At 66.5% G+C, this 56,091-nt stretch carries 57 protein-coding genes, 1 tRNA gene and 1 pseudogene (2 of these 59 running past the window's edge); 32 read left to right on the forward strand and 27 right to left on the reverse strand.

All coding sequences use genetic code 11. The features are described from left to right. A protein-coding gene (locus SM754_RS14215; RefSeq protein WP_323676905.1) for an Aq_aa27 family P-loop NTPase crosses the window boundary here: on the forward strand, positions 1–872 show its 3' portion. The gene continues 1,264 nt to the left of window position 1, outside the view; the window shows 872 of its 2,136 coding nt (coding positions 1,265–2,136); the start codon falls outside the window, past its left edge; its stop codon occupies positions 870–872. 36 nt (positions 873–908) lie between these two features. On the opposite strand, the gene SM754_RS14220 is transcribed toward SM754_RS14215, so the two are convergent. The 3 genes from SM754_RS14220 to SM754_RS14230 form a co-directional block, all read right to left on the reverse strand. Further along, positions 909–1,739 (reverse strand): HNH endonuclease, encoded by an 831-nt coding sequence (locus SM754_RS14220; protein ID WP_323676906.1) that lies wholly within the window; start codon positions 1,737–1,739, stop codon positions 909–911. Positions 1,740–1,936: 197 nt separating this feature from the next. Further along, positions 1,937–3,175, reverse strand: a complete 1,239-nt coding sequence (locus SM754_RS14225; protein WP_323676907.1) for a tyrosine-type recombinase/integrase — start codon at positions 3,173–3,175, stop codon at positions 1,937–1,939. 411 nt (positions 3,176–3,586) lie between these two features. Beyond that, positions 3,587–4,375 (reverse strand): TrmB family transcriptional regulator, encoded by a 789-nt coding sequence (locus tag SM754_RS14230; RefSeq protein ID WP_323676908.1) that lies wholly within the window; start codon positions 4,373–4,375, stop codon positions 3,587–3,589. 159 nt (positions 4,376–4,534) lie between these two features. Between SM754_RS14230 and SM754_RS14235 the strand changes: the two genes are divergently transcribed. Beyond that, entirely contained in the window at positions 4,535–4,867 is a 333-nt protein-coding gene (locus tag SM754_RS14235; RefSeq protein ID WP_323676909.1) for a DMT family transporter, read from the forward strand. A gap of 72 nt (positions 4,868–4,939) precedes the next feature. On the opposite strand, the gene SM754_RS14240 is transcribed toward SM754_RS14235, so the two are convergent. After that, the gene (locus SM754_RS14240; protein ID WP_323676910.1) at positions 4,940–5,098 is read right to left on the reverse strand and encodes a hypothetical protein; all 159 of its coding nucleotides are present in this window, start codon (positions 5,096–5,098) and stop codon (positions 4,940–4,942) included. A gap of 155 nt (positions 5,099–5,253) precedes the next feature. Next, positions 5,254–6,753, reverse strand: coding sequence for an IMP dehydrogenase (gene guaB, locus SM754_RS14245; protein ID WP_323676911.1), 1,500 nt, complete (start codon positions 6,751–6,753; stop codon positions 5,254–5,256). 301 nt (positions 6,754–7,054) lie between these two features. On the opposite strand from guaB, the gene SM754_RS20535 reads away from it, so the two are divergent. The 4 genes from SM754_RS20535 to SM754_RS14260 all read left to right on the forward strand — a co-directional run bounded on the left by SM754_RS20535 (position 7,055) and on the right by SM754_RS14260 (position 8,826). Next, a complete protein-coding gene (locus SM754_RS20535; protein ID WP_501993793.1) occupies positions 7,055–7,255 on the forward strand; it encodes a DUF8099 family protein in 201 nt (66 codons plus the stop codon). Continuing rightward, on the forward strand, positions 7,252–8,286 hold the full coding sequence (locus SM754_RS14250; RefSeq protein ID WP_323676912.1) for a DUF5794 domain-containing protein: 1,035 nt from the start codon (positions 7,252–7,254) through the stop codon (positions 8,284–8,286). The genes SM754_RS20535 and SM754_RS14250 overlap by 4 nt, the downstream gene beginning before the upstream one ends. 83 nt (positions 8,287–8,369) lie before the next feature. Further along, entirely contained in the window at positions 8,370–8,597 is a 228-nt protein-coding gene (locus SM754_RS14255; RefSeq protein ID WP_323676913.1) for a DUF5795 family protein, read from the forward strand. A gap of 49 nt (positions 8,598–8,646) precedes the next feature. Next, positions 8,647–8,826 (forward strand) — tRNA-Trp (locus tag SM754_RS14260). Between the two features lie 352 nt (positions 8,827–9,178). Here SM754_RS14260 and SM754_RS14265 read toward each other — a convergent pair. From SM754_RS14265 to SM754_RS14275, 3 genes are read right to left on the reverse strand one after another with little or no spacing between them, the layout of a single operon-like run. Continuing rightward, positions 9,179–9,649: a type IV pilin domain-containing protein gene (locus tag SM754_RS14265; RefSeq protein ID WP_323676914.1), complete on the reverse strand. Its 471-nt coding sequence runs from the start codon at positions 9,647–9,649 to the stop codon at positions 9,179–9,181. 19 nt (positions 9,650–9,668) lie between these two features. Next, positions 9,669–10,184: a type IV pilin domain-containing protein gene (locus SM754_RS14270; RefSeq protein WP_323676915.1), complete on the reverse strand. Its 516-nt coding sequence runs from the start codon at positions 10,182–10,184 to the stop codon at positions 9,669–9,671. A 2-nt stretch (positions 10,185–10,186) separates the two neighbouring features. Further along, on the reverse strand, positions 10,187–10,612 hold the full coding sequence (locus SM754_RS14275) for a type IV pilin domain-containing protein (protein WP_323676916.1): 426 nt from the start codon (positions 10,610–10,612) through the stop codon (positions 10,187–10,189). Between the two features lie 421 nt (positions 10,613–11,033). Here SM754_RS14275 and SM754_RS14280 point away from each other — a divergent pair, with 421 nt between their 5' ends. Together SM754_RS14280 and SM754_RS14285 are read left to right on the forward strand one after the other, a co-directional pair. Next, a complete protein-coding gene (locus SM754_RS14280; RefSeq protein ID WP_323676917.1) occupies positions 11,034–11,816 on the forward strand; it encodes a hypothetical protein in 783 nt (260 codons plus the stop codon). A 1,201-nt stretch (positions 11,817–13,017) separates the two neighbouring features. After that, positions 13,018–14,601, forward strand: a complete 1,584-nt coding sequence (locus SM754_RS14285; protein ID WP_323676918.1) for a hypothetical protein — start codon at positions 13,018–13,020, stop codon at positions 14,599–14,601. A 616-nt stretch (positions 14,602–15,217) separates the two neighbouring features. Here the strand turns inward: SM754_RS14285 and SM754_RS14290 are convergent. Further along, positions 15,218–16,249, reverse strand: coding sequence for a tyrosine-type recombinase/integrase (locus tag SM754_RS14290; protein WP_323676919.1), 1,032 nt, complete (start codon positions 16,247–16,249; stop codon positions 15,218–15,220). 616 nt (positions 16,250–16,865) lie between these two features. On the opposite strand from SM754_RS14290, the gene SM754_RS14295 reads away from it, so the two are divergent. Next, positions 16,866–18,428, forward strand: a complete 1,563-nt coding sequence (locus SM754_RS14295) for a Na+/H+ antiporter NhaC family protein (RefSeq protein WP_323676920.1) — start codon at positions 16,866–16,868, stop codon at positions 18,426–18,428. Positions 18,429–18,742: 314 nt separating this feature from the next. Here SM754_RS14295 and SM754_RS14300 read toward each other — a convergent pair whose 3' ends face one another. Both SM754_RS14300 and SM754_RS14305 read right to left on the reverse strand, forming a co-directional pair. Next, the gene (locus tag SM754_RS14300) at positions 18,743–19,960 is read right to left on the reverse strand and encodes an iron-containing alcohol dehydrogenase family protein (protein ID WP_323676921.1); all 1,218 of its coding nucleotides are present in this window, start codon (positions 19,958–19,960) and stop codon (positions 18,743–18,745) included. A gap of 390 nt (positions 19,961–20,350) precedes the next feature. After that, positions 20,351–21,013 (reverse strand): HAD family hydrolase, encoded by a 663-nt coding sequence (locus SM754_RS14305; RefSeq protein WP_323676922.1) that lies wholly within the window; start codon positions 21,011–21,013, stop codon positions 20,351–20,353. Between the two features lie 234 nt (positions 21,014–21,247). On the opposite strand from SM754_RS14305, the gene SM754_RS14310 reads away from it, so the two are divergent. After that, positions 21,248–22,444, forward strand: coding sequence for a GAF domain-containing sensor histidine kinase (locus tag SM754_RS14310; protein WP_323676923.1), 1,197 nt, complete (start codon positions 21,248–21,250; stop codon positions 22,442–22,444). Positions 22,445–22,501: 57 nt separating this feature from the next. Here SM754_RS14310 and SM754_RS14315 read toward each other — a convergent pair whose 3' ends face one another. Together SM754_RS14315 and SM754_RS14325 are read right to left on the reverse strand one after the other, a co-directional pair. Further along, positions 22,502–23,569 carry a hypothetical protein gene (locus SM754_RS14315; protein WP_323676924.1) on the reverse strand — a complete coding sequence of 356 codons (1,068 nt, stop codon included), beginning with the start codon at positions 23,567–23,569 and terminating at the stop codon, positions 22,502–22,504. Positions 23,570–23,712: 143 nt separating this feature from the next. After that, on the reverse strand, positions 23,713–24,912 hold the full coding sequence (locus SM754_RS14325) for a lycopene cyclase domain-containing protein (RefSeq protein ID WP_501993794.1): 1,200 nt from the start codon (positions 24,910–24,912) through the stop codon (positions 23,713–23,715). 153 nt (positions 24,913–25,065) lie between these two features. Between SM754_RS14325 and SM754_RS14330 the strand changes: the two genes are divergently transcribed. Together SM754_RS14330 and SM754_RS14335 are read left to right on the forward strand one after the other, a co-directional pair. Further along, complete coding sequence (locus SM754_RS14330) at positions 25,066–26,151, forward strand: hypothetical protein (RefSeq protein ID WP_323676925.1); 1,086 nt, start codon at positions 25,066–25,068, stop codon at positions 26,149–26,151. Between the two features lie 27 nt (positions 26,152–26,178). Further along, positions 26,179–26,589 (forward strand): VanZ family protein, encoded by a 411-nt coding sequence (locus SM754_RS14335; RefSeq protein WP_323676926.1) that lies wholly within the window; start codon positions 26,179–26,181, stop codon positions 26,587–26,589. A 104-nt stretch (positions 26,590–26,693) separates the two neighbouring features. Here SM754_RS14335 and SM754_RS14340 read toward each other — a convergent pair whose 3' ends face one another. Next, positions 26,694–27,668 carry an ornithine cyclodeaminase family protein gene (locus tag SM754_RS14340; protein WP_323676927.1) on the reverse strand — a complete coding sequence of 325 codons (975 nt, stop codon included), beginning with the start codon at positions 27,666–27,668 and terminating at the stop codon, positions 26,694–26,696. Positions 27,669–27,849: 181 nt separating this feature from the next. Here SM754_RS14340 and SM754_RS14345 point away from each other — a divergent pair, with 181 nt between their 5' ends. Continuing rightward, positions 27,850–29,016: an NAD(P)/FAD-dependent oxidoreductase gene (locus SM754_RS14345; RefSeq protein ID WP_323676928.1), complete on the forward strand. Its 1,167-nt coding sequence runs from the start codon at positions 27,850–27,852 to the stop codon at positions 29,014–29,016. 42 nt (positions 29,017–29,058) lie between these two features. Here the strand turns inward: SM754_RS14345 and SM754_RS14350 are convergent, their stop codons facing one another. The 4 genes from SM754_RS14350 to SM754_RS14365 form a co-directional block, all read right to left on the reverse strand. Then, on the reverse strand, positions 29,059–29,268 hold the full coding sequence (locus tag SM754_RS14350) for a hypothetical protein (RefSeq protein WP_323676929.1): 210 nt from the start codon (positions 29,266–29,268) through the stop codon (positions 29,059–29,061). After that, positions 29,265–29,759, reverse strand: a complete 495-nt coding sequence (locus tag SM754_RS14355) for an HTH domain-containing protein (RefSeq protein ID WP_323676930.1) — start codon at positions 29,757–29,759, stop codon at positions 29,265–29,267. Before SM754_RS14355 ends, SM754_RS14350 begins: the two co-directional genes overlap by 4 nt. Positions 29,760–30,118: 359 nt before the next feature. After that, the gene (locus tag SM754_RS14360) at positions 30,119–30,247 is read right to left on the reverse strand and encodes a DUF7989 family protein (protein ID WP_323676931.1); all 129 of its coding nucleotides are present in this window, start codon (positions 30,245–30,247) and stop codon (positions 30,119–30,121) included. A gap of 87 nt (positions 30,248–30,334) precedes the next feature. Beyond that, on the reverse strand, positions 30,335–30,991 hold the full coding sequence (locus tag SM754_RS14365; protein ID WP_323676932.1) for an HAD family hydrolase: 657 nt from the start codon (positions 30,989–30,991) through the stop codon (positions 30,335–30,337). Between the two features lie 181 nt (positions 30,992–31,172). Here SM754_RS14365 and SM754_RS14370 point away from each other — a divergent pair, with 181 nt between their 5' ends. The 3 genes and pseudogenes from SM754_RS14370 to SM754_RS20540 form a co-directional block, all read left to right on the forward strand. Continuing rightward, the gene (locus SM754_RS14370) at positions 31,173–31,988 is read left to right on the forward strand and encodes an aldo/keto reductase (protein WP_323676933.1); all 816 of its coding nucleotides are present in this window, start codon (positions 31,173–31,175) and stop codon (positions 31,986–31,988) included. A gap of 79 nt (positions 31,989–32,067) precedes the next feature. Beyond that, positions 32,068–33,393 carry a DNA polymerase IV gene (gene dinB / locus SM754_RS14375; RefSeq protein WP_323676934.1) on the forward strand — a complete coding sequence of 442 codons (1,326 nt, stop codon included), beginning with the start codon at positions 32,068–32,070 and terminating at the stop codon, positions 33,391–33,393. Between the two features lie 66 nt (positions 33,394–33,459). After that, positions 33,460–33,600, forward strand: a pseudogene (locus SM754_RS20540) (DnaJ domain-containing protein); the annotation flags it as partial. Positions 33,601–33,677: 77 nt separating this feature from the next. Here SM754_RS20540 and SM754_RS14385 read toward each other — a convergent pair. Next, positions 33,678–34,259: a hypothetical protein gene (locus tag SM754_RS14385; protein WP_323676936.1), complete on the reverse strand. Its 582-nt coding sequence runs from the start codon at positions 34,257–34,259 to the stop codon at positions 33,678–33,680. Between SM754_RS14385 and SM754_RS14390 the strand changes: the two genes are divergently transcribed. Beyond that, complete coding sequence (locus SM754_RS14390) at positions 34,237–34,929, forward strand: hypothetical protein (protein ID WP_323676937.1); 693 nt, start codon at positions 34,237–34,239, stop codon at positions 34,927–34,929. The genes SM754_RS14385 and SM754_RS14390 overlap by 23 nt on opposite strands. Positions 34,930–34,966: 37 nt before the next feature. Here SM754_RS14390 and SM754_RS14395 read toward each other — a convergent pair whose 3' ends face one another. Beyond that, a complete protein-coding gene (locus SM754_RS14395; protein WP_501993795.1) occupies positions 34,967–35,602 on the reverse strand; it encodes a uracil-DNA glycosylase family protein in 636 nt (211 codons plus the stop codon). 152 nt (positions 35,603–35,754) lie between these two features. On the opposite strand from SM754_RS14395, the gene SM754_RS14400 reads away from it, so the two are divergent. From SM754_RS14400 to SM754_RS14420, 5 genes are all read left to right on the forward strand, one after another. Then, positions 35,755–36,327: a peroxidase-related enzyme gene (locus tag SM754_RS14400; protein WP_323676938.1), complete on the forward strand. Its 573-nt coding sequence runs from the start codon at positions 35,755–35,757 to the stop codon at positions 36,325–36,327. A gap of 192 nt (positions 36,328–36,519) precedes the next feature. Then, positions 36,520–37,110: an AsnC family transcriptional regulator gene (locus tag SM754_RS14405; RefSeq protein WP_323676939.1), complete on the forward strand. Its 591-nt coding sequence runs from the start codon at positions 36,520–36,522 to the stop codon at positions 37,108–37,110. A gap of 94 nt (positions 37,111–37,204) precedes the next feature. Further along, on the forward strand, positions 37,205–37,405 hold the full coding sequence (locus tag SM754_RS14410; RefSeq protein ID WP_323676940.1) for a heavy-metal-associated domain-containing protein: 201 nt from the start codon (positions 37,205–37,207) through the stop codon (positions 37,403–37,405). Positions 37,406–37,475: 70 nt separating this feature from the next. Continuing rightward, a complete protein-coding gene (locus tag SM754_RS14415; RefSeq protein WP_323676941.1) occupies positions 37,476–37,895 on the forward strand; it encodes a plastocyanin/azurin family copper-binding protein in 420 nt (139 codons plus the stop codon). A gap of 210 nt (positions 37,896–38,105) precedes the next feature. After that, complete coding sequence (locus SM754_RS14420) at positions 38,106–38,660, forward strand: plastocyanin/azurin family copper-binding protein (RefSeq protein WP_323676942.1); 555 nt, start codon at positions 38,106–38,108, stop codon at positions 38,658–38,660. A 189-nt stretch (positions 38,661–38,849) separates the two neighbouring features. Here SM754_RS14420 and SM754_RS14425 read toward each other — a convergent pair whose 3' ends face one another. Then, a complete protein-coding gene (locus SM754_RS14425; RefSeq protein WP_323676943.1) occupies positions 38,850–40,133 on the reverse strand; it encodes a mechanosensitive ion channel family protein in 1,284 nt (427 codons plus the stop codon). A gap of 143 nt (positions 40,134–40,276) precedes the next feature. Between SM754_RS14425 and SM754_RS14430 the strand changes: the two genes are divergently transcribed. The 3 genes from SM754_RS14430 to SM754_RS14440 all read left to right on the forward strand — a co-directional run bounded on the left by SM754_RS14430 (position 40,277) and on the right by SM754_RS14440 (position 43,502). Continuing rightward, positions 40,277–40,780: a metal-dependent hydrolase gene (locus SM754_RS14430; protein WP_323676944.1), complete on the forward strand. Its 504-nt coding sequence runs from the start codon at positions 40,277–40,279 to the stop codon at positions 40,778–40,780. A 105-nt stretch (positions 40,781–40,885) separates the two neighbouring features. After that, a complete protein-coding gene (locus SM754_RS14435; RefSeq protein WP_323676945.1) occupies positions 40,886–42,676 on the forward strand; it encodes an acyl-CoA dehydrogenase family protein in 1,791 nt (596 codons plus the stop codon). An 82-nt stretch (positions 42,677–42,758) separates the two neighbouring features. Continuing rightward, on the forward strand, positions 42,759–43,502 hold the full coding sequence (locus tag SM754_RS14440) for a preprotein translocase subunit SecD family protein (RefSeq protein ID WP_323676946.1): 744 nt from the start codon (positions 42,759–42,761) through the stop codon (positions 43,500–43,502). 27 nt (positions 43,503–43,529) lie between these two features. Here SM754_RS14440 and SM754_RS14445 read toward each other — a convergent pair whose 3' ends face one another. After that, complete coding sequence (locus SM754_RS14445; RefSeq protein ID WP_323676947.1) at positions 43,530–43,703, reverse strand: hypothetical protein; 174 nt, start codon at positions 43,701–43,703, stop codon at positions 43,530–43,532. A 118-nt stretch (positions 43,704–43,821) separates the two neighbouring features. Here SM754_RS14445 and SM754_RS14450 point away from each other — a divergent pair, with 118 nt between their 5' ends. Then, a complete protein-coding gene (locus tag SM754_RS14450) occupies positions 43,822–44,529 on the forward strand; it encodes a class I SAM-dependent methyltransferase (RefSeq protein ID WP_323676948.1) in 708 nt (235 codons plus the stop codon). A 15-nt stretch (positions 44,530–44,544) separates the two neighbouring features. Here SM754_RS14450 and rbcL read toward each other — a convergent pair whose 3' ends face one another. Next, positions 44,545–45,801: a type III ribulose-bisphosphate carboxylase gene (gene rbcL, locus SM754_RS14455; RefSeq protein ID WP_323676949.1), complete on the reverse strand. Its 1,257-nt coding sequence runs from the start codon at positions 45,799–45,801 to the stop codon at positions 44,545–44,547. A gap of 96 nt (positions 45,802–45,897) precedes the next feature. After that, the gene (locus tag SM754_RS14460; protein WP_323676950.1) at positions 45,898–46,680 is read right to left on the reverse strand and encodes an HAD-IIA family hydrolase; all 783 of its coding nucleotides are present in this window, start codon (positions 46,678–46,680) and stop codon (positions 45,898–45,900) included. Positions 46,681–46,791: 111 nt separating this feature from the next. Here SM754_RS14460 and SM754_RS14465 point away from each other — a divergent pair, with 111 nt between their 5' ends. Continuing rightward, on the forward strand, positions 46,792–47,376 hold the full coding sequence (locus tag SM754_RS14465) for an NUDIX domain-containing protein (RefSeq protein WP_323676951.1): 585 nt from the start codon (positions 46,792–46,794) through the stop codon (positions 47,374–47,376). Positions 47,377–47,431: 55 nt separating this feature from the next. Continuing rightward, a complete protein-coding gene (locus tag SM754_RS14470; protein WP_323676952.1) occupies positions 47,432–48,451 on the forward strand; it encodes a phosphotransferase family protein in 1,020 nt (339 codons plus the stop codon). A gap of 72 nt (positions 48,452–48,523) precedes the next feature. On the opposite strand, the gene SM754_RS14475 is transcribed toward SM754_RS14470, so the two are convergent. Continuing rightward, complete coding sequence (locus SM754_RS14475) at positions 48,524–49,498, reverse strand: Gfo/Idh/MocA family protein (RefSeq protein ID WP_323676953.1); 975 nt, start codon at positions 49,496–49,498, stop codon at positions 48,524–48,526. Between the two features lie 123 nt (positions 49,499–49,621). On the opposite strand from SM754_RS14475, the gene SM754_RS14480 reads away from it, so the two are divergent. From SM754_RS14480 to SM754_RS14490, 3 genes are all read left to right on the forward strand, one after another. Then, on the forward strand, positions 49,622–50,575 hold the full coding sequence (locus SM754_RS14480) for a hypothetical protein (protein WP_323676954.1): 954 nt from the start codon (positions 49,622–49,624) through the stop codon (positions 50,573–50,575). A 60-nt stretch (positions 50,576–50,635) separates the two neighbouring features. After that, complete coding sequence (locus SM754_RS14485) at positions 50,636–52,435, forward strand: prolipoprotein diacylglyceryl transferase (RefSeq protein ID WP_323676955.1); 1,800 nt, start codon at positions 50,636–50,638, stop codon at positions 52,433–52,435. A gap of 74 nt (positions 52,436–52,509) precedes the next feature. Next, on the forward strand, positions 52,510–53,754 hold the full coding sequence (locus SM754_RS14490; RefSeq protein ID WP_323676956.1) for a midas domain-containing protein: 1,245 nt from the start codon (positions 52,510–52,512) through the stop codon (positions 53,752–53,754). 153 nt (positions 53,755–53,907) lie between these two features. Here the strand turns inward: SM754_RS14490 and sucD are convergent, their stop codons facing one another. Next, entirely contained in the window at positions 53,908–54,777 is an 870-nt protein-coding gene (gene sucD / locus SM754_RS14495) for a succinate--CoA ligase subunit alpha (protein ID WP_323676957.1), read from the reverse strand. Further along, positions 54,774–55,928: an ADP-forming succinate--CoA ligase subunit beta gene (sucC, locus tag SM754_RS14500; protein ID WP_323676958.1), complete on the reverse strand. Its 1,155-nt coding sequence runs from the start codon at positions 55,926–55,928 to the stop codon at positions 54,774–54,776. Before sucC ends, sucD begins: the two co-directional genes overlap by 4 nt. 149 nt (positions 55,929–56,077) lie before the next feature. On the opposite strand from sucC, the gene SM754_RS14505 reads away from it, so the two are divergent. Next, positions 56,078–56,091 carry the 5' end (the start) of a histidine kinase N-terminal 7TM domain-containing protein gene (locus tag SM754_RS14505; protein ID WP_323676959.1) on the forward strand. 2,089 nt of this gene lie beyond the right edge of the window, so 14 of the gene's 2,103 nt are visible here — the first part of the coding sequence; its start codon is at positions 56,078–56,080; its stop codon lies off the right edge, out of view.

Consider the following 56,091-nt stretch of genomic DNA (forward strand, 5'->3'; position numbering starts at 1 on the left):
TGGACAACGCGTTGCAGTATCTCTACGTCTTCGGGGAGTCCGACGCGGGGAAGGACAAGTTCACAGAGTTCCTGCTTCGGCTCATCTCCGACGACTTCGTCCGCGGGGGCGCTGACGCCGACAACGTAGGGAAGAACCAGATTCGCTCGCTACGCAATATCGATACCGTGTTCCCCTACGTCGTCTCAGACATCTCGAAGCAGAAGATCGAACGCGTGGACACGCTTCGGAACTTCTGGCAGGACTCGTGGAACCCGGCCGACGAGGTATCCTACCCCTCGATAATCTTCACCAGCAACGACTCCCGTCCGAATGATTGGTTCCGTAACCGGTCGAAGATGCTCCACTTCGACGTCGCCTTCCCATCGAACCCCGAGGATGAGGGCTTCTACAAGGCACAGGAAGACCTCAACGAGATTCTCGACGAACCGAACCCGATCTTCTCCTACGTCTCTCGTCGCATTCTCCAGGAAGAGATGTACATGGATGCTGGTGGGACGGTCGAAGACGTTAGACGCGTCTTCCGAGACTTCTACGACCGGGCCGGGCGGAAGGAACCAGACTACTTCCCCGTGGAACCAGCGAACCGCAAGTACAACATCGGGAAGCGAAAGTGGCGGCAGGCCTCCAAGCGGGGAGATGTCTCGTTCGAACGCCGGGAAGACCACCTCATCGCAGAGTTCGACCTCGAACCACACGAACTCTACAGCTATCGGAAGACGCTACCGACGAAGATGCGTCCCGAGAAGAGCGGTCGCAACATCATCGTAAAGAACCCCGATGATTTCGCGGAGTGGCTGGATATCGACGAGCTGACCGACGGGGAGAGTTCCGATTCGGAGACCGGGTTCTTGAGCCGACTCTTCGGCTGAGGATCACAGCCGATCTATACCGCACCAAGCAATGGCTTATTCAATCTCTCGTAACTTCTCTATCAGTTCTTGATTGTATGCGTCTCCATCTACTCCATGGTGAACCCGATAATGGCAGTTGGGGCAGAGAGCGATTACACTATCTATGGTATCTTTCCCACCCTTACTTAGCTCAAAAACGTGATGTGCGTGTAGATATGGTTCTCCAGTCTTGCTAATAAATGGCGCTTGTTCTCTACATCCTTCACACTCGCCCTCAGCGCGCTCTTTTACGTATCTCTTGATGGCTACAGACCGGGAATATTCTTGGGAAGCCCTTTGGCTCGTTTTATTCTCAGTTGACACCTCCAAGGTTTCATCTTTCTTGGCAATTTTTCGTAGCTCAGAAAGGTCACGATTGGGACTCCCCTTCCCTTGGCCCGAACCTACCTCTTCTGATTTTTGTTCGCCAACATCACCTTGTTCAGAATATGGGTTTGTGGATGTTGAATCGGGGTTTGTCTTGGTAGTCGGAATATCAGCTTCCGCCTTCTCTAGCTGACCCGGGAGATTGCCATCAGATTGTATATCCTCGCCACTTTTAATAGTATTCTTATATCTTGAAACAAAAGAATGCTTAACATCCGAATCCGACACGGGTATCGCTCTTGTCGAATGAGTCCCGATCTTCACAATCTTAGCAGTTACTGCTGTATTAATTATGCTTTGTGGATCTTCGAACTCGTCCGTATCAATCCGAATGGAGTCTCGTAAAACCTCTGTTGGGACTGGACACCAGACGTCGCCATTATTTGTAATCCTGATTGCGAGGACTTCCACCACATCACCAACGTTTAATGTTTTATTGGGGGGATAATCGGGTGGCATTGGAACTATATTTCGCTCGATAGCTCTTCATCCTTTGGTGAGTGTTCTACAACGAATCACACACCGCCCCCACCCCCACTCCCATAATTCCCACGACACTTTCTCAATATCTACTGCTTACGTATACTTCTATCCCGCACGTTATGAAGTCGGAGAAAGAAGACGAGGGGCCGTAGAGAGGCTATTCCCTGCCTTGATTATTTACGCCGAGTGTTCGGGTCATTGTTCGAGGGGAGGTAGTCTCGCCGTTGGTTCATCCGCTCCTTGTCCGAACGCGTGTCGTAGTGCTTGTCGAGCGTCTCGGAGTTCACGTCCATCCGATCCGAGACGAGATGTTTCGGCATGTCCTCTCGCAGGTGGTGCGTGATGCTGCCACGGCGGAACGCGTGCGGGTAGAGAGAGGACGGACACTTCGATGCCTGATCCTTCCGATCCGTGGCCTCACACTCGCTGATGGTTCGGCCGTGGGGGCACTCGTTCGTGTACGTACAGGGGCAGGTGACGGCGTACACTATCTCGCGGAGGTTGGTTTTGGCACGACGACCGTATCGGCTACTGAACAGCGGTTCCCGACCGTAGTCGTCCTGGACGTCGTGGCGGTTGTTCTCGATGTAGTCGGTGATGACCTGGGACGTGCTTTCGGAGATGTTGACCAGCCGTTCACCGGCCTCGCCGTTCTTGAGTGGGGTGTCTTCTTCGGGCCGGTGGAGCGGTTCGACGTAGTTCTCGTCGAGGTGAACCGTGTCGACGTCGAGGCCGTAAACGCCGCCGAGCCGAAGGCCGGTGTGCCAGAAGACCTCGATGAGGGTGTGACGATGGCTCGCGTACTCGTACTCGTGCAGGTAGCGGAGGATTTGTCCTGCGCGTTCCGCATCGAGCGTTTCGGTACGCGTGTTCTCCGGCGAGGGTGATTGCACCTTCTCACTGGTGCCCTGTGGAACGGCGTCGATGGACTCGCACCAGCGGATGAAGACGCGGATGGTGTCCATCACGCTTCGGATGGTCTCCCGGGAGTAGTTCCCGCCGTTGTCCTTCGATTCGAATGCGTCGATCTTGAATCGGTGCAGCTTCCGGCCGTTGATGTTGTTGAGGTTGTCTATACCTTGGCTCTCGCACCACGCGGCGAGGCGGCCGATGCGCCGGCGGTGGGCGCGCTCGGTCGACGTTGCAATGTCGCGGTCTTTGGCGTACAGTTCGAGGGCTTCTCGTGGCCCGATGGGCTCTAGGTCGTCGGTCATGGTCTTGTCCTGTCGCAGGACGACAGCCATTCCCGGTTCCTTTGCGAGGCCCCGATGTGAGGTCTCTTCGAGGGTCTGGGTGTCCGATGCTCGCCACGCGTTCGAGTGTGCGGACGGATTTGCACGGGGTTGTAGCTCGAAACGCGGGGAAATCGACTCTTCTAGGTCAGGAGCCCGGAACGGCGCGAAGCGCCGCACGCCCGGAACTGAGTCTTTTCGGCGTGGAAGCGCACCCCGCCCGGCACCTACTGGATGCCCGGCAGGGAGCGACCCGCGAAAGCGGTCAGGGTGTTCGTGAACGTCGCTGTGCGACGTGAACGAACGCTTATGATAAGGAGCGAATCGCGGCGCTGTGCCGCGATTCGAACTTATCATAACTGGTTCAATTCCCTTCCGGCCCGCTCCTGCGACGAACGAACGTGAGGAGCGGAGCGGTCAGCGAGGGAATTGAATCAGGGAGCAGCTCGCTGCGACCGTGGTTCGAGTTCCTTCCGGCCCGCTTCTCTCGCAGTACCATCGACTCGTGAGCGCCGCGTGACGGACGCGGACGGGTATCGAATCAGCGAGGAACGTGCTGCGACCGTGGCTCGGTTCTTCTTTCTGGGAGGGTCAGTCGGTGACGGGGATTGCGTCGTTCCAGAGCGCCTGGAAGTGTCGTTCGAACTCGTCGACGACGTCGGTGTCGGTCACTGCGACGATGCCGAGGCGGTCCCCGCGTCGCCGCGGATGTGGGACGTCGACGGTGGTGACGTGTTGGTCGATGACGTCGAACGAGAGGGGGACGTCGGCGAGCGCTCTGACGTGGACCGTTGCCGAGTGCGTTTGGACGTTATCGAAGAAGGCGTCGGGGATGGTCTCGAGTACCCGTTCGCTGACGAGGAGCGAGACCGAGACGTCGGGTGTCGTGCCGTCGAAGAACGCGTCGACCTCGCGTTCGAGCGTGTCCCACGAAGCGGACTCGTAGGGTGGGCCGACGACCGCGTGAACGGTCGACGTCGCGGTCTGAACGTGTTCTTGGAGGGCGGTCTGCATCTCGGTGCTCCCGAGCGACCCGAGCCAGACGCTGCCGTCCGCCGGCGACGTCGGGAGGAGGTTCGAGCGAACGTCGGCGGCGACCTCCCGGTAGCGCGTCCATTCGTCGCGGAGTTCGAGGGCGCGTTCGGCGAGCAGTCTGTCGACCGCGGTCTCGGGCTGGACCGCGACGTAGCGCGCCGGGTCGGTGGGTTGCGTTCGAACGAGCTGTCGGGATTCGAGTCCGTTCAGGACGTCGTAGATGCGTCCCCTGGGGACGCCACTGGCGTTGGCGAGGTCCGTCGCTGTGACTGCGCCGGTCACCAGGAGCGTCCGGTAGACCTCCTCCTCGTAGCTCGACAGTCCCAGTTCGCCGAGGTCGGTCATTGGCTCGCCCCACGTTCGCGTGCGCTTTGTAGGTTCGCGTCCGGTGTTCGACGACCGGGTCCGCGCGGCGAGTCGCACTGTGGGGTCGTCGCGCGAAACGACCCGCAAGTGGCAGCTCATTTCAGAACGTTCACACCTGTGGTGGTGGGACCCGAATGCATGAATCCGTACGTGGTGCTGGCGGCCGCGATCGCGTCCGAGCTCGTGGGAACGACCGCGCTCAAGCTCTCCGATGGCTTCTCGAACCCGATACCGAGCCTGGGCGTGGTCGCCGGGTACGGCCTCGCGTTCTATCTGGTGTCGCTGACGCTCGAGGACCTCCCCATCGGCGTCGTGTACGGGACGTGGGCAGCGCTCGGCATCGTCGGGGTCGCGGCCATCGGCGTCGTCGCGTTCGACGAGTCGCTCGACGTCCCCGGGGTCGTCGGCATCCTCCTCGTCGTCGGCGGCGTCTACTGCCTGACCGTCGTCTCCGAGATGTCCACGCACTAGCCGTCCCAGGACGGGGCCAGAGCACGTGCCGCCGTTAGTCGCGTGCGAGGAGTCGGAGCCGAACCACGCCGGTCACGCGACCTCGCTGATGCGTTCGCTCCCGCACTCGGGGCAGAAGCTGTACGCGGTCCCGAACTCGCTGTCGCAGAACTCGCACTGGTACCGGACGTCGTTCTCCGGGTCGTCGGTCCCGCCACCGAGCGCGTCGCGGATGGAGTCGAGTACGCTCATGGTCCACGTCGAACTACGACACCATCCGTGTTAACAGTTACCACCACTCATGCGGTGCGTGGGTGTGGACCCGAACACGACCGCAAACCGAAGGACGGGACAGACGACCGAAGACGAACGAACAGGAACGAACGCGACCGCCCGGAGTCGACGCCTCAGCTACTGTCGGGGCTGTAGTTCGGCGCCTCGTCCGTGATGACGACGTCGTGCGCGTGACTCTCCGCCTGCCCAGCCGAAGACACGCGGACGAACTCCGAACGCTCCTTGAACGCGGGAATCGTCTCCGCACCCACGTACCCCATCCCGGACTGCATCCCACCGGCGAGCTGGTGGAGTTCGTCGCGGAGCGGGCCCTTGTACGGCGTCGCCGCCTCCACGCCCTCCGGCACGTAATCCTCCTCCTCCTCGGGCTTCTCCTTCAGGTAGCGGTTCTCGTCGTCGCCCGACTGCATCGCGCCGACGCTCCCCATCCCGCGGTACTGCTTGTACTTCTTGCCGTTCATCTTCACGACGCGCCCGGGCGCCTCCGCCGTCCCCGCGAAGTACGACCCGAGCATCACCGCGTCCGCGCCCGCCGCGATCGCCTTGATCGCGTCACCGGAGTACCGGATGCCGCCGTCCGCGATGACGGGCACGCCGTGCTCGCTCGCGACGTCGGCGACCTGCGCGACCGCCGATATCTGGGGCATCCCCGACCCCGACACGACGCGCGTCGTACAGATCGACCCCGGGCCGATACCGACCTTCAGCCCGTCCGCGAACCCGACGAGGTCCTCCGCGGCCTCCCGCGTCCCGATGTTCCCCACGACGACGTCCGCGTCCACGGACTCCTTGATGTCGCGAGCCCCGTCGACGACGTTCATGTTGTGCGCGTGCGCACAGTCGATGAACACCACGTCGACGCCCGCCTCGTCCACGGCGAGCGCGCGGTCGGTCTCGAACGGCCCGACCGCCGCCCCGACGCGGAGCCGGCCCTCCTCGTCGCGCGCCGCGTTGTCGTACTCGCGACGCTGCAGGATACCCTGCATCGTCAAGAGCCCGACGAGACGCTGCTCGTCGTCCACGATGGGAACGCGCTCGATCTTGTGCTCGTACATGAGTTCGAGCGCCTCGCGCGCGGTCGTGTCCTCGCGTGCGGTGACGACCTCCTCCGTCATCGCCTCCTCGACGTTATCCTGTTCGCCGACCTCCAGGTACGGGCGGATGTCCGTCCCGGAGATGATACCGAGGACCTCGTCGTCCTCGTTCACGACGGGAGCGCCGTTGACGCCCTCGCGCGCCATCAGGTCGTCGACCTCCCGGACCGTCTGCTCGGGCTGCGCCGTCACGACGTCGCGGATGATGAGCTCGTCCGCGCGCTTGACCTTCTCGACGTGACGCGCCATCTCGTCGACGTCCAGGTTCCGGTGGATGACGCCGAGCCCGCCGTGGCGCGCCATCGCGATCGCGAGGTCCGCCTCCGTGACCGTGTCCATCGCCGCCGAGAGCACCGGCGTCGGGAGCTCGACGTGCTTCGAGACCCTGGAGGTCAGGTCCGCCTCGTCCGGTTCGACGCGGCTCTCCTTCGGTCGCAGGAGGACGTCGTCGAACGTCAACGCCTCTGGGACGCGCAGTTTCTCCGAGAACGTACCGTCGGGGGGAACGTCGTTCGCCATGTAAGCCGTCCGAACGGGCGCGACTAAAGGTTTGCGAGACAGCCAGCGGCGTGCAAGCCCCTCTCACGCCCCGTGAATCGCCGGATTCGCGGCTGCGCGCGAGCTACGAACAGGCGGCGACACCGTCGTTCTCGCGGTCGGAACGAACCGACGACTACGTTCCAGTTACCATCCCTCAGCATAATACCGCTCAGAGAGACGAACCCGAACCAGGGTACTTATACGAGGAGAACGCCCCGTTGGAGTTTGCGGGCACATCTCACACAACGCTTAATGCCCGAACCCCATTTCGTTAGCGCGTATGCTGGCTACGAACTCCACCGCAACGTGTATCGCCGGGCAGACGTCGACCGACTCGACCGCCCGCTTTACACTTCCGATGGCGCTCGTAGCCAAAGCCCACCCGTTCGGACTCCCGCGAGCAACCGCCACCGTCGACGCCGGCACTCGCTCGCATCACACCCACCTGGGCTCGGGTGACGCCCCGTACGAACATCGATGAGCACGAGCCGTCACCCCATCGCGCTCAGACTCGAAGGCCTCGTCGGTGGCGACACGAAGCTCCTCGCCACCGTCATGGCCCTCCCGCTCTTGGACGGTATCTTCCCCGCGCTCGTCCTCGCGGGCGCACTCGAAGAGACCACCGCGGCCCTGCCGGTCGTCGGCGAACTCCCGATCGGCGTCGTGCAGGTCGGACTGCTCGTGTTCGGCGGGAGCGCGACCGTCGCGGTCGTCCTCGCCGAGATGGAAGGATCGCGCATGGAGCGCGTCCGCACCATCCTCGTCGTCGGCAGCATCCTCACCGCCGGCGCCGCCCTCGAAGCCGCGATAGCGCCGACGCTCGCCAGCCTCCTCCAGCTCCACATCTTCGAGCGGTTCGCAGCACTCGTCATCGTCGCGATCGCCGCGAAGACCGCGAGCGCCCGCATCGGCGAGTACCTGCCCCGGCCCGCCGTCATCGTCGGCGCGGGCCTCATCGCGAGCCTCGACCTGTCGAACCCGACCCTCGAACCCGTCGCGAACACGGAGCTGATCTGGCTCGCCGCCGGCAGCGCCGTCGTCGGCACCACGTTCGCGCTCACCACCGCGCTGCTCGCACCGCACCTGCGCGCTCGCATGGCGATCGACCGGTTCCGGTTCGGGAGCGCCGTCGCCCTCGGCCTGCTCGCGCTCTCCATCCTCAAGCTCCCCGTCGGGAGCGCCCCGCTGCTCGTCGTCGCCGTCACCGCGCTGTTCGCGTTCGAACCCGACTCGGCCACTCGCGTCACCGCCGACGAACCCGGAGACGCGACCGCGGACGACGACCAGACCCCCAGCGACGCCAGTACCGTCACCGCAACCGACGGCGGGAACGAGACCGAGGCCGCCGTCGCGTTCGACGACACCGCAACCACGGACGACGCGACCGCGAACGACGCAACCGTGGACCACACGACCGCGAACGACGCCATGGCGGACGACGACGAAGACACCGGCACGACCGACGACGACAGCGACGACGCGTTCAAGGTCGACCGCGAACCCTGGCTCTGACCCCAGCCGACCGACCCCAACCCAACCGCCACACGTTCACTAGACGAGAACCCTTACCTACCAGCGACCCACCAGACACGACTATGCCAGCCAACCGCGTCGTCCAGGGCCGCATGGTCACCGCGAAGAAACTCGCCGAGATCGTCGAAGACGGCAGCGTCATGGAAGCCGAAGCCATCGAGGACGCCGACCGCGACTGCCCAGACTGCGGCGAGAACGTCGTCAAAGTCACGTACATGCCGAGCGTCACCGAACTCGTCACCGGCTACAAGTGCCAGGAATGCGACTGGCGCGACGCCGACCGCGACTAGCCCGAACCGAAACCCCTTTACAGCACTCCATCCAACCCGAAAGCGCAGCGGGGCTGTGGCCAAGCCAGGCATGGCGACTGACTCCAGAGGCCACGCGCCCGGGACGAAACTCCAGCTGATATACCGAGCGACCGACTGATCATCGCGTCGCGACGACGACCCTCTGGAGTTCCGAGGCGCACACACCGGAGATATCAGTCGATCGGGGGTTCAAATCCCTCCGGCCCCATACCGCTCCTTCGTCGCGGTCTAATCGACATACAGCGTGGGGTTCGTCGATTCGGGCGACCCCCTGAAAATCGGATTTCACGAGAGTCTTGTACCCACAATCGAAGACAACACCGCGCCGTCTGGTGGTCAACACGTCTCACGGTAGCGGCAATCTAAACTCTTTGGGTGCAGTGTCGCCACCCAGAGTGTAAAAACACCAATAAGAAGACTCCCCAGAGTTATTCGGACTCGCTGCTCGACTCGAACCGCGCGCGAATCACGCGCCGTGCAACATCGGGAAGCGTCGCGTACCAAAACAGAATCAGTAGGAGAGCCTCGATAACAGAAGACGATATGCGGTGTCCGACCGTTCAGTGAACGGTCCCGGTGCCTAACACCTGGGACTTCTGACCGTTATTCCAGATGACCTTCAGCGTCTTGCCATCGGGAAGCCCGCTGTTGGACGTCTCCTTCAGCCCGAGAGTGTCCCCGGACTCAATCTTTGGTCCGGTCCAGGTTTTCCCTGGAATAGTTGTTATGTCCACGCCGCTTGGTACACCTGAGTCTTTCCAGATGACTGTTCCGTCGACGGTGACACTCATGAATTTGCTTTTCACCGAGTCACCACCGATGATTGTGATATCTACGGTTTGACTCCCGCCATCGACGCCCCACTCTGTCTCGACAGTAGCCGTGGGCGTCTTCTTCGTGGACTCTTCTGCAAGCCCCAGAGCGAACGACCCCACTGCCGCTGCGAGGATGACAGTCACAGCAACCATTAGTACAACTCCGATGGTTGATGATACTGCTTTGTCGGCGGAAAAAAGTACTGTTACTTTCATAAAAGGAGGATTCCGCGCGTTACGGAATCGTGCCCGTAGTCAGGATATTGCTTCCATCACTGCTCGGAGAGTTCCAAACGACTTGGACCTCGTTCCCGGAGACGAACTGCTTGCTGCTCGACTCGATCAGAGTAATTGAGCCGCCAGCAGTCCACGTGTTCGATCCAGTTTTTGCGTTATTCCCACCCTCGTCTTTTACATCTGCATCTACTGTGGGATCCCACGAACTACCACCTGATACAAACGTGAGCGTATTCCACTGGATTGCGTCCCCACCTTGATGGGTAATGGATACCTGATCATTGTTATCCACGGTTCCAGAAGAGGGTTCGAAGCCGTCTGTGGTGGATCCGCCTGCGTCAGCCGCATATCCCATTTCGTAGCTCGCCTGCGGAACTTGGGTTTGGCTGCCACCGATTCCGAGCACGAACGCCCCAATGACAGCAGCGAGGATGACGGTTATCGCAACCATTAGAATCACGCCGATGACCGGCGAGACCGCATCCTCATCACTTAGTACGGAACGAAGTTCCATTTTTAGATCGTCCCGCTTCCGATGATATTCGTGGAATCGCTCGAAGGGGAACTCCAAACGACCTGAGCCTCTTCGCCAGTACTCCAGCTAGTTGAGGTTCCAGTCATCGTTTCACCGGCGTCCCACTTCGAATTACTATTCGCGTCGCTCACGATACTTACGTCACCAGCAGCCTCAGTGCGAGCTCCCGCAAACGAGATACGGTCTGGAGTAATAGCATCCCCACCTTGGTGAGTGACTTCTAAATGCCCCCCGCTATCCACATTGTAGTCGAAGCTGGCCTGCGGGACTTTCGTTTGACTGCCACCGATTCCGAGTACGAACGCGCCGATCACGGCTGCGAGGATGACCGTTATAGCCACCATAAGGATGACTCCGATAACCGGAGAGACAGCATCCTCGTCCGCGAAGAGGTTTTTGATTTGCATTGGTATTTTTCCCACATCGGCTTGCGGCGTTCACCCACCGTGCCGATGGTATCCAGACTCTAATCTGCTAACTACTTAATAGCGTCGGCCAGCCGCTCTGTGATAGGTCCGTATCGCTTGTCCAGAAAATGGTATAGCGGTCCTTGCCCCGCTTCAACTCGCCCTTGAAGAGCCAGACAAACCGGCCACGTATGGCGTTTCTGATTTTAGAAGCCGGTTCACGCCCATCATGATACTTTCCATAGGAATAATCAGAGAACCAAATCACAAGGGAAGAATTTATATACTATGTCTAATGCCTGTCTGGAAAACGGGTGGGACGCGTTAAGCGCCCAACCGGTGTGGGTTAGCGAGGGTTGCCACCCCCGCAACCTGCTAAAAACCACCTGTACTTAAACATCTTACCACCACCTTTCCCATCATGCAGATCATCACCGAAGCCGACGTTCTCGCAACCTATAATCGAAAGGACCCAACGAGCGAAGAACTCGTTGCTGACTACCGAGAGTACCAAGACTACACGCAGGAACACCCCGACGAAGGGCCGACTCTCATCTCGCGCGCGTTGGATATGCCACTCGGTCGAATCAAGGAGTGGCACAACGGTGTCCAACCAGACGGCTACCGGGCAATATCGTTCCTCGACGAGAACGGGTGGTTCGACGCAATGCCAGCCTCCACAACGAACTCAATCAATCGCCTCATCGCGTGGCTCCTGGCGAGCGGCTGCGTCCAAACCCAGGGGTTTCGACCGCGGTTCACACTCCACGACAGCGAGGACATATACAGGCTCTCCAGTGGCCTCCGGAATCTCGGCCTCAAACACGATGTTCAACATCGAGAAGGTCGGCCCGATGAAGTCACCATCCCCGAGTGGTCGTCGGTCGCCGGGCGTGCGTTCGCAGCAGCAGGTGTCCCCATAGGCAACGACCACTATCAAGTGGACACTCTCCCGGGGTATCTCAACTATGCCACGACCACCATGAGACGGGTCTTCATCGAAATCTTCCTGCTGACAAGAGCCGGTGAAGCCCCGGAACCGTGGGCCACCAAGATTGAGCTACGACCGACGCGCCCAGCTACGTACATCGACGACTTCGAGACCTTGTGTCGCCAAGAGGGTGGCCGATCACACGTCGAACGCGCGGGACGGGACATATTCTTCTCCCCTGTCGCGCTTGAGCGAATCACCGAGGAATCCTAAGTTGAGTTAGTCGTCTCCCCTTTGCTGGTCTGTCGTTCCACGGGTTGGCTTTGTACCGAGTCGCTCTCGAATCACTTTCCGCGCAAGATCGGGAAGTCCCAGGCCAATCGCCATGCCCAGGAGCAACCTATTCACATCTGCCGTGAAGCCGCTGGATTGAGCATCAACGGGAACGCCGCACCCTTCCATACGTCTGGTTACTCGGAATAGAGTAAAACTACCCAATTCGTACGATACGCCAGTTATACTCCCATCTCTTCTTATGCTCTATTCGGCATATCCAACCCCTGCCGAGAGAAAACCGATAGACAGCATCGCTCAATCCCGTACAGCCCCGGACAGGCTCCCTACTGCGTTTGGACGACCGAACGTAGGAACACCTTCAGACCGATACGAAAGCCGACAGGGACCGCCACCGGGCCTCTGATGGCGTCCCTGCAGGGGAACTCACGTCGACAGCGCTCCGTCGTTGATCAGTCTGCTATATGGCTATCACACTAACACTGTACTCCACTGGACTCCCTATAAGTGAGCCCTGTCAGTTAACCCTGTAACTCAACGGGAACTCCCGCTTACGCACAGTCCAAGACTGTCAGTACGAGACTGTACAATAATCACAGTACCTACGTTTACCGGGATTGTCTAACTGTGAGGCCAGGTTGAACGTAGAGGTCCACTCCGGTTGACACCGCTTGCAGCTCCCGGTTGCGGGGCTGGTTATCAGGTGCAATCAACAATCTCCAAGCGTCCGTATTCCTGGCTATTCGGGTATTCAAACGGGTTCTAACGACCGACATGGTTAATATCGCTCCCCGCGTTATACTCATTGAGAACAAGCCCCTGAGGCGTAGCCTTGGTTTGCACCTGTTCTCTTGTAGGGACCACGAGGTTCCTGCTGAAACCTCTCGGTATGAGCGGGCCGCTTGTCTCCCGAAGTGAGCGTCGGCAAGAACCCCCCAAGCCCCCCGGGTGGTTCCACCTTGACCGTAACTTACTGATGTTACTTCTAAGTGGAATACCTGAAGTGTCTGTCTGGTTTTCTGGTGGTATTGATTGATGGAGTACCTGATGTAGTACCTGTTCTGTGTACACAGGTACTGGCCACCCACCCACCTACTACGTGATGGTGCGAGAACCAGCATACGGCGGCGGGTAATGCGGTCGAACAACTGATTCACGGTATATAAACGAACACACGACAATGAGCATTGAATCTCTAAATCCTAATGTTGATGAAACTAAGACCAACTCCCTCGCGGACTTCTTCGCTGACCTGTTCCCGGGATACAAACCCTACGTCCGATACGGGTACTACGATGAAGGCCCCAAACAAGAACCCCGACTCCGTTCACTACACGCTCCGATCCCCGAGTGGGCCGTGTTCGCGAGTCCTATCTACTTCCTCTCGCCTTCGCAGATTGACCGGCTTGAGAGCTTATGGCAAACCCCGAGTGCGACCAAGGGCTGTAACAACATCGCAATCGAACTTCAGGATGAGTGTGAAGCGAGTGACAGGGTACTGTATCCCGTTCTCGCGGAGAGTGACGCACTCGAAGAGGACTGCACGTTTGAAGAACTTGTGCGGTGGCTTCAGGACTTCGCCCGGGACGTTCTGGGCGTTCCTCCGGACGTCTGTTGGTTCTACTACACGGGCAGCCGGTCGATTCACCTTCACACGCCGCTGTTCTTCAGGCATGACGAACTAACCTCGGTTAAGCGTGCTGCCGAAGCGTTCAACGAAGAGAAGGGTGCGGAGTTGGACACCTGCATCTACAGCCGCAAGCGCCAGTTCCGCCTGCCTGGGGCCGTTCATCACAAGACGGATAGACGGAAACTCCAACTCGATCCCGAGGACCCGAACGGTAGTGTGGCCCGTCGAATCCAACGTGGTGAGGTAGAGACCCATGAGACGTTCGGTGAGTTTCTCGAAGACCTCTATGATCCATACCTCCGGAGTGGAGGTGCGGCCTTCTGGCAGTGTCTCACCACGCAGGTGATTGATGATTCAACCGGGCATACTGGTTCGGTCCATCCACGGGGTCCAGCTGAACAAGCCGAGAAGGACGCATACGATGCACACGAGTTCTCCCCGTATGCGAACGCTGACAATGGTGGACAAAGCGTGGTTGCGTTTCGAGTCTATGGTGAACCTTTCGAGGAGGACACGACGCACGTGTACTCAACATTGGTTCCTGCGTACATCTTCGCGGGCCACGGCTGTACTGGGAAGGACTATTACAAATACAAGGAACACGCGCCAATCCAGTTATCCAAGCGAGACGCAAAGAAATGGGACTTCGACGAGGACGAGATTGTCGTCCTCATCGGGGGCAAAAGCCGGTCGTCGCGGATATTCGCGATCACCGAGGAGGAGGCGGAGGTTCTCGTGGACGGCCACCTGCATTACGAACATGGAGATCGACTTCGTGCGCTGGAATACCTTGCCAATCGAGGCTATGACGTAGGTAAAGGCCGTGTCCGGACGAAGTCCAAACCGAACCCCGAACGGGTAGGGTCGGACACCAGCAAGTCCAGTCTCACGGAGAATAGTCCTGCTGCGAAACTGCAACGCCGGGCGGAACGTAAGGGAATCAGCGCGTTATCTCATGAGGAAAGAAGGAAGGTCGCGTTCCGACTGCTGACGCGAGACTGGGACGTGGCATGGAACTGGTTCGTGGCACAGTACGGCGACGACTTCAAGCCCGAAATCACCCGGCGAGCGTTCATCACCTGCATTAAGGCCTTTCCTGAGGACTACAAGCATATCCGAATTCCGGATCAGTAGCGGCTCGTTCAGCAGGTAGTCACTCCACGCCTTCTGTGGGCCTCACCACGGCGTTTTCTTCTATCAACGTCTCCAACTATTCGCGGGGACAGTCGAACCCCCTGGCGGCCTCCTGGGGGACGTGGATGGGGTTGTCGTCTGGTGGGACTCGCCTATGGGACGAGCGCAATTTCAGCAAAAACTTTCGACCGGACTAACGATCTTCCGCAATCCGGAATCCCCGACCGTGTCACAACCTCTCATGATTTCCAGAAGACCACGGCCCGACCGCCCACCTTCTTCTTGAGGCGTCGCCCCCACGGTCCTCAACGTGGCGGTCGACTTCGAGAACCCCGCGTCCGACCCCGACGCACTGGCGAGTGCTACCACCGCGGCGGACCTGCTGACCTTGAGGGGCGGCGTTCCCGTTGATTTCCATCAGGTACAAAACCAGCGCAATCCCGTTGGTGGGTGCCCGTGATGTCTTGCGCCCTCGGACGAGTTCCATACCCGAGACGGTGCGCTGGGCGTGTCCTGCTCTCGATGTGAGGCGCTGGTTCCCGTTGATGCCCAGTGGTTCAAAGACGGGGAGAAGATAGCGTCGCTGTCGCAGGCAGCCCGGTTGTACCAGACCGCTTCAGAGTAGGTCCAGGTGTTCCGACCGGCCCTGCTGTTTTTCTTCTTCCCTTCGGGCGTCGTAGTGTTTATTGAGGGTATCGACCCCAACGTCAACACGTTCGCTTAGTTCGTCTTTCGGCCACCCACGGTTGATGTGATAGGTTATTGCCCCACGTCGAATCGGGTGGAGACTCTTACTGCCGGGGCAGCTCGGCGCGGCTTCGACATCCTGCGCGGCTTCGCACTCCTCGATGGTGCGGTCGTGTGGACAGTTGTTTGTGGTCACGCACGGGCGGCTCATGCCGACGAAGTTCTTGTAGGCGACGCCACGGCTGACGCGTTGCGTTGGCGTGGTGAACAGTGGCTTGCGGTTGTAGTCGTCGCGGACGTTGCTGCGTCTGCTCTGTATGTAGTCTCGGAGAACGCCTTTCAGGTCGTCGCTGATACCGACGTTGCGTTCGCTCTTGTTCCCGTTCTTCAGTGGGGTTCCCTGTTCGCGGCGGTTCCGGAACTTGAGTATCGGTTGCTGTTTGTTGTTCCGCGTGAGGTCATCCAGGTCGAGTGAGATAGCGCCGCTGATACGACAGCCGGTGTGCCACATCGTGTAGAACATGGCGTGGTTGCGGCTGGCGTACTCGTACTTCTGGAGGTAGCGGAGGATGTCTTCAGCCTGTGGGAGTCGAAGGGTATCCTCGCTCACAGCGTCCTCAGTCGGGAGGCTCGGGACGTCGACGCGCTCGTACAGTGCGAAGTCAACGTACTCGCGGCGGCCGCACCACTTGATGAAGACGCGAAGGTGCTTGACGTTGTTGTGGAGCGTGACGAGCTTGACTTCCTCTCTGCGGCTGTCCTTCCACGATTCGATCTCGTAGGAGCCAACCTCGGACATCTGGTCGATGTCGTGGCTCTCCAAGAACTCGATGAACGAGGTGGTTGGGTACTTGTAGGCGCGAACGGTGCTGTCTTTGACAGTTCCGCGTTTGTCCTTGAGGAACTCGCGGCGGGCCTGTCGTGGCGACACGTCGGTTGGGTGCGTCGTTGGGTCGGTCATTGGTGTATCGCCACCAGGACGACACGGGACGAAGTTTCGACAGGGCCACACGGCATCGTATTCCTCGCGTTTCTTGCGAGCGCCGGGCGCGCGAGCAGAGGAGGTCAAATCCCTCCGGCCCCATTTTCTCGCGGCACGGAACGACGAGTCGTGGATGCGTCGGTGGGACGTGGGATGGTGTTCCAATCTCGTTTTCGTGTGTCCGGTTCGAGTTGTCGAGAGTCGGTCCGTGTTTCGAGTGGGTAGAGCCGTGTGAGACTCCGACTGCGCCGGGGGTCGGTCGCGTTCACGCAGCCGGTGCGTGGGTGACCAACTCTTCTCGTTGTGGGTTGTCTCGGTTTCGGCGGTGCTTGAATGGCTCGTGGTGGGTTGGACGCTGTCGATGTTCGATTCGGGTTCTCCGAGAGAGTGTCTGATTAACTGTATTGTGCATCCGGGTTTAGACAGATAGTTTAACTGTTATCGTGGGTGTTCGTTGTGTCCACTCGTCTAGCGTCTTGGTATCGCCCGCTATCGAATATGGAAGAAGACAGCTACGCGTTCTAGTGGTTCTTCGAGGTTTACAGTTTAGCGTATGACAGGATTTATGAACTGTAATTCTAAAATCCGGAGCGTAATGCCTTCTGAAACGTTCGGTATTATAAGCCTCTTGCCAGCACTGATTGCAATCGTGTTGACGCTGGCGAGCAGGCAGGTTCTGTTGTCGTTGTTCGCCGGCATCTGGATTGGCGCGACCATCCTCGTCGGCTGGAATCCGGTTACTGGGGCGGCGCACTCGCTCCAGTTGGTCATCAACAACATCACTGGGTCGTTCAACAGCAAACTGCTCCTGTTCACGTTCCTCTCGGGCGCGATGCTGGGGATGATCTTCCTGTCCGGCGGGATGAAGGCGCTCGCCGACCGTATCATCTCACGGATCAAGACCCGGAAACAGGCCGAGATCGGGACGGGCATCCTCGGAATGTTGATCTTCGTGGACTCGTACGCGAGCACGATGATCACCGGGTCCGTGATGCGGCCGATCACGGACAAGTTCAACATCAGTCGCGAGAAGCTCGCGTACCTCCTCGACTCCACGACGTCGCCCGTCGTCAGCGTCGCCGTCGTCTCCACGTGGGTCGGTTTCGAGGTCGGACTCATCAAGGAACAGTTCCAGTCGCTCGGGATCGACAAGAGTCCGTTCGTGGTGTTCCTCCAGAGCATCCCCTTCCGCTTCTACAGCCTCCTCGCGGTCGTGCTCGTGTTCGTCCTCATCGTGGCTGACTGGGACTTCGGTCCCATGGCGCGTGCCGAGAAGCGGGCGAATACGACCGGGAAGGTCCTCCGCGACGACGCCGATCCGCTCCTGGAGACGCGCGAGGAGGACATCGAGACGCCCGACCACGTCGACTCGCGCTGGTGGTACTTCGCCGCGCCGATCGTCGCACTCGTCGTCGTCACCGGCCTCGGCCTTCTCTCCTCGGGTGGGTGGCCCGGTGTGGCGCCCGTCGAGGCGCTGAAGGACGCCGCGACCGCAGACGCGATCCTCTGGGGCGTGTTCTCAGCGTGCGGGATCATGCTCGCTATCCTGGTCGGGCACGCTCGCGTCGAACTGGAACTGATCAGTGACTCGATCTTCGAGGGGTTCAAGATGGTGATGTTCCCCGTCGCGATCCTCTCGCTCGCGTGGACGATCGGCTCCGTGAGCGAGGCGCTCGGCGTCGGCCCGTACGTGGTCTCCGTCGCACAGGGCGTCATCTCGCCGGAGCTCCTGCCCGCTGTCGTGTTCCTGGCCGCCGCTATCATCTCGTTCAGTATCGGGACCTCGTGGGGGACGATGGGCATCATGTTCCCCGTCGCCGTCCCGCTCGCGTTCAACATGAGTGCGCCGCTCCCGGGTGCCATCGGCGCGATCCTCACCGGCTCGCTGTTCGGTGATCACTGCTCGCCGATCAGCGACACGACGGTGTTGTCCTCGATGTTCGCCGGCGCGGACCACGTCGACCACGTGAACACGCAGATCCCGTACGCGGTGCTCTGCGGGACCGTCGCCACGGCGTTGTTCCTGGCGAGCGGGTACGGCGTGTCGCCGCCGCCGCTCCTCCTCGCTGGCGTCGTCGCGCTCGTCGTCCTTGCGTACGGTCTCTCCGAGCACACCTCGGTGACGATGCCGCGCATGTTCGGCTCGGACGCAGACTGACCGCGGCCGAACCCAGCGCACCGTTCGTTCTCACGGACCGCGACACGGGAGCGGCCGTTCTTGCCGCCGGTCCGTGTCTCGTCGTCTCCGCCAGTGGTGGCTGAGTCGTCGAGGTGGTGTCGCGACGACGCGGACAGGGCGAAGGCGGCCGAGCTCCTCCGGCTCATCACGTCCCAGTGCCCGCGCGGCAGGGTCCCCGAGACCGCGTCCTGGAGGTGGTCGACGATGTCACGGCGGTGCTCGGCGGAATCTACGGCGAGGGACGGTCGGTCGCGTCGAGACGGCCGGGAGCGAGTTCTCGTCGTGGGACGACGTCAGTACGCGGCCTCGAGCACGCGTTCGAGCTCGTCGCGCGTCGGGTCCAGTCCCGTGGGTGCGTTCGCCATGAAGGGGTCGTCGAGGGTGTATCGGGCGATCGCTTCGAACGCTCCGGGTCCGGGCCCGTCGATGTCGCGCAATCGCGTGGGGAGGTCGAGCGCATCGACGACGTCGGTGACCGCGTCGACGATGCCGCCGGCGGGGTCGGTGTCGTCGTCGTCGACGCCCAGCGCGTCCGCGAGGCGGTCGCGACGGCCATCGACGTGCTCGAAGAGATACTCGAGGACGTGGGGCGTGACGACCGCGTGCGCTTCGCCCTGCTGGACGTCCGACGCGTGCGTGAGGCCGTGGCCGAACGCGTGGATGACGGAGAGCGTGCCGGCGTCGGGCCGCGAGATGCCGTACTGGACGAGGACGATGCCTTCGACGACGGGCGCGAGGGTGTCCGCGTCGACGTCGCCGCGCCCGAGCTCGACGAGCCCGTCCGCGAGAAGCCCGAGGCCGCGGGCGGCGGTGGCGTCCGTGACGGGCGTCGCGTGCCTGCTGTAGAGGGTCTCGAGACCCTTGTTGAAGCCGTTCATCGCGGACCCGGCGAGGATGCGCTTCGGGGTGGTGGCGAACAGTTCCGGGTCGTACGCGATGGCCGCGGGCATGAGTCGGGGGTCGCCGACGCCGCCGCTCGCGGGGTCGTCGACGAGCCCGTTCTCGGGGTGGGCGGTGATGCCGGCGACGATGGAGAGGTCCGCGCCGGCGAGCGTCGTCGGCACGGCGACGACGGGCGGCAGGTCGGTGTCCGGGATGGTGATGGTGCCGCGCCCCTGGAACCGCTCGCCGACCGCGTCGCGGTCGGTCGCGGCGAGGACGGCCGCGACCTTCGCGACGTCGAGACTGCTGCCGCCGCCGAGGGCGACGAGCGCGTCCGCGTCGTGCTCGCGCATCGCGTCGAGCGCGTCGAACGCGGTCGCGAGCCGCTTCTGCGGTGTCGTCCCCGCGAACACGCCGGCGAACCGGTCGCCGAGCCCGTCGGTGACGGGGTCGACGACGGCGGGCGTGCTCCCGACGGTCTCACCGCAGACGACGAGTGCACGCTCGATGCCGTGCTCGGCGAGTTCGTCCTCCAGGGCGTTCACGCACCCGCGTCCGTACCGGAGGATGCCGGGGTCGTACTCGAACCGGAACGACTCGCCGTTCCGGTCGGTGTCGCCGTCCACCATCGTTCAGGTCTCTCCGCCGTCGCCGAACGGTCGGTCGGTCGCTATCGCGGTGGCGTGACACGGAGCGGCACGTATCGAAGGCATGCTATCGGAGAGTGCGCCCGCGCGGATATGCGTTCTGCGGACGGCGACCGCACTAGGTGACGTCGTCGTCTCTCGGTGACGCGCGTGTCTGCGAACGGTCACGTTGCTGTCAGCGATATCCCGTGCCATGACCTGCCCGTCTCAAGCATCGAGAGAGCGACGGCGAGCGGGCGTTCGAGACGGCGCAGCCGCTCGAGACGGCGCATGTGTTGTGCGCGGTCGCGGCGCTCGACCAGACGCGCGAGCGACTCGGCTCGTAGCGGCCGCTACCGCGGGTCGAAGGCGACTACGGGGAGCCTCCGGCGGTCAGCTACAGATGCGGCGCAGGTCCTCGAGGCAGTCGATGTCCCACGTCGGCCAGACGTTCAGCTCCCAGTCCGTCCGGTGGGGCCGTCGGATGAACGCGGAGTCGATGCCCGCGCGTTCCGCGGCGCGGATGTCGGACTCGTTGTCGCCGACGAACAGCGCGGAGTCCGTCGACGCCTCCAGGTCCGCGAGCGCCCGGTCGATGTAGTGCGGGTTCGGTTTCCGGCGGTCGAGGCTCTGGATGGTCGCCTCGCGGCCGTACGCCGCCCCGAAGTCGACGGGGACGTCGAAGTGCTCGAGGAGGAAGTCGACGGTCTCCTGTTGGTTCGAACTCACGATGCCCATGTCGACGTCCAGGTCCGAGAGGACGTGCAGGTCGTCGTAGAACGTCTTCCGGCCCGCGCGGGCCTCCTCCTGCTGTGCGAGCGACAGCCGTCGGTCGCGCGTCCGCCAGAAGATGTCGGGGTCGATATCGTACTTGTCGCAGACGACGCCAACCTGCTCGGGCGTGGCGCCGATCGTCATATCCTCGACGTGTTCGGGGTCCGGGTCGGTCACGTCGAACAACTCGAACGTCTCCTGGGTTGCGTCCCGGAGCACGTCGAAGCTCGTTCGACCGACGAGGACACCGTCGTTGTCGAAGACGACGGTATCGTAGGTCACAGTACTTATATCGTCGTCACCTTGATAAGTGTTTCAGTCGGTGGGCGGTGGTCGTCTCGGGCCGACGCGTCACGCTGCGGAGCGCCCACAGTGTTTTCAGCCTGACGATGCCATAGGTAGCATCGTGCGCTATCTTCGAGGAACTGCGACGTCCGTCCTCGGACCCGACGACGGCGGGGTCGGACCGCGACGACGGTCGGCCCGCCGGCGCCGACCGAACGGAGTGGTCGAGGGATGACCGACGACCACGTCCCGGACGACGGCCCGGGGTCGGACGCCACCACGAGCGGCCTCGACGTGCTTCAGGGGACGGATGACTTGGACGCTGACCGGGCACGGCGAGCGCTGTACGTGGTCATGCAGGAGGACCTGTCGTTCGAACGGAAGGCCGAGCGCGCACTCGCCATCGGACGGCGGTACCTCGACGTCGACAACGGGCACGTCACGCGCGTGGACCCGGAGACGGACTACTGGAAGGCGCTCGCGAGCACGGACGACGCGGACGGCCAGTTCCCGGCGGGACTCCTCGTCGAACTCGGCGAGACGTACTGTCGGCGGACGGTCGCGTCGGACGACCCAATCGCGCTGCACGAGGCGTCCGCGCAGGGCTGGGGCGACGATCCGGCGTACGACGCACACGGCCTGGAGTGCTATCACGGGACGACCATCACGCTCGACGACGAGCCGTACGGGACCGTCTGCTTCGTGTCCGAGGACGCGCGCTCGGAACCGTTCTCCGACGACGAGACGCTGTTCGCGGAGCTCGTCGCACGGCTCCTCGAGCACGAACTGGAACGCGAGCGCACCGCGGCGCGCATCGACCGCCTGGAGGCGTTCGCGAGCGTCGTCAGTCACGACCTCCGGAACCCGTTGACCGTCGCCAGCGGAAGCGTGGCGACGGCTCGGGAGGAACGGGAGAGCGAGCACCTCGCGGTCGCCGCGGAGTCCCTCGACCGCATGGAGGCGCTCATCGACGACGTCATGCAGATGGCGCGCAGCGGCGGTGACGTCGATGCGACCGACCTGGTCTCGCTCTCGACGGTCGCGGACGCGTCCTGGGCGTGCGTCGACACCGCCGGCGCCGACCTCGCCGTCGTGGACGACGCGGTGTTCCGCGCCGACCGCGACCGCGTCCGCAGTCTCTTCGAGAACCTCTTCCGGAACGCGGTCGAGCACGGCCGCGAGGACGTCTCGGTCGACGTGGGTGCGCTCGACTCGGACGGCTTCTACGTCGCGGACGACGGCCCCGGAATCCCCGAGCGCGACCGCGAGGTGGTCTTCGAGACCGGGTACACGACGGGCGGCATCGGTCTCGGGCTCGCCATCGTCGAGAACGTCGCGACCGCCCACGGGTGGACGGTCGCGGTCGACGAGAGCGACGCCGGGGGCGCTCGCTTCGAGGTGACCGACGTCGTCCTCGAGAGGACCTGACGTCGAACGGCCCGGACCGCACTGAGGCCGGGGCCGAGCGTTCGACCGGCCGGTGACTCAGTTCGTCGACTCGGTGACCGAGACGAGCGGGCAGTTCACGTTCGCCGCGCCCTGTGCGAGGACGTTCGCGTTCTTCGCGGACGCGAGGTCCATGACCGAGTCGAAGTCGTCGTTGTCGTAGACGTTCACGAGCCAGAACGGCGAGTAGTCGTCGTCGCCCGGCAGGCTCGCGACGACGTTGTGGTTCTGAGCGCTCCCGTCCTCCGTCACGAACCCGGACTGGGGGCCGCCGCCGTCCTCGCCGGGGTCGGTGTTGAACGTCACGTATATCGGTGACAGCGGCACCACGCCGTTCGTGACCTCGAGGGACGCCTCGGCGAACGTGAAGTACGAGACCGTCTTCCCGTCGTACCAGCCCCGCGTGAGGCCGGTGTCCCCGTCGCCGACGCGTTTCTCGGCGGTCGACCCGTCGGGGACGACCGGGCAGTTCACGAGGGTGTCCGTCGCCTCGACGGGGTAGTCGCCGTCGTCGATGGCGTCGACGCTCGTGATGGCGTTCGCCTCGTAGTCCTCGGGGACCGTCACCTCGTGCACTCGCCAGAAGTCGCTGTACCCGTCGTCGCCGGGTTTGACGCCGACGACGTTCAGTTGGTCCGCGACGGGCTGGTCCTCGCCCTCGCGGAAGAGGACGTATATCGGTGCCGGCCCGATGGGTTGCACGTCGAGGTCGTAGTACTGGACGACCTCGCCGTCGGGACCGAGGCCCTGATGCCAGAACGGTTTCCGGTCGAAGTCGATGGGTTCGTCCGGGCCGGGGAGGTCCGGGTTCGCCGACCGCTTGTGGAGCGTGCCGGCGTCGTCGCTGAACCGGTCCACGGCGGCGCGCTCGGCCATGTCGGGGTCGGTCGGCTCCATCCCCATGTCGTCGCCCTCGGTCGTGCTTCCCTCGCCCATCCCGTCGTCGCCGGTCGTCATACCGTCGTCGCCGGTGGTCATCCCGTCCATGCCGTCGTCGGTCGTGGACGACTCGGCGTCGTCGCCGGTCCCCAGGCAACCCGCGAGCGTTCCGGCGCCGAGGACGCCGACCGCTGCGACGAACCGTCGTCTCGTGCTGTCTTCGCGCATCGTACCGACACCGACACCTGCCAGCCGTATGATGGTTTTCCGAACTCCGTCTCACGTCCGCACAAGGTCCCACGGAACTCCCTCTAGAATTCATCGGAACTCGGCCTGCCGACGACGACCCCGGACCACCACTCGTACCTGCGCTACTCGGTCGAGACCCGGTCGGCGTCGCGGTCCGCGGCGTCACGGCCGACGAGCGTCTCGTGGATGCCGAGCGCGAGCGCGGGCACGACGACCATGAAGATGTGCTCCTCCAGGGGAATCCCGAGGAGTTCGACGCCCGTCCGCATCGGGATGGCGAACACGCCAACCTCGAGCGTGTACCAGTCCCAGACGTACGCGATGGGGTACAGGACCGCGATGGTACGCGCCGTGCGACGGGCGGCGGCGCGACCGGCGCGATACAGGAGCGCGGCCGCGACCGACCCGAACGCGACCTCCGTCGCGAGGTAGGTCCACTCGCCCAACGCCGTGATGTCCGGGAGCGCAACGCCGGCGAGCGGCCGGAAGTACACCGCCGCCACGAGCACCGCGAGGAAGACGTACGCACCGCGGACGAGGAGCATCGTCGCCAGGTCCGGCGGGGCTCGCGCGGCGTACAGCGCCACGGCGACGAACGCCGGGATGGCGAGCGGCGCGCTCGCAGGGACGACGCCGTCGATGGCGAACGCGAGCACCGCGAACAGCCCCGCGCCCATCAGCCCGTACGCGAGCCGTCGAGCGCGCGCCTGCCCGAGGACGACACCCACGGTGCGCTTGTCGATGCTCGCGTCGTACTCGACGTCGGTCAGGTCGTCGATGACCTTCACGCCCGTCAGGACGAGGAGGAACACGACCGCGAACGCCACCGCCTCCGCGCGTATCGCCGCGGTCTGGGCGTGGTTGCTCGCGACGACGACGACCGCGATACCGACCGGGTAGCCGAGCGTCGCCCCGAGCGGGTTCGTGTCGAGCGTCGGCGCGTGCAGGTACCCGATGAACCACGTCGGCGCGAGCAACAGCGCCGAGACCGGGTCGACGACCGCCCAGAGCGTCGCGAGACACCCCAGGAACGCGACCGCGGCCGCCGCGAGCGCCAGCCGACAGCCGACCGGCGTCAGCGGGTGATCGTCGTCCTCGCCGCGCACGTGGAAGTCCACGTAGCCGTCCTTGACGTGCGCCGTGTACACCGCACAGAACGTCCCGAGGGAGACGACGACGACGGGGAGGAGCGCGAAGTCGCGAGCCAGCGCCGCGCCGAACCACGCCGCGGCGATCGGCGGCAGCATGAACACGGGGTGGACCTGGGACGCGTACGCCTTGACGTCCGCCATCGCGCCCGTGCCATGTCGAGCAACACGCATGTGTCGAACGTTAGACCACCACGTGGATAAGGGCTAGGTTCGCGGTGGCCGCCCCTCGAAAGAACCCGGCAGCAGGGGCTCGGTCGGAGCCCACTGCGACGGTCCCGAGACCGTCCGGCAAGCCTTTTCAGGGGGCTTCTCCAAAGGGAGTCAATGCCAATCGCTCCGCCGATCCAGGGCAGCGATATCGAGACGCTCCCCGACGACACCGAACTCGTCGAGGACCTCGCCTCCCGGCCCGACGTCGAGACCGTCCTCCCGAAGTTCGTCGGAGACGAACGGACGGGACGGTTCGTCACGTCGTTCTTCGTCGTCAAGGGCGAACGCATGGTCGCCTACGCCCGACGCCGCGACGGCGACGAGGTCGACTTCGAGCAGGTCGCCACCGGCGAGGTCGACGAACCCGTCGACTGGGTCGGGACCGTCTGGGATCAGACGCTGCACTTCGGCGACGACGACGCCGAGACCGTCGTCCGCCTCCGCGAGCGCGCCGCCTACGAGACACACTGGCTGTTCGACGGCCACGACCCCCAGGACTCGTTCGAATCGTACCGTCTCGACCCGCTCGGGCACGAACCCACCGGGTTCACCGAGTGCGACCACGCGCCCTCCGGCGACAGCACGCCCGCACCGAACCTCGGTTTCAACGTCTCCTCGTGCGCCGAGTGCAACGCGCCCCTGTTCGTCATGCACGACGGCGACGGCACGCGCTCGATGGAAATCCTGAACGCCATCCACCTCGGCGAGGCGTTCGGCGACGACGGCACCATCCGCGGGTTCCGCGTCGTCCCCGACGGCCCGGTCTCCCCGAAGGAGGAGGCGCTGTTCGTGCTCTCGCAGATGGCGAACAACGAGAACCCGTCGATGGAGCGGTACGCGCGCGCCGGCAAGCAAGCGCTCATATTCCTCGTCGGCGACCAGATCGTGGGGTACGCGAGCTGGCAGCACGTCGGCCCGAACGTCACCCTCGACGGTATCTACCTCCTCCCCGAGTACCGCGGCGACGGCGGGCTCGCCGAGACCGTCGTGCAGGCGTTCTACGACGAGATCGAAGCCGACGAGTACCTCGTCGAGACGCCGAACGACGCCGCGCGACGCGCCATCGCACGCGCCGGCCACCTCGACACCGGCGTGGCCACGCCCGTCGCCACGCTCGCGTGCCGCGACACGACTGACGCGAGCGACGCCGGCGCAATCTACGTCGACCCGCGACCGCGACCCTACGACCCGGTCCGATAAACGCACTCGATACAGACCATTCGACGTATGCCTCGTCTCCCCGTCCTCCCTCGATTCGTTCGTGCAGGAGCGTTCGCTGCCGCCCTCGCGGTCGTCGTCTACTTCTCGCTGCTCGACGCCCCGCCGGCCGCGTTCGAGCCGACGCCGTGGTACGACAAGCAACTGCACTTCGCCGCGTACGCGGCCGTGACCGCGACCGCGGCCGGCGTCACCATCGAGGTCCGCGACCGGCGATGGTACCGTATCGGACTCGTCGTCGCGTTCGCATTCGCGTTCGGCGTCGCCATCGAACTCGTCCAGTGGCCGCTCGCCGACCGGTACGCGTCCGTCGCGGACGTCGTCGCGAACGTACTAGGGACGGTTCTCGGGTCGACCGTGTTCCTCGTCGAAGACGCGCTCGGGTACGCCGACGACCCCGCCGACGACGCCCGCGCCTGACTCGTCGACAAGCCACCAGCGGACGTGACCACTCCTGACTCGCTACCAGCCATCCAGCCGACGCGACTGCTCCTCACTCGCTCGCGAATCCCTCTTCCGAGGCGTCAGAGCGGGACGTCGGTACCGATGGCCGCGTCCTCGGCGCGAGCGAGCAGCCAGTCGGCGGTCGCGGCGTCCAGGACCGCAGAGCCGACGCTCTCCACGACGACCAGCTCGTCGGACGCGACCCGCGGCGCGTCGAACGCGTCCGCGAACGGCCGGAGGGAGTCGGCGTCGCGGCGTCCGGCGAGGTCCCCGGTCGCGACCGCCTCCTCGGGGACGTCCGCGTAGACGCGGTCGGCGCGCGCGACGGTCTCTTGGTCGAGTTCCCGCATGTCGGGCGTGTACGCGCCGACGGCGACGACGACCGCGCCGTCCGGGCAGTCCGCGGCGTCGAACACGGGCTCGGTGCTCGTCGTCGCCGTCACGACCGCGTTCGCGCCGTCGAGCGCGTCAGCGGGTGACGTGGCGGCGCGGACGTCGGCGTCGAGCGCCGCGTCGAGGTCGGCCGCGAACTCGCGTCTCGAATCGCTCGGGGAGTACACCGCGACCGCGTCGAGGTCGGTCGCGGTCGCGATGGCGCGAGTCTGCCAGCGCGCCTGCGTGCCCGCCCCGAAGACCGCGAGCGTGACCGGAGCGCGTGCGAGGTGCGAGACGGCGAGTCCACCGATACAGCCGGTCCGGGCGTTCGTGACGCGCGTCCCGGCGAGCAACGCCCTGGGTTCGCCGGTCGCGGCGTCGGCGGCGAGTATCTGCGCGTGCACCGTCGGCAGTCCGTCGTCCGGATTGCGCTCGTGGACGCTCGCCACCTTCGTCGCGTACGTCGCCGAACCGTGCACGTACGCCGGCATCGCGAGTCCGGTCCCGAGCGCCCGCTCGTCGTCCTCCGGGTCGAGGCCCTCCCCGAGCGGGAAGTGCGGGCGGTCCGGCCGCTCGACGGCACCGTCCCGCTGCGCGCGGAACGCGTCCGCCACGACCGGCAGCAGTGCGTCGAGGTCCAGGAGTCGGTCGACGGCGTCGTCGGCGATGACGCGAACCATACCGGAGCGTCCCCGCCGACCACCTTCACCGTTGGGTCGACGGACGCGTCCGCGAGCTTCACGGTTACCCACACAGCAGCGGCCGCACCGTGCGTCGGTAGAACCGTCGACGTCAGTGTCGGCCGACCCCCGCTACCACGGCCGAGGGAGGGTTTAACATGCCCGGCGTTCAGTGTCGCGTATGAACGTCGTCGTCGTGGGCGCGGGAATCGTCGGGCTCGCGGCCGCACGCGAACTCGCGGCCCGCGGCGCGGACGTCGTCGTCTGCGAGAAGGGCAGCGTGGGGTCGGGGAGCACCGAGCGGTCGGCCGGCGGCATCCGAACGCAGTTCTCGACCGCGGTCAACGTCCGCCTCTCCCGGGAGAGCATCGAGACGTGGGCGTCGTTCGAGGAGCGCTTCGGCGTCGACATCGCGTACCGGCGCGCCGGCTACCTCTTCCTCGCACGCACCGAGTCGACCGCCGCGGACTTCGAGGCGAACGTCGCGATGCAGCGCGACCTCGGCGTGGACAGCGAACTGCTCGCGCCGACGGACGCCCGCGACCACTGCCCGGGCCTTTCCGCCGAGGACTTTGTCGCCGCGACGTACTGTCCGACCGACGGCTTCGCAGACCCGCACCTCGCGCTCCAGGGGTACGTGCAGGCCTGCCAGGACGCCGGCGTCGACGTCCGCACGCACACGCCCGTCGAGGCCATCCATCGGGCGGGAGACGAGGCGGGCGCCGGCCGGGTGGTCGGCGCGAGTACACCGGACGAACACATCGACGCCGACGCGGTCGTGAACGCCGCCGGACCGTGGGCCGGTCGCGTGAACGCGCTCGCCGACGTCGACCTCCCCGTCGAACCGCGACGTCGGCAGGTCGCCCTCGTCGACCCCGAGACGCCCGTCCCCGCCGACGTCCCGCTCACCATCGACCTCGACACGGGCGTGTACTTCCGGCCCGAACGCGAGGGCGCCGCCATCGTCGGCGGACACTTCGACGACGCGGACCCGCCCGCGGACCCCGACCGGTTCTCGACGACGGCCGACACCGACTGGACAATCACCGCCGTCGAGCGCGCCGCCGACTGCGCGACGTACTTCGGCCCGGAGACCCGGATCAAACGCGGGTGGGCCGGACTCTACGCCGTCACGCCCGACCACCACCCCATCGTCGACGAGGTCGCACCCGGGTACGTCACCGCCATCGGGTTCTCCGGGCACGGCTTCCAGCACGCCCCGGCGACCGCACGACTCGTCGCCGACGCCGTCCTCGACGGGACGGTCGACATCGAGGGCGCGGACGCGCTCGCCGCCACGCGTTTCGACGACGACCGCGACACCACCGCAGAACGGAACGTCGCGTGACGCACACCCGGTATCTCCACGACGCTGCGACGCCGACGCGCGCTATCTCTCCGCGTCCATCCGCCGCTCGGGAATCTGCTCGACGACCTGGTCCTCCGGGACGAGCATGAGGAGTTCACCGTCGCCGGTGTCGACGAGCTCCTGGTCGGTGTCGGTCCGCCAGAGACAGGAGCGCCACGGGCCCTCCTCGAGGTTCTCGACGACCTCCGAGGGCGTGTACCGCTCGCCGTCGGACCCGACGTAGACGGTCACAATTGCGCGAGGACCGCGTCCGGTTCCTCCTCGGGCGAGTCCTCGTCGTCCGCGAGCGCCGCCAGCCTGGATTCGACGGAGACGACGCGACCGTCGTCGACGTGCGGGGCGACGTGCGTGATCTGGTCGTCGGTTCGTTCGACGAGCGTGACCGACGGGAACGTCAGGACGCGTCGGGTGTCCGTGCACGCCAGCGAGGATTCGTCGGTCACCGGGAGGTACGGGTCGAGGTCGACGGACGCCGACGCCGCCCAGCGCTTGGCGTCGACGACGAGATCGCTGATGGTGCTGCCGGCCGGACTGTCGGCGGCCACCCCCGAGAGCGAGAACCGGTTCGGAACGAGGCGCGTCCGGACGTCCGCGTACGCGTCGACGTCGAGCGCACGCTCGTAGAGGCGTTCCTGGCGGTCGTTCGAACCACCAGGAACGTCCGCCCGGACCCAGAGTTCTGCACTGGTTCCACCGTCCACGGTTTGGGGTTGGCGAGTCACGTTACGTTGTCAGGCGAAGAAACCACAAAAACGTTCCTACGGTTGGGAACGTCCAATCCGCAGACAGGGGGAGCATATCCGAGCGATATCGACCGGTTACCAGACCTATGTACCACTGGATACTCCGCGCGGAACCACCCCAGGGGCCGGAGTCACTGCCGCCTATGAACGAAAACGGTCCGATTACCATTTCCACACCGACCTTTCACGACTATTCGGGAGGTTTTGACCACGAATCGGTCACCAATCGACCGAATCTGGTCCGGACCGTTCGCCGTGGACAAGGAACCGAGCAGCGCAGGCGAAGAGAGTAACGGCGTCGCTGTTGGATGGGTCGTCCGTAGAACGGTCTCGGGTCGTCAGTCGTCGGCGGGGGTCGGGTCGTCGCTGTCGTCGGTTGCGCCGCGCTCCCAGACGTTCGTGACTGATTCGCCGTTCGGTGGGGTGTGAGAGACGTTCTTCATCTGATCTCGGTCGTGTTCTGCCATCGTGCAACGAGGTAGCACATCTCTCGTACTTAACGCTGTCGGGGCGCCTATAATAACAAACAGTACCAATGGTACGTCCTAATATACCTAGTATTCCGCGAGGAGTGACGGGATGGCGTGCAGCGAGTCGACGTCGAACGTCGGCGTCGGCTCGGGCGTCACGGCACGGTTGTGCTCGCGGCGCACCAGGACCGAATCGACGCCCGCGGCGCGGGCCGCCTCGACGTCCGTCGCCTTGTCACCGACGTACAGCGCGGTCTCCGCGCCCAGGTCGGCGAGCGCTCGCTCCAAGTAGTACGGCTCCGGCTTCTTCCGTCGGACGCTCTCCATCGTCGGCTCGCGCCCGTACCACGTCCCGAAGTGCCGGTGGAGGTCGTGCACCTCGAACACGTGGTCGATGGTCGCGTTCTGGTTGTTCGACACCACCCCGAGCGGGACGTCCAGGTCGTCGAGCACCGTCACGTCGTCGTACGCCGGCTTCCGGCCGCGGTCGGCCTCCCGGCACTGGTGGTCGGCGAACTGCGCGTCTCGCTCCCGCCAGAACGCGTCCACGTCGAGGCCGAGTCGCGCACACGTCGCCTCGACGCGGGACGGCGACACGCCCGCCACGAAGTCGTCGAGGAGGTCCTCGCCCGGGTCCACGTCGAACGATTCGAACGTCGCGCGCACCGCGCTCCGGAGCACGTCGCGGTCGGTCCGCTCGGTCAACACGCCGTCGTTGTCGAACACCACAGCGTCGTACACACACCAGCGTACACGGTCCAGGACTTCACGCTTCCGTCGCCATGTACACTCACACCACGGCAGCGACACGCTCGCTCGCAGCCACCGGCCACAAAACGGCCTGACAACCCAGCGGCCTGACCACCCCACGTCCCTGACCTCGACGACAGGACACATCACGGTGGAACGCGAACGGCCCCGCATGGAGCACGTATCCGTCGCCGACGCCGACGTCCCCACGGTCGGCCTCGGCACCTGGCAGATGGAAGGACAGACCGCGTACGGCACCGTCAAGACCGCGCTCTCGCTCGGCTACCGCCACGTCGACACCGCGCAAGCGTACGAGAACGAACGGCACGTCGGGAACGCCATCGCCGACAGCGACGTCGACCGCGACGACGTCTTCCTCACCACGAAGGTCCGCCCCGACCGCTACGAACCCGGCGACCTCCAGGCGTCGGTTCGGGAGAGCCTCGAGAAGCTCGACACCGACCACGTCGACCTCCTCCTCCTGCACTGGCCGAACCCCCTCAGCGACCTGGACGCGACGCTGCGCGCGATGGCGGACCTCGTCGACGACGGCGCCGTCTCCCACGTCGGCGTCTCGAACTTCTCCGTCGACCAGCTCCGGCGCGCGATGGCGCGCAGCCCGGTCCCCATCGCGACGAACCAGGTCCAGTTCCACCCGTTCAAACCCCAGCGCGAGCTCCTCCGGTACTGCCAGGACAACGACGTCATGCTGACCGCGTACAGTCCGCTCGCCCACGGTGCCGTCCTCGACGACGACCTCCTCTGGGCCATCGGCCGGAAGTACGGGAAGACGCCCGCGCAGGTCGCGCTCCGCTGGGCGACACAGCACCGCGGCGTCTGCGTCATCCCGAAGTCGACGTCCCGCGAACACCTCGCGCAGAACCTCGAGCTGTTCGACTTCAAACTCGACGCCGACGAGGTCGAGCGGATCGCGCGCCCCAGCGGCCTGAAGACCGCGGAGACGATGCTCCGCGGGATGCTCGGCTGACCCGGTTTCACTTTCACTCCGGACCCGGCAGATACGAGAGCGTCGAGTCCCAACCCTCGACCGACCCGTGTCCGACGACGTGACCAGACTCCCGGGCGCGAGCCCGGTCGAGGACGGCCCGCCCGACCAGCTCGTCTGCCACGTCGACATGGACTGCTTCTACGCCGCCTGCGAGCGCCTGCGCGAACCCGCGCTCCGCGGCGAACCCGTCGTCGTCGGGATGGGGTACGAGTCCGGCGACGACGCCGGCGCGGTGGCGACCGCGAGCTACGAGGCCCGCGAGTACGGCGTCGACTCGGCGATGGCCATCACGACCGCGCTCGAACGCCTCCCGCGACGCGAGGACGCCGACCCCGGCGACCCCGACGCCCCCGACCCCGGCGAGACCGGACTGTATCGACCCGTCGACCTGGACTACTACCAGGACGTCGGCGCGCAGGTGAAGGATATCCTCCACGAGTGCGCGGACGTCGTCCGCGAGGTCAGCATCGACGAGGCGTACCTCGACGTCACGGAGCGCACGAACTGGGACGTCGTCGAGGGGTTCGCGCGCCACGTCAGGCAGCGGATCGCTCGCGAGGTCGGCGTCGTCGCGAGTGTCGGCGTCGCGCCGACGATGAGCGCCGCGAAGGTGGCGAGCGACCACGACAAACCCGACGGCCTCGTCGTCGTCACGCCCGACGAGCTCGTCGAGTTCCTCGCCCCGCTCTCCGTCGAGGACGTCCACGGCGTCGGGCCCGTGACGGCGCGCAAGCTCCGCGAGGACGGTACCGAGACCGCGGGCGACCTCGCCGCCGCCGACCGCGACGCGCTCGTCGACCGGTTCGGGGAGCGCGGCGGCGAGTTGCACGACCGCGCCCGCGGTCGCGACCACCGCGAGGTCGCGCCGCGGGGCGACCCGAAGAGCTTCTCGCGCGAGTCCGCGTTCGGCTCGCCCGTCACCGACGCCGACCCGAAACGCGAGCAGGTCAGCACGCTCGCCGCGGCGGTCGCCGAGCGCGCGCAGCGCGAGGGCGCGCTCTACCGGACCATCGGCGTGAAGGCCGTCGAACCGCCGTTCGACGTGAACACCCGCGAGCGCTCGCTCCCGGGGCCGGTCGACGACCCCGGACTCGTCGAGTCCGCGGCGCTCGACCTGTTCGCGGAGTTCGAGGACGTCCCCGTCCGGAAGGTCGGCGTCCGCGTCGCGAACCTCTCGTTCACCGACCGCGACCAGCCCTCGCTGGCCTCGTTCGGCGACGACCAGGCGCGCGACGCGACCGACGACGGGAGCGAGTCCGACGCCGCGAACGGGGACGCGGACGACCAGGGACCCACGGCCGAGGGCGGGAGCGAGTCGCCAGCAGGCGATGGCCACAAGACACATACCCTCCCCTCAGGGCAGACTTCCTTGACGGACTTCTAGCCCGACACCAAGCATTGCAAATATAAACCCCACACCCATTCTCACTATCAACTACCGCTCGACCCCATGACCGATGACTTCGACTTCTACGACCTCCTCGAGATAGACGAGGACGCCAGCCAGGAGGAGGTCAAGGACGCGTTCCGGACGAAGGTGCGGGATTACCATCCCGACCTGAACGACGACCCGGACGCGCCAGCGCAGTTCACCGCGGTCAAGAAGGGCTACGAGATACTCAAAGACCCCGCCGAACGGCAGGCGTACGACCGACTCGGACACAAGGACTACGTCGCCAAGCGCACCTCGGGCATCCCGGACCCGAGCGCGTGGCAGACCGACGACAGCGGTTCCTCGAGCAGCGGGTCGACGACGAGCGCATCGAGCGGCTCGTCGACGACGAGCACCGGTACCTCGAACAGGCGGTCGTCGACGAGCGGGTCGTCGGGGACCGGTTCGTCGTCGTCGCGGTCCTCCTCGAGTGGCGGGTCGGCCTCGCGGTCGTCGAACCGCCGGAGTTCCTCGTCGCGGTCCTCGTCTTCCCGGTCGTCGTCCAGCGGCGGTTCGACGTCGAGTGAATCGTCGTCGCGGTCGAACCGCCGGAGCTCATCGTCGCGTTCGTCCTCGGGTGACGGTGCGTCGTCGAGCGATTCGTCGTCGCGTTCGAACCGCCGGAGTTCCTCGTCGAGCGCGTCGACGTCGGCGACCGGGTCGTCGAACCGTCGCGCGCGCTCCGCGTCGACGGCCACCGGGAGCGCCGGTGGAACGCCCTCGGGCGCCGGGTCCGGGTCGGCGAGCACGACCACGGACGAGGACTCGCCTACCGGGACGCGGTCCGAGGCCGCGATGTCGTCGTCGTGGACGGACAACGCGCTGTTCAACTGGTGGCGGGGCCTGAACCTCGGCTGGCCGCTCATGCTGACGTCAGCGCTCCTGTTCGTCGTCGGCGCCGGCTACTGGGCGTACGCGAACCTCGACGCGTTCAGAGCGGTCGGGGCAGCCGTCGCGGCCGCGGGCACGGACACCGCCGCGCTCCGGGAGGCGCTCACGGCGCGCCGCGGCGTCCCGACGCTGTACGACTTCGTGCAGAACACCACGCTTGTCGAACCGATGCTCCCGACGCTCCAGTGGTACGGCGCACTCGCCGGCGCGGTCGTCGCGACCGCGCTCGCGTTCGGCGTCTACCGCGCCGTCTGGGCGACGCGTCCGTACAAGTGGGTGACGATGAACGAGACCGTCGGCGTCGGGGTCGTCGCCGCAGCGGCGGCGACGGTCTACGGCGGCCCGCTCCTCGCCGGCGCGGTCGTGATGCCGTTCGTCTTCACGGTCATCATCCGGCACACGCACCGGAGCACGTACAAGTTCGAGCCGACGTACGGGTACGTCCTCGGCGTGAGCGTTCCCCTGGCCGTCATCGGCGCCGAGTACGCCGTCCCGTCACCGCCGGTGGGGGTCGACCTCGCGGGCGTCATCGTTCCCGTCCTCACCGTCCTCGTCCTGCTGTTCAGCGGGTTCGTCCGCCCGAAGATAACCGGGTAGCCCTCGACGGCCGCCCGGTGGCCTGACGCTTCTCCGGTCAGCCGACGCGCGTCGCGACGCCCTTGGTCTGTCGGTAGTCCCGACCTCGGATGGCGGTCAGGCGGTCGACGAGTGCGCGCTCGTCGTCGACCGTCCACTCGGCGGGCTCGCGTACCGGGACGACGAGGAACCCGCGGCCGCGTCGCTCCGTCGCGTGGAGCGCCGCGTCGTCGACGTCGCGCCCGACCTTCCGCCGCTGCGTGGTGTACGCCTCCAGGACGTGGTCGATGGCGCGTTCGCCGACCGGCAGGAGGATGTGCGCGTTGATGGCGCGGAGCTCGGTGTCGAAGTACCGCTCCAAGTCCGCGTACTCGCGCGGGCTCGGGTCGCGAGGGCGGCGTCCCATGAAGACGTAGCTGAGGTACGCGTTCGACGCGTCCGGCTCGTCCGCGTACGGCGCCGCCAGGAAGCCGGTCTCGTGGAGGACGCGCTGGAGGCGTTCGCCCGCGACCGACCCCGTGAACGGAACGCCCGTGTCGTCGCCACCGTGGACCGCCGGCCGGTCCCCGACGACGTGGAAGTCCGCGTTCGCGTCCCCGTACCCGTACACCGCCGGCGGGTCGTCGTCGCCCGCGAACCGCTTGGGGACCACGAGCCCGAACGGGTTCCGGACCCTGTCCGTGACGTTCTGCACGGGCGACCGTAGGCACCACCGCGAGAAAACCGTCGCGGTCACCGCACGCGCTGCCAGCGTCACGCGCCGGACGGCCGGCACGCGGGCAGGGATGTCGCGCGCACGACCACGCAGTCGGCGGTTTCTTTGCGGTAGCGGTCGTCCCCTCGGGCATGGCAGACGACGTCCCGGCGATGACGCGATTCCCCGTACCGGACCGCGACGACCTCCCCGAGGACCTCCGCGAGCGGATGCGGGAGGAGACCGAGGAGGCCGGGTTCCTCGCGAACGTCTTCGAGGCGTTCGCGTACCGGCCGTCGCACTTCCGGGCGTTCTTCGCGTACTACGACGCGCTGACCGAGCACACCGAACTCGAACGGGAGGAGATCGAGATGATCGTCGTCGCGGTCTCGGGCGCGAACGACTGCTACTACTGTAACGTCGCGCACGGCGCGCTCGTCCGCATCTACGCGGACGACCCGCTGCTCGCCGACCAGCTCGTCTCGAACCACCGGACGGCGAACGTGAGCGACGCGCATCGCGCGATGCTCGACTTCGCCGTGAAGCTCACCGAGGACCCCGCCTCGGTCGAGGAGGACGACATCGAACGCCTCGAGGACCACGGGTTCTCGCGGCGCGCGGTCTGGGACGTCGGGAGCGTCGCCGCGTTCTTCAACCTCTCGAACCGGATGGCTCACCTCGCCGACATGCGGCCGAACGCGGAGTTCCACGACATGGGACGGTAGTGTCCATATACCGAGCAGAACGCATCTCCGGGCGTTTTCCGCACGAACCGCACTTGACGTCGCGACGACGCGTTCGCGCACGGAATCGCAAGACACCGAGGGGTGCGAACGACCCCCATAATTATTTGCGAAGTACGCCTATTTCAAACTATGTCGAAAGTTGTATAGCCGAAAACCATATCGTATTCAGACATGCGCGACTTGGACGACACAGACCTCGACATCCTCCGACTCCTCGTCGAGGACGCCCGCCGCCCGTACAGCGAGATCGCGGACCGCGTGAACGTCTCCCCGCCCACGGTCTCCGACCGCGTGGAACGCCTCGCAGACCTCGGCGTCATCAACCGGTTCACCATCGACATCGACCGGTCGCTCCTCTCGACGGGCGTCCCCGTCCTCGTCGAACTCGACCTCGTCCCCGACGCCGACGACCGCGTCGCGAAGCGCCTCGCCGACGCCGAACCCGTCGAGCACGTCTACCTGACCGCCGAGAACCGCCTCGTCGTGCACGCCACCGTCCCCGACGGCGAGGTCCGCGAGACCCTGCACCGCATCGTCGACATGGATCTCGTCGACTCGCTCGACGTCAGTCTCGTCGAGGAGTACGCGTGGGACCCCAAGGTGACCGACGGGGATCTCAGTCTCGCCTGCGAGGAGTGCGCCGGCTCCGTCACGCACGACGGCGTCACGACGCAGTACGACGGCGACCTCTTCCACTTCTGCAGCGAGGAGTGTCTGGAGACGTTCGAGGACCGTTACACGGGCCTCACGAGCCAGGGCTGACGGCTCCCGGCCCTCCAAGAGCCGTCCTGGACACCGGACGTCGTCGGTCGTCGCGACCAAAACTGTTCTAACCCAGGCTTGCGCAGTGGTGTGTATGGGCACGACCCTGCGCGTGACTGGCATGACCTGCGACGGCTGTGAGGACATCGTGGAGACGGCACTGGAGATGGCTGACGGCGTGGAGAGCGCGTCGGCCGACCGAGAGGCGAACGAAGCGACCGTCGAGGGAGACGCGAGCACGGAGACGCTCGTCGAGAAGGTCGGCCTCGCCGGCTACGACGCCGAAGCCGCCTGACCTCGTCGGCCATCCGGCAGTCCGCGGGTGACGTCGCGGGCTTTATCTCGTCGACCACGTAGTGTCGACCATGGACGATTCAGGACGCACTGACCGGACGGTTCGACGACGCGACCTGCTCGGGAGCGTCGGCGTCGCAGCAGTCGCGACGACGGCCGGGTGTCTCGCGAGCGGCGACGGTACCGAGACCAAAAGCGGCGAGAACGCGGTCGTCGTCGGTCCGGGCGGCTCGTACGTGTTCGAGCCGTCGTCGCTCTCGGTCTCGGTCGGCGACACCGTCACGTGGACGTGGGAGTCGGCGAACCACAACATCGTCGTGGACTCGCAACCCGAGGGCGCGGAGTGGCAGGGGACGGACGGCGACGGCTCGAAGACGTACGACAGCGAGCATACCTACGAGTACACGTTCGAGACCGCGGGGACGTACGAGTACTACTGTCAGCCACACGAGGGCCTGGGGATGACCGGGGAGGTCGTCGTCGAGGAGTGACCGCACGACCCCGACCTCACCGCAGCCAACCGAACCGAGCTCGTCTCCGTCGGGTCCGTTCACTACAGCCCCCTCGTTCGCACCGCTCTTCTTCTCTCCCGTCCTGGTTCGATTCCGGTCTCGTCGACGGACCAGACCTGCGTTCGAACTCGGTCGCTTTTGGGTGAGAACTGGGAGAATCACCTTACGGGCCGCCGACGAACGACGAGTATGGACGAGCCCTCCAGGCGACGCGTGCTCGGGACCGCAGCGACCGCGCTCGCCGCGGCACTCGCAGGATGTTCGACGAGCGACGAGTCGACGACGCCGGCGGCGACCACGACCGGCGACCGGACGAGTGCAACGACAGCGGCTGCACCCACGACCACGGACGCGTCCACGACCACCGGGGAGTCGACGACCGCTCGGGAGACGACCGAGACGTCGACCACGAGCGACCAGACGACGACCAAGCGAACGACGACGTCGACGCCGACGACCGAGACCGTGACGGTCGCTCCCGGCGGTCGCCTCCGGTTCGACCCGGCGCGCGTGACGGTCCCGGTCGGGTCGACGGTCGAGTTCCGCTGGGACTCTGGCGGCCACAACGTCCGCGTCGCCGCGCGGCCCGATGGCGGCGACTGGGACGGGACGAGCGGCGGGGACGGCACCACCTACGGCGTCGGCCACACGCACTCGCACACGTTTGCGGTCGCCGGAACGTACGAGTACTACTGCGCGCCCCATCGCGGCGCGGGGATGCGTGGCACGGTCGTCGTGGAGTGAACCACCCCCGGTACGCTCCACGTCCACTCGGTTCACCGGTCGACGCGGTCAGAGGTCCACGCGGTTCAGGTACCAGAGCGCGACGTACGCGACCCCACCGACCGCGAACAGGACGACGGGGATGACGAACGGACCGACGACGTCGTAGAGAGAATCGAGCACGCGTCTACCTACGGGTGCGAGCGTCTTCTATCGTTCGCTCGCCTCACCCGCACCGTCTCCCGAATCACCGTCGCTCGCAGCGCCAGTAGCGTCCCCGTCGCCGCCAGTATTCTCGCTCGTAGCACCAGTAGCGGTCCCGTCACCGCCAGCCGTGCCGTCACCGGGGTCGTCGCCAGCGCCGCCATCGGCGACGGGCTCGTCCACGTCGGCGCTCGGTCGCTCGGACTGGACACCCGGAGTCCGGGCGGCGTCGGTCGCGGAGACGGTGACGTCGCGCTGCGGGAACGGGATCTCGATACCCGCGTCGTTCAGCGCGTTGTACAGGCCCTTGTTGAGGCGGTGCACGGCCTTCGCGCGCTTGACGGGCGTGCTCACCCAGCACAGGAGCTCGTAGTTCAGCGCGCTGTCGCCGAACTCGCGGAGTCGCATCCGGGGTTTCGGCGAGTCGAGCGTGAGGTTCTCGTCGAGCGCCACCTCTACCGCGAGGTCCTCGAACTCGTCGAGGTCCGTGCCGTACGCGACGCCGATGGAGACGCGGATGCGCCGCCGGCGCTGGGGGGCGGACTCGTTCGTGATGCTCGCGGAGTTCAGCTTCGCGTTCGGGACCGTCACCATCACCTCGTCGCGCGTGAGCAGCGTCGTCGACCGGATGCCGACGCGGACGACCGTCCCGGAATCGCCGGTGTCGAGCACGACGTAGTCACCGATCTTGTACGTGTCGTCGAAGTACAGCGCGAGGCCGCCGAAGAAGTTCGCGACGGTGTCCTTCGCCGCGAACCCGACCGCGATACCGGCGATACCCGCCGCACCGAGCAGTGGCGTGATCGCGATGTCGTAGATGGAGAGCGAGAGCACGCCAGCGCCGGCGAGGACGACGAACGTCCAGACGTTCGAGAAGATGGGCGCGAAGTCGTACTTGCCGGTCTTGTCGACGAGGTCGACCGCGCGGTTCACGATGCGGTTCAGCGCGAACGCCCAGATGAGGACGATCACGACCGCGGCGGGTCGGGAGAAGAAGTCCCTGAGCTGCTGCTCGTCGACGATGACGGTCGCGGCGTCCGTCGACGACACCGTGAGGAGCCAGACCCCGCCGAGCGCGGCCGTGATGATGAGCGGCCACCGCACCTCGGAGACGACGACGTCGTCGAACTTGCTCCCGGTCTGCTTGACGACGTTCCGCGCGAGCTTGAACACGACGAACTCGAGGACGATAGCGGCGACGAACGATACCGCGAGGACGAGGACCGTCCGCTCGACGACGCCGTACCCCGAGAGGTACTCCAGTAGCGGGTCGAGCACTGGATTAGCCATGGCACCCGATACGTCACGCCGTCGTTTAGTCGTTTCCGGTGGTTTCGCGGGCGTCGGCGGGCGCTGAGCGTGGTCGCGCTCGGTGGTGTCGTCGAGCGCGAGTAGGCCGAGCGTTCTTGTAGACGTACGAGGAAGACGTGGTCGTGTATCGGCTCGGTCACTACGGCGTGTCGCTCCTCCTGTACGCGCCCGTCGGGTTCGCGCTCGCGCTCCTGGGCGAGCCGGGACTGGCGGTCGTCGGCGGTGCGGGCGTGCTCGCACTGGCGAGGGTCCCGGACTACGACCAGCGCGTCCCCGGCATCACGCACCGCGGCGTGACGCACACCGTCCTGTTCGCGGTCCTCGTCGGCGCCGCGTTCGCGGGCGGTATCGTCGCGCTCTCGCAGGCCGGTGCGAACCCGCTGCCGGCGAGCGAGCTCGCGACGCCGGTCGCGTTCGCGTTCGCCGTCGGCGCGTTCGGCATCCTCGCGCACCTCGCCGGGGACGTCCTCACGCCGGCGGGCGTCCCGCTCCTCTGGCCGCTGTCCGGCCGGACGTACACGGTGTCGCTGACGACCGCGGACAGCACGGTCTGGAACTACCTCCTGTTCGCGCTCGGCGTGTTCGCGACGGCGGTCGCGGGCGTGGGCGCCCTGCAACTCGCCTGACGGGGAACGAGGGCTGCGACGGCGACGCTGCGCCCGCCGACGAAACGCGAGTGAACGCGTGGGGTGTTGGCAAACCACTTTGTGCTGGCCGCCGTCGATTCGCCCATGAGCGACCTGGACTACGCCGGCCTCGACCGCGGCCGGCACGTGAACTACCACGAATACGCCCCGACGCTCCGCCGCGCGGTCGACCGCGTCCTCGACGGCGACGACCACGCGGACGCGACCGAGCGTCTGCGAGCGTTCGGCGAGCACGCCGGGCGCACCATCGCGGACCACGCGGACTACGTCGACGACCACGGCCCGGAGCTCCGGACGTACGGCGACCACGGCGACGTCGTCAACGACGTCCGGTACCCGGCGGAACTCCACGAGGAGGCCCGTCTCGCCTACGAGTCCGGGATGGTCGCGGACGTCTTCGACGCGCCCGCTGGCCGCGAGAACTCGCTGCCGTTCACGCATCACTTCGCGATGGGGTACCTGCTCTCGATGAGCGACCCCGGCCTGTACTGCCCGGTGTCGATGACCGCCGGCGTCGCGCTCGTCCTCGACAAGTACGGCGACGGCGACGTCCTCGACCGGTTCCTCGCGGAGGCGACGAGCCGCGACTACGAGGCGCTCTCGGAGGGTGCGATGTTCCTCACGGAGGAGCAGGGCGGGAGCGACGTCGGCGCGACCGAGACGGTCGCGGAACCGACCGGCGAGCCGGGGACGTACGAACTGACCGGCGAGAAGTGGTTCTGTTCGAACATCGACGCGCAGGCGACGCTCGCGCTCGCCAGGACGCCGGACGCGCCGGCGGGGACGAAGGGGCTGTCGCTGTTCGTCGTCCCGCACGAACTCGACGCGGGAGTCGACGCGGACGAACCCGTCCTGAACGACCAGCGCTACCGGCGGCTGAAGGACAAGCTCGGGACGGTCTCGGTGCCGACGGGCGAGGTGGAGCTGACGGGCGCGACTGGCTACCTCGTCGGCGAGGAGTCCCGCGGGTTCAAGTACATGACGGACATGCTGAACCTGGAGCGACTCGCGAACGCGTCGGCGTCCTGCGGTATCATCGGTCGCGCGCTCTTGGAAGCGACGGTCCAGGCCGCGAACCGCGAGGCGTTCGGTAACCCCATCGAGGAGTACCCGCTGATGCGCCAGGACCTCGTGGACATGGCGGTCGACCACGAGGCCGCGGTCGCGTTCACGTTCGACGCCGCGGCGACGTTCGACCGCCGCGAGAACGCCGCCGACGAGGCCACGCGGACCGAGGCCTACCGGTTGATGCGTGCGCTCGTCCCCATCGCGAAGTACCGGACGGGCCGGATGGCGGTCGACACGGCGAGCTACGCGATGGAGGTCCTGGGCGGGAACGGGTACGTGAACGACTTCGTCACGAACCGCCTCCTGCGGGACGCGCAGGTCCTCCCCATCTGGGAGGGGACGTCGAACATCCTCTCGCTCGACCTCCTCCGCGCGCTGGATCGCGAGGACGCACACGAGCCGTTGCTCGAACAAATCCAGTCCCACCTCGACGCCGCCACGCACGACGCGCTCGCGGACGCGACGGCGGTCGTCGAGGCGGAGTACGCCGAACTCGGAGGCGCGCTCGCGCACCTCGGCGCGGTCGACGGCGACGAAGCCCAGTTGAAGGCCAAGGACCTCGCGGACTACGTGTTCGACGTCTACACGGCGAGCCTCCTCTGCGAGATGGCCCAGCGCGACCTCGAAGACGGCGACGCCCGGACCGCGCTCGTCGCGCGCCGGTTCGTCGACACGCACCTCGACGCCGCGAGCGGACGCGGCATCACGGACGACGACCGGTTCTCGCTCGAGCACTTCGACGCGGTCGTGAAGCACGCGAGCGTCGACCCCGAGAGCGTCGCGCCCGCCACGCCCGCGGACGACTGATGCGGCCCACAGAAGAGTCCCAACCCGCGGAAGAGTCAACCTGTCGAAACGTTTTTGCTGCGGTCGGGCGTACGCCGGAGCGATGCGAGAACCGATCGCCTATCGGTCCGCGGCTATCGCCGCGCTCGTCGTCGCGCTCGCGTTCGGTGCCGGCCTCAGTCCCGTCGACGCGCTCGCGACCGACGACGCGAGAGCAGCGTCCTTCTCACCTGGCGTCGAGACGACCACGGCGGGCGAGGCGGCTCCGCCAGACGCTCGGATCGTCGCCCGGTATCCCGCCGAGAACGGCTCGATGGTCGAACGCACGGTCGTCTCGCCCGCGGACGTCGCTCGCGTCGGCGAGCCCGTGAACGACTCGCGGACCGGCGCGTGGACGGTGGCGATGACGCTCACCGGCGACGGCGCGACCGCGTTCACGGAGACCCTCGTCGACACCGGGTTCGCCGACCAGCCCAGCAGGTGTCCGCCCACCGACGGCCGGAACGACGACGGCCACTGCCTGCTTCTCGTCGTCGACGGCGACGTCGTCAGCACCTCCAGTCTCGGTTCGGGGCTCGCCGAGGACCTCCGCAGCGGCGCGTTCGCGGACGACCCGCAACTCCGCTTCGTCGCGGGGAATCGGAGCGAAGCGCGCGCGGTCTGGCGAGGGTTCCGCCCCGAGAACCGGACCATGACGACCGGGACCGCTGGCGCCGACGCCGCGGGTGGTGACGAAGCTGGCAGTTCCACGAGTGACTCGTCGGGCCCCACGCCAGGGTTCGCTCTCCCCGGTGCTGTCGCTTCCCTTCTCACGGCCGCGGTCGCCGTCCGTCGTCGGCGTCGCTGACGTGTCACAACCCGGGGTCGTCGATGGTCACTGCACGCCGACGATGGCGTGACAGCCGCCGCAGACGTACACCTCGGTCGCCTCCCCCTCGACCGCGTGGGTCTCGGGGTCGAGCCGCGGCACGTTCTCGACGACCTCAAGGTCGTCGTGCGCGAGTTCGCCGCAGTTCTCGCACTCCAGGGGGTCGTGCTCGATGCGCATACGTCGAGCCTCGCGGGCCACGGGCAAGAACCCACCTCGAGTTTGCGAAATCGAATCACGCGGGCCGCGTTAACGTGTCTGGGCCAGACATTTGTCACCGGAGCGTGCTGGTTGGTGCATGACCGCCGACGCCGACGACTCCTTCGATGCCGAGGACGCCGACGATCCGCTCGCGCAGCGAGCGGCCGTCAAGGAGGGCTACGACGAGCTCGCCGAGGACTACGCCGCGAGCCGTTCGAGCGACGACCACCGGGCGCTCCTCGACCGGTTCCTCGACGACGCCCCCGAGGGCCGCGTGCTCGACGCCGGCTGCGGTGCCGGGGAACCCGTCCTCTCTCGGCTCGCCGACGAGCGCGCCGTCGTCGGCACCGACTTCTCGCGCGAACAGGTCCGCCGGGCGAGCACCGTCGCCCCCGGCCGGGTCGTCCAGAGCGACATAACCAGCCTTCCGTTCGCCGACGACGCCTTCGGTGCCATCACCGCGTTCTACGCCGTCATCCACGTTCCCTTCGAGGAACAACGAGCCGTGTACGACGAGTTCGCGCGCGTCCTCCAGCCGGGCGGCGAACTTCTGGTCACCGTCGGCGCCGAGGACTGGACGGGCCGTAACCCCGACTGGCTCGGCAGCGGCACCGCCATGGAGTGGAGCACGTACGGCCTCGAACGAAGCACCGAACTGCTCGAGGACGCCGGGTTCGACGTCTACGACGCCGTCGGCGCCATCGACACCGTCAGGGACGGCGACGCTCCGGACGAGACCCGGATCGTCGACCCCGACCACGAGGACGCCGGCCACCCGTTCTGCTTCGCGCGACTCGACGTCTGAACGGCCAGCGCGTCCCTACCGCGGCGTCTCCGCGCCCCACTTGTCGAGCGCGGTCGCGAGCTCCGGGTGGTCCTCCGCGTACTCGTCCAACGGGACGTCCTGCATCGTCGCCTCGACGGACTGCCGGAGCGCTCGCGCACCCGCCTCCGTCCCGTCGGGGTGGCCGTGGATGCCGCCGCCGGCCTGGATGGCGATGTCCGTCCCGAGCGCGTCGATGAGCGCGTCGGTCACGCCCGGATGCAGGCCGCCGGAGGCGACCGGGAGCACGTCGTTCAGCTCGTGGAGGTCGCTCTTCAGCCACGCGTTGATACCCGGCGTGTCCTCGTTCGCGAGCTTCCCGAGCCCCGCGGTCCCCGTGTGGATGTGGTCGACGCCACAGAGGCGTGCGACCTGCGCGAGCACGCGCATCGAGACGCCGTGGTGGTCCATGCGGTCGAACGCCGCGTGCATCGCCCGATGCGCGTGGATGGCGAGGTCCATGTCCTCGCAGTGCTCGCGGAGCGTCTGCACCGCCGACCACCCACACGTCACGACGTCCACCATCACGAACCCGCCGCCGTGCTCGTGCACGAACTCCGCGCGCCGGATCATCTCCTCGGTCTCCGCGGTGACGTTCACGAGGTAGTCCTTCTTCTCCCCGGTCTCCTCCGTGAGCTCCTCGGCCTTCGCGAGTGCGCGCTCGACGCGCTCCTCGAACGGATTGAACGGCTGGTCCGTCAGGTTCTCGTCGTCCTTCAGGAGGTCGACGCCACCGCGCCACGCGTCCTCCGCGATCTGGACGTGCGCGTCCGTCGACAACCCGACCTTCGGCTTCGGGACCGTCGCGAGCACCGGCCGGTCGCCAGCGTCCAGCTTCTCGCTCGCGACGCTCGTCCCGAACTGCGGCCCCGGGAACCCGTCCACGATCGTCTCCGGCCAGTAACAGTCCTCGAGCCGGATGCTGTCGACGGCCTTCATCCCCATGATGTTCCCCGCGATACACGAGAGGATCTGCGCCATCGATCCCCTCTCGAAGAGCGCGGCGGGGTACGCAACGCTGACGCGGTCGTCGTTCCCGATCATGTACGCCACCGCACTGAGGTCCGTGAGCTCGTCCTCGTCGACGTGCAGCGCCGCCCACGTCCCGTTGCTCGACTCGCTCGCGACGCGACTCGCCGCGGCCTCCATCGACATCCCATCGGCGGGGTCGATGGTGAACTCGCACACCAGGTCGTCGTCGCGGGGTTCGTACTCGAGGTCGAGGAAGTCGTCGTACTCGATTCCGGTCGTCATAATTCGAGCGTTCTCTCGCACAATACAAAAATGTGCGCCGGCGTTCCAGCACGCCGGGACCGGCCGCTCCGGGCTTCCCGTCCGCGATATCGAGCCCTACGCGATATCGAGGATGCCGGTGACGTCCGCGAGGACGTGGTCCGGCGTGACGTCGCTCGCGGCCGCGTCGGCGCGAGTTGCGACGCCCGTCTCGACGAGCGCGGTCGTCGCACCGGCGCGGTCGCCGAACGCGACGTCGGTGTCGAGGCGGTCGCCGACGACGAGCGCGCGAGCGGGGTCGCAGCCGAGGCGGTCGAAGACGAGGTCGACCGTGAACGGATGCGGTTTCCCGAGGACGGCGTCCGGGCGACGTTCGGCGACCGCGGCGACGGATTCGACGACGGCGCCCGACCCCGGGACGAGCCCCGAGTCGGTCGGGATGGTGCGGTCCGGGTCCGAGCCGACGAACCAGTCGACGCCAGCGTCGAACGCGGTGAGCGCGTCGGTGAGCGTCCCGTACGTGAACTCGCGGTCGATGGACGCGACCACGCCGTCCGCCGCCGTCGGGTCGTCGACCACGTCGAGCGACGCGTTCGCGACCTGCGACGCCAGCCCGTCCTCGCCGACGACGAACGCGGCGTCGCCGGGGTGCTCGCGGTCGAGGAACGCGACCGTCGACGACCCGCTCGTCACCACCTCGTCCGCGGTCGCCTCGACCCCCGCCGCGCGGAGCTTTCCGACGTACGATTCCGGCGTCCGCGTCGGATTGTTCGTCACGAACGCGACGCTCGCACCGGCGTCCCGGACCGCCGCGACCGCGTCGGCCGCACCAGGAATCGCCGTCTGACCCCGCAAGAGCGTTCCATCCACGTCGAACACGACGCCCTCGAACTCTCTCATCCCTCGACCCTTCGAGCGACGGGACGGTAAGCGCGAGGGTCGCGGAGCGACCGGCGAGCGGGAAGGCTCGCGACCGAAATCGTTTCACGGGACGAGCGAGAGGTCCGGGCGATGGCGTACACGCTCGACGCCAGCCGGCCGACGTACTGCCCGCACTGTCGCGACGAGCTCGATGCGGTCGACGTCGAGGGGTCGGCCGTCCCGCACTGTCCGAACTGCGAACTCCGTGCCTTCCGGAACCCCGTGCCGGTCGCCGCCGCAACCGTCGTCGACGGCGACGCCGTCCTCCTGATCGAACGCGGCCGCCCGCCGAGCGCGGGGACGTGGGCACTCCCCGGCGGTCACGTCGACGTCGACGAACCGCCGGCCGTCGCCGCGGCGCGCGAACTCGAAGAGGAGACCGGGCTCGCCGTCGACCCGGACGCCCTCCACCCCATCGGGAACGGCCACCTCCGGTTCGCGTCCGGCGACGCGACGGTCTCGATGAACTACGCCGCGCCGCTGTCGGCCGCGACCGGCGACGTCGAACCGGGCGACGACGCCGCCGACGCGAGGTTCTGGACGCTCGAGGAGGTCCGCGCGGTCCTCCCGACCCAGGCCGACGTGGAGAGCGGTCCCGGGGACCGGTCGATGCTCGCCGGCTCCGGCCCACGGCACGTCCAGCGTGCCGTCGACCGGTTCCGCGACGACGCGTGAGAAGGGACGACGTGAGACCGACACGTCTACCAGCGCCGTCCGCGAACGCGCCCTCATGCCGTTCGCCGCCGACGCGCTCGCGCTCGACGACGTCCGTCGGATACTCGCCCACCTCGACGTCGTCGCGGACCCCGTCGACCTTCCAGCGACCGCCCTGACCGCCGTCGGCGACGGCGTGAACGACGTCCTCGTCGTCGACCCACCCCACGCGGGCGCCGAACGGTTCGTCCTGAAGGTCGGGACGTTCTCGCACCCCGAACACCTCCGTGGGGGCGTCGCCGCCGCTCGCGCACTCCGCGCGTACACGACGCTCCCCGTTCCGGCCGTCCTCGGGTTCGACCCCGGGAGCGACGACCGTCCGCCGGCCGTCGCCACGGAGCACTGCGACGGCGACCCGCTCGCGCGCGACTTCGACGACGTCGAGAACCTCACCGACCCGGCCCGCGTCTCCCTCCTCGGCGCCGTCGTCGCCGCGTTCGACGCGCTCCCGGCCGACGCGGCGACCGGCTGGGGGAACGTCAAGCGCGACGAGACGGTGGACGGTCGCCCGCACCTCACCGCTGGCCACGACGCGTTCGACGAGTGGGTCGCGGCGTACGCGACGAAGCACTTCGAGTCTCCGGTCGACCACCCCGCCATCGAGCGCGTCGCGCCCGACGCTCTCGAGTACTTCCGGGCCAACCGGCATCGGCTCCCGAGCGACCCGTCGCCCTCCATCGTCGTCACCGACCTCTCGCCCGGGAACCTCCTCGCGCCGGACGGCCGCCCGCCAGCGTCCGTCGACGGCCTCGCCGGCGTCGTCGACCTGGAGAGAGCGAAGCTCGGGCCAGTAGCGTTCACCGCGACGAACCTCGAGTACCTCCTCACCAGCGCGGTCGACGAACCGACGCCCGTCCGGGACGCGCTCTACGAACCGCTCCCGTTCGGGCCGACGTTCCCGCTCCGAGACCTCTACCGGCTCGTCGCGGTCAGCCGTGCCGTCAGCGGCCTCGACACGTGGGAGGACCCGGAGACCGACGCGTTCGACCGACGCGCCCGAGCGGTCGCACGCGAACTCGAGCGCATCATCGACTGACCGGAATCTCGCGACCGACGTTCGAGTGGGTCGGTCCCCCACGCCAGTGAAGGAGTCCAGAACGCCGGCGGGTCAGTCTAGGACGACGCGCTCGCCCGACTCGGCGCTCTCGTAGATCGCGTCGATGACGGCCATGTTCGCAATCGCTTCGTCGCCGTCGGTCTCGGGGGACTCGCCGGACGCGACGCAGTCCGCGAAGCGCTCGACCTGACGGCGGTACTGGTCGCCCGCGTCGAACGTCTCCAGGACCTCGCGGCCGTCGACGGCGTACTCGAGTTCGACCGTGTCGCCGCGCGGGTTGAACGCGTCCCGCGGTGCTTCCAGCCACCCGTTCTCGGCCTCGACGCGATACCGTTGGACGTCCTGCGTGTCGAAGCTCGCCGACACCTGCGCGGTCGCACCACCGTACTCGAGCCGTGCGGCGACGTGCGTGTCGACCCCACAGTCGCGCGAGTCCACGGTTCGAGCGGAGACCGCGTCGGGCTCGCCGAGGAGCGTCCGCGTGACGTTCACCGCGTAACACCCCACGTCCATGAGGCTCCCACCCGCCAGGTCCGGGTCGAGGCGGATGTCGTCCGCGCGCCCGCGGAGCGGGAACTGGAACGTGGCGTACGCGCCACGGACCGCGTCGAGCTCGTCCGCGACGATCTCTCGTGCTCGGCGCGTCCGCGGGTGATACCGGTACATGAACGCCTCCATGAGCGTGACGCCGGCGTCCTCGCAGTACGCGACGAGGTCGCGTGCCTCGGCCGCGTCGACCGCCAGCGGCTTCTCGCAGAGGACGTGCAGGCCCGCGTCCGCCGCCGCCTTCGTCCACTCCGCGTGCATCGCGTTCGGGAGCGGGACGTACACCGCGTCGAGGTCGTCGTCCGCGAGCAGCGCCTCGTACGAGCCGTACGCACGGTCGATACCGAGGTCGTCCGCGACCGCGCTCGCTCGCGTCCCGTCGCGCGACGCGATGGCGGCGACCACGTGTTCGCTTCGCTCGATCGCCGGCACGACCGCTTTCAGTCCGATGTTCGCCGTGGAGATGACGCCGAATCGCATACCGTCGCCCACGGAACCGCCGAAGTTAACGACCGCGGTCGCCGTTGCTCCCTCGAAAATATGCGTGACCGGGATGAGGAAAATTTAACTTACCGCGGAACAGGTGCGTTAACCAATCACCCGATGTCCGAATCTACCCGAACTACTGCCGACGGCGGTGAACCCGACACGTTGAACGTGGAGGACCTCTTCGCCACCGACGACACGGACATCTCCATCGACGACGGAGAGTCCGACGACGAGACGGTTACACCGGGCTCCGAGACGGTCGCGCCGGACGCCGAGGACACGACCGCCGACGAACTCTTCGCGCAGCTCCGGGAGGAACAGGACGACGCGGACCAGGCACACGCCGTCGACGAACTCGGCGACGAGTCACCGGACGAGATCATGGCTCGTGCGGACGAGGAGGCGGAGCACGTCGACCAGATCGACGAGTCCATCCGCGCTGACGAAGGGGCGCTCGACGACCTCCTGCTCACCGAGCGCCGCGAGGCCGACGGCTTCCTCTGGGTGGAGACAGGAGACGACGCGACCGGGGCCGACGACGTCGATTCGCTGTTCGCGCCAGACGACGACACGTCGACCGACGGCTGGAGCGACCCAGTCGCGGCCGACGACGAGTCGAGTACGGACGCGGTGACGGCCGACGACGACACACCGAGTGCTGACGCGGTGACAACCGACGACGACGACGGGTTCGCGCTCACGGACGACAGTTCGGAGCCGTTCGACGGGCGCGCCGCGACGTTCGACGCCGCTGACGCCGACGACTTCGCCGCCGACGCCACCGAGTTCGAGGCCGAGAGCGAGGACGCGTCGACGGAACCGGCCCAGGACGCGGACGTCGCGCAGAGCGTCGACGAGCCGACCGCCGACCGCGGGGAGGAACCTGCTGTCTCCGACGAACCGGAAGCCAGCAACGGCGAGCGCGAAGACGCCGCGGTGAGCGATGACGCCGCAGCGAGCGACGAGGCGAGCGATGCCGACGACGAGAGCAATGCTGACGACGAGAGCGATTCCGACGACGACGGGGGCGGTCTCGCGTCGCGCATCCGCTCCATCCTCACGGGGTGAGGTCGCGCCGTTCGGGGGTCAGGTTTAATTCCTTCCCGAGCTATGGGTCCGATATCGTAAATGACGGGTGACTCAGCGCTCTCTGCGTACGTCGAAATCTGTCGCGGTTTTGGGCTGTCGAACGACGAGATTCGAGCGATTCACGCCGGCGGTGAAGTGCCCGACGACGTCGACCCGCGGAAGGTGGTCGCGAAGGCGCTTCCGGACAACCCGTCAGCGAGCGACGCGCATCACGCGCTGTTGAAGGTCCTCTCGAACTCCTCGCGCGGTATCGACGCGCCACGGGACTTCGACGAGAGCGAAGTTGGAACGCAACTCGACGCCGTCCTCTCCGCTATCGGCGGCTCGGTCTCTACCGCGGACGCGAACGACGACCCGCTCACCGCGGGCGGCCCGAACCCGGAACCGTGGACGATCGAGGTCGCCGACCCGTCCGGGAACGTCCGCGAGCTCTCCTTCTCGTTCCCACCGCACGACCTCGGGACCGACAACTATCCGGCGATACTGGACGCCATCGAGTCCGCGGTCCTCGACGGCGCCCCGTTGACGTTCGTTCGACTTTCGGACGACGACCGCTGGCGGTTCGTGCTCGTCAACGAATCCAATCTCGAGTCGTTGACGTCGAACCTCGGCGACGGCATCTCGTTCGCCGGCGGCGACCTGCTCGCGGACGACCAGATAGCGGCCTTCGTTCCCCTGGACGTCGGTGACGACGCGGCCGACGTCGAACCCCCGGACGAGATACCGAAGGAGCAGGAGGAGGAAGCCATCGGGAACCTCTTGACGACGGACGAGAGCATCGACGACATCCTCGCGACGGACGAAGAGGAGCCCGAACCCGAGCCCGAGTCGACGAGTCCCGTCGACGATAGCCTCGACGACGTCTTCGCGTCGATGGAGAGCGACATCGCCGAAGGCGGTGAGCCCGTGGACGCGGGCGACTCGCCGTTCGAACAAGCCGAGCCGGAACCGGAACCCGCGGCAGAGCCGGAACCAGAGCCCGTGGCCGAGCCCGAGCCTGCAACCGAGCCGGAACCCGCGGTCGAGCCGGGAACCGAGCAGGAACCAGAACCGGAGCCTGCGGCTGAGCCAGAACCCGAACCGGAGCCGGAGCCCGAACCTGCGGCTGAGCCAGAGTCCGAACCGACGGCCGAACCGGAGCCGGAGCCCGAACCTGCAACCGAGCCGGAACCAGAACCGGAACCAGAGCCCGAACCGGAGCCGGAGCCCGAACCTGCAGCCGAGCCCGAATCGGTCGAGTCCGAGCCGGCTGCGGCGTCGTCGTCCGGCGAGAGTGTGGACGCGAGTGCGGAGGATAGACCGACCGCGGACGTCGAACCGGTGGAGTCCGAGCCCGCGGAAGCAGACGTGGAGGCCGAACCCGGAACGGCAGACTCCGCGACCGCTGACGCCACGCCCGGCGAGATGGTTGACGCAGAACCGGAACCGGCGGCCGCGGCGTCCGAGTCTACCGAATCCGGGTCCGCGGACGCCGACCCCGTCGAGGCGGAGCCGACCGAAGCCGAGTCCGCGGACGCTGACCACGTTGAGGCGGAGCCGACCGAATCCGAGCCCGCGGACGCCGAGCCGGCAGCGGCGGAGACGACGGAGGCCGACCTGTTCGAAGCCGATTCTGCGAGCGGTACCGCGACGGCGGCCGGCGAGGACGAACCGTCGGACGCGACCGCGGCGGATGCACCGTCGGCGGACGCCAGTACGGCCGACGCGGCCTCGTCAACCGAACCGGCGGAGTCGACGACGTCCCCGCCGGCCGAGTCGTCCGCGACCGCCGACGGCGAGGAGTCGTCGTCGAAGGGTGTCGTCGGTCGGTTCGTCGGCTGGCTGAAGAACCTGTTCTGAGCGACGGGTCGTCGACGGCGGTCGATGCGGTCGTGCCAGGAAGTTTCTTGGTGGGGCCCGCGTTCGGTTGATGCATGAGCGACGACGCTGCCGACGACGGCGACGTGGACGCCGGGTCGGCACCAGCGGACTCTCCGGACGAACAGCCCGTTGACGGGAGTGACGACGGCGAGAACGCGCCGGCTGACACGCCGGACGCCTCGGACGCGGCGGACGTCGACGCGCTGGGGGACGCGGCCGCGGACGTCGCGGACGCCGACGGGAGCGATGCGGCATCGGACGCGGACGACCGTGCGAGCGAACTGGCGGAGGCCGCTGGCGACGCGTACCGCGACACCGCGGACGCCGGCCCGAAGACGTACGTCTCCGAGCGCTCGGTCGACGACGACGTCGACGCCGCATCGAACGCATCCGGTGGCGGGCCGCGAACGCACGTGAGCGAGGAGAGCGTCGACGACATGCTCGACGACATCTTCGACGACGACGATGACGGCGACGACGGCACGCCCGGGCCGAGTACGACGACCGTCACCGAGAGAACGTCGACAGTCAGTGACAGTACATCGACCGTCGGCGACAGCGCGACCACGACCGGCACCGGGGCCGTAGACGGGGACGACGCCGGCACCGACACCGAGTCGACCGAAACGGTCGACGAAGACGACGCGGTCGGCGAACGCACTGGTGGGAGCGACGACGCGACCGTCGCGACGACCACTGACTCGTCGGCGGCGAGCGATCCGACCGGGAGCGACTCGACGCCGGGGCCGGACGTCGACGCGCTCGCGGACGCCGCCGCCGACCTCGACGCCGGAACCGAATCCGATCGCGACGTGGACGCGGACGACCGAGCGGAGTCCCCCACGGTCGACGACGACGCGGACGTCGCGGACGCCGACGAGGGAGGGGCGACCACTGGCGCGGCTGTCGACGAGAGCGCGGCCGTCGACGAAAGTACGGCCGTCGACGAGGGCGCGGACGACGAGCCGCTGTCGGCCGACGAGGTGGCACAAGCGCTCGCGGACGCCGAGACCGACGACGACTCGTTCGGCCGGCCGACGACCGAAGGCGCCGCGGACCGCGAGGACACCACGGACATCGGCGACGTCGACCTGGACGTCGGCGACGTCGAGACAAGCGCCGGACCGGTCGGCGAGTCCACGAGTACGGCGGGCCCGCTCGCCGACAGCGGCCCCGTAGCTGAACCCGGCGACGGCACGGACGCCGCAGCGAGCGAACCGGCCGCATCCGACGACGACGAGAGCGACGACGAACCCAGCGGCCTGCTCGCGCGACTGAAAGCCTGGCTGTTCGGGTGAGAACCTGACTGTTCCGGTGCGGACCCCAGCCGTCCGAGCGGCGAACCAACGCCTCCTGCTCGGGCCTCTCCGGCCCGCGCTCCCGGGTCGAGACGTCGTCGAAAGAACGAGAAGATTCCAGCTCGGCATCCGGCTTGCGCCGGTCGGTTCGGGTTACAGGAAGCTCTCGATGTGGTCGGCGACCTCCTCGGGGGTGTCGCCGACGGGGACGCCCGCGTCGTTCAGCGCGTCGATCTTCGACTGCGCCGTCCCGGTGCCGCTCCCGGAGACGATGGCGCCCGCGTGCCCCATGCGCTTGCCCGGCGGCGCGGTGCGGCCCGCGATGAAGCCAGCGACCGGCGTATCCATGTGCTCGCCGATGTAGCGCGCCGCCGCCTCCTCGTCCTCGCCACCGATCTCGCCGCACATCACGACCGCGTCGGTGTCCGGGTCGTTCTCGAAGTCCTCGAGCGCGTCCACGAACGTCGTCCCGATGATCGGGTCGCCGCCGATACCGATGGCGGTCGTCTGCCCGATACCGCGGTTCGTGAGGTTCGAGACGACCTGGTAGGTCAGCGTCCCCGAACGGGAGACGAGCCCGACGTTCCCGGACTCGAAGATGTTCCCCGGGAGGATACCGAGCTTCGCCTCGCCGGGCGTGATGATACCCGGACAGTTCGGGCCGATGAGGCGCGTGTCGACCTCACCGAGCCGCTTGTTCACCTTCGCCATGTCCTGCACGGGAACGCCCTCAGTGATGGCGACCGCGAGGTCGATTGGGGCGTCGAGCGCCTCGAAGATGGCGTCACCGGCGAACGCCGGCGGCACGAACACGACGCTCGCGTCGGCGTCGTGCTCGCGCGCCGCACGGTCGACCGTGTCGTAGACCGGGACGCCGTCGACCTCCTGCCCGCCCTTGCCGGGGACCGCACCGGCGACGACGTTCGTCCCGTACTCGATCATCTGGCCGGCGTGGAACTTGCCCTCGCCGCCCGTGATACCCTGCACGATAACCTTCGTGTCGTCGTCGACTAGCACGCTCATTCCTGGGTCACCTCCTCGGCGTTCGCAACAGCCTGCTGCACCGCGGCCTCGAGGGTCTTCTCGACCTCGACGAGGTCCTCGTTCAGGATCTCCATCCCTTCCTCCCAGTTCGTCCCCGCGAGCCGGACGACGACCGGCTTCGGGATCTCCTCGAACTGCTCCAAGGCCTCGTTGATACCGCGAGCGACCTCGTCGCCGCGCGTGATACCACCGAAGATGTTGAAGACGACCGAGTCCACGTTCTCGTCGCTGAACACCATGTCCAGCGCGTTCGTGACGCGCTCGGCCTTCGCACCGCCACCGATGTCGAGGAAGTTCGCGGGCTTCCCGCCGTAGTGGTCGACGAGGTCGAGCGTCGTCATCACCAGGCCCGCACCGTTCCCGATGATGCCGACGTTCCCGTCGAGACGCACGTAGTCGAACCCGTACTCGTCGGCCTTCTGCTCGAGTTCGTCACCGCCCGCGTTCGCCTCGTCCTCCATCTCGGCGAACTTCGGCTGGCGGAACATCGCGTCCTCGTCGATCTTCATCACCGCGTCCGCGGCGACGACCTCGCGGTCGCTCGTCACCATCACGGGGTTGATCTCGACCTCGCTCGCGTCGCTCTCGTCCCAGAGTTCGTAGACGGTCTGGACGATCTTCGCGACGTCGAGCGCGACGTCGCCCTCGACGCCGGCGTCGTACACGGCCTTCCGTGCCTGATACGGATGCATCCCGTAGACGGGGTCGACGTGCTCGCGGACGATCGCGTCGGGCTCCTCCTCGGCGACCTGCTCGATGTCGACACCGCCCTTCGTCGACACCATCACGACGGGCTTGCCCTCGGCGCGGTCCATCGTCACGCCGACGTACAGCTCGTTCACGAAGTCCACGGCGCCCTCGACGAGCACGCGCTCGACGGGGATGCCCTTGAGGTCCATCCCGATGATGGCTTCGGCGGCCTCGCGGGCCTCCTCAGCGTCCTCGACGAGCTTGATACCGCCTGCCTTCCCGCGACCACCGACCTGGACCTGGGCCTTGATCGCGACCGGGTACCCGATGTCGTCGGCCGCGTCGACAGCTTCGTCCACTGTCGACGCGAGCTTCGACGGCGGGACCGGGATGCCGGCATCCGCGAAGACCTGCTTCCCTTGGAATTCCTGAAGCTTCATGATGTAACTCACCTCGAAGTACCGATAGCCGCGAGTTAGTAGTATCGAAAGCGACGGACGGTTCTCGGCCTCGGCCGGGCCGTTCAAGTTAAACCGATGTCATCCGTTAACTCGGGCATCCAGCCAGCCGTTGTCGGCGGGGCGAGACCATGACGACCAAGAT

It is taken from the genome of Halorubellus amylolyticus (assembly GCF_034808145.1).
Lineage (GTDB): Archaea > Halobacteriota > Halobacteria > Halobacteriales > Natrialbaceae > Halorubellus.

Bases quoted from the DNA above. Each gene is read 5' to 3' on its own strand.
- SM754_RS14435 (WP_323676945.1), top strand. From the start codon at position 40,886: ATGAGCGACCTGGACTACGCCGGCCTCGACCGCGGCCGGCACGTGAAC.
- SM754_RS14255 (WP_323676913.1), top strand. From the start codon at position 8,370: ATGCCAGCCAACCGCGTCGTCCAGGGCCGCATGGTCACCGCGAAGAAA.
- SM754_RS14250 (WP_323676912.1), top strand. From the start codon at position 7,252: ATGAGCACGAGCCGTCACCCCATCGCGCTCAGACTCGAAGGCCTCGTC.
- SM754_RS14315 (WP_323676924.1), bottom strand. From the start codon at position 23,569: ATGCGCGAAGACAGCACGAGACGACGGTTCGTCGCAGCGGTCGGCGTC.
- SM754_RS20535 (WP_501993793.1), top strand. From the start codon at position 7,055: ATGCTGGCTACGAACTCCACCGCAACGTGTATCGCCGGGCAGACGTCG.
- SM754_RS14480 (WP_323676954.1), top strand. From the start codon at position 49,622: ATGTCCGAATCTACCCGAACTACTGCCGACGGCGGTGAACCCGACACG.
- SM754_RS14440 (WP_323676946.1), top strand. From the start codon at position 42,759: ATGCGAGAACCGATCGCCTATCGGTCCGCGGCTATCGCCGCGCTCGTC.
- SM754_RS14425 (WP_323676943.1), bottom strand. From the start codon at position 40,133: ATGGCTAATCCAGTGCTCGACCCGCTACTGGAGTACCTCTCGGGGTAC.
- SM754_RS14290 (WP_323676919.1), bottom strand. From the start codon at position 16,249: ATGACCGACCCAACGACGCACCCAACCGACGTGTCGCCACGACAGGCC.
- SM754_RS14420 (WP_323676942.1), top strand. From the start codon at position 38,106: ATGGACGAGCCCTCCAGGCGACGCGTGCTCGGGACCGCAGCGACCGCG.
- SM754_RS14235 (WP_323676909.1), top strand. From the start codon at position 4,535: ATGAATCCGTACGTGGTGCTGGCGGCCGCGATCGCGTCCGAGCTCGTG.
- SM754_RS14400 (WP_323676938.1), top strand. From the start codon at position 35,755: ATGGCAGACGACGTCCCGGCGATGACGCGATTCCCCGTACCGGACCGC.
- SM754_RS14310 (WP_323676923.1), top strand. From the start codon at position 21,248: ATGACCGACGACCACGTCCCGGACGACGGCCCGGGGTCGGACGCCACC.
- SM754_RS14485 (WP_323676955.1), top strand. From the start codon at position 50,636: ATGACGGGTGACTCAGCGCTCTCTGCGTACGTCGAAATCTGTCGCGGT.
- SM754_RS14220 (WP_323676906.1), bottom strand. From the start codon at position 1,739: ATGCCACCCGATTATCCCCCCAATAAAACATTAAACGTTGGTGATGTG.
- SM754_RS14280 (WP_323676917.1), top strand. From the start codon at position 11,034: ATGCAGATCATCACCGAAGCCGACGTTCTCGCAACCTATAATCGAAAG.
- sucC (WP_323676958.1), bottom strand. From the start codon at position 55,928: ATGAAGCTTCAGGAATTCCAAGGGAAGCAGGTCTTCGCGGATGCCGGC.
- rbcL (WP_323676949.1), bottom strand. From the start codon at position 45,801: ATGACGACCGGAATCGAGTACGACGACTTCCTCGACCTCGAGTACGAA.
- SM754_RS14330 (WP_323676925.1), top strand. From the start codon at position 25,066: ATGCCAATCGCTCCGCCGATCCAGGGCAGCGATATCGAGACGCTCCCC.
- SM754_RS14415 (WP_323676941.1), top strand. From the start codon at position 37,476: ATGGACGATTCAGGACGCACTGACCGGACGGTTCGACGACGCGACCTG.
- guaB (WP_323676911.1), bottom strand. From the start codon at position 6,753: ATGGCGAACGACGTTCCCCCCGACGGTACGTTCTCGGAGAAACTGCGC.
- SM754_RS14360 (WP_323676931.1), bottom strand. From the start codon at position 30,247: ATGGCAGAACACGACCGAGATCAGATGAAGAACGTCTCTCACACCCCA.
- SM754_RS14240 (WP_323676910.1), bottom strand. From the start codon at position 5,098: ATGAGCGTACTCGACTCCATCCGCGACGCGCTCGGTGGCGGGACCGAC.
- SM754_RS14285 (WP_323676918.1), top strand. From the start codon at position 13,018: ATGAGCATTGAATCTCTAAATCCTAATGTTGATGAAACTAAGACCAAC.
- SM754_RS14470 (WP_323676952.1), top strand. From the start codon at position 47,432: ATGCCGTTCGCCGCCGACGCGCTCGCGCTCGACGACGTCCGTCGGATA.
- SM754_RS14295 (WP_323676920.1), top strand. From the start codon at position 16,866: ATGCCTTCTGAAACGTTCGGTATTATAAGCCTCTTGCCAGCACTGATT.
- SM754_RS14325 (WP_501993794.1), bottom strand. From the start codon at position 24,912: ATGCGTGTTGCTCGACATGGCACGGGCGCGATGGCGGACGTCAAGGCG.
- SM754_RS14265 (WP_323676914.1), bottom strand. From the start codon at position 9,649: ATGAAAGTAACAGTACTTTTTTCCGCCGACAAAGCAGTATCATCAACC.
- SM754_RS14300 (WP_323676921.1), bottom strand. From the start codon at position 19,960: ATGGTGGACGGCGACACCGACCGGAACGGCGAGTCGTTCCGGTTCGAG.
- SM754_RS14460 (WP_323676950.1), bottom strand. From the start codon at position 46,680: ATGAGAGAGTTCGAGGGCGTCGTGTTCGACGTGGATGGAACGCTCTTG.
- SM754_RS14390 (WP_323676937.1), top strand. From the start codon at position 34,237: ATGTCGTCGTCGTGGACGGACAACGCGCTGTTCAACTGGTGGCGGGGC.
- SM754_RS14370 (WP_323676933.1), top strand. From the start codon at position 31,173: ATGGAGCACGTATCCGTCGCCGACGCCGACGTCCCCACGGTCGGCCTC.
- SM754_RS14445 (WP_323676947.1), bottom strand. From the start codon at position 43,703: ATGCGCATCGAGCACGACCCCCTGGAGTGCGAGAACTGCGGCGAACTC.
- SM754_RS14490 (WP_323676956.1), top strand. From the start codon at position 52,510: ATGAGCGACGACGCTGCCGACGACGGCGACGTGGACGCCGGGTCGGCA.
- SM754_RS14465 (WP_323676951.1), top strand. From the start codon at position 46,792: ATGGCGTACACGCTCGACGCCAGCCGGCCGACGTACTGCCCGCACTGT.
- SM754_RS14450 (WP_323676948.1), top strand. From the start codon at position 43,822: ATGACCGCCGACGCCGACGACTCCTTCGATGCCGAGGACGCCGACGAT.
- SM754_RS14230 (WP_323676908.1), bottom strand. From the start codon at position 4,375: ATGACCGACCTCGGCGAACTGGGACTGTCGAGCTACGAGGAGGAGGTC.
- SM754_RS14335 (WP_323676926.1), top strand. From the start codon at position 26,179: ATGCCTCGTCTCCCCGTCCTCCCTCGATTCGTTCGTGCAGGAGCGTTC.
- sucD (WP_323676957.1), bottom strand. From the start codon at position 54,777: ATGAGCGTGCTAGTCGACGACGACACGAAGGTTATCGTGCAGGGTATC.
- SM754_RS14340 (WP_323676927.1), bottom strand. From the start codon at position 27,668: ATGGTTCGCGTCATCGCCGACGACGCCGTCGACCGACTCCTGGACCTC.
- SM754_RS14475 (WP_323676953.1), bottom strand. From the start codon at position 49,498: ATGCGATTCGGCGTCATCTCCACGGCGAACATCGGACTGAAAGCGGTC.
- SM754_RS14410 (WP_323676940.1), top strand. From the start codon at position 37,205: ATGGGCACGACCCTGCGCGTGACTGGCATGACCTGCGACGGCTGTGAG.
- SM754_RS14270 (WP_323676915.1), bottom strand. From the start codon at position 10,184: ATGGAACTTCGTTCCGTACTAAGTGATGAGGATGCGGTCTCGCCGGTC.
- SM754_RS14405 (WP_323676939.1), top strand. From the start codon at position 36,520: ATGCGCGACTTGGACGACACAGACCTCGACATCCTCCGACTCCTCGTC.
- SM754_RS14275 (WP_323676916.1), bottom strand. From the start codon at position 10,612: ATGCAAATCAAAAACCTCTTCGCGGACGAGGATGCTGTCTCTCCGGTT.
- SM754_RS14345 (WP_323676928.1), top strand. From the start codon at position 27,850: ATGAACGTCGTCGTCGTGGGCGCGGGAATCGTCGGGCTCGCGGCCGCA.